General features: G+C 73.0%; 35 protein-coding genes, 2 tRNA genes, 1 other RNA gene and 1 pseudogene. 25 read left to right on the top strand and 14 right to left on the bottom strand.

Annotated elements, in window-relative coordinates; genetic code table 11:
- Positions 1-34: 34 nt before the first annotated feature.
- Positions 35-1,138, bottom strand: coding sequence for a glycosyltransferase (locus ACFFHC_RS08435; RefSeq protein ID WP_070705902.1), 1,104 nt, complete (start codon positions 1,136-1,138; stop codon positions 35-37).
- A 67-nt stretch (positions 1,139-1,205) separates the two neighbouring features.
- Between ACFFHC_RS08435 and ACFFHC_RS08430 the strand changes: the two genes are divergently transcribed.
- Positions 1,206-1,279, top strand: a tRNA-Ile gene (locus ACFFHC_RS08430).
- Positions 1,280-1,390: 111 nt separating this feature from the next.
- Here the strand turns inward: ACFFHC_RS08430 and ACFFHC_RS08425 are convergent.
- Positions 1,391-1,567: a hypothetical protein gene (locus tag ACFFHC_RS08425; RefSeq protein WP_180802221.1), complete on the bottom strand. Its 177-nt coding sequence runs from the start codon at positions 1,565-1,567 to the stop codon at positions 1,391-1,393.
- A 221-nt stretch (positions 1,568-1,788) separates the two neighbouring features.
- Between ACFFHC_RS08425 and ACFFHC_RS08420 the strand changes: the two genes are divergently transcribed.
- Entirely contained in the window at positions 1,789-2,319 is a 531-nt protein-coding gene (locus ACFFHC_RS08420; protein WP_070705904.1) for a DUF3145 family protein, read from the top strand.
- A 129-nt stretch (positions 2,320-2,448) separates the two neighbouring features.
- Here ACFFHC_RS08420 and ACFFHC_RS08415 read toward each other — a convergent pair whose 3' ends face one another.
- From ACFFHC_RS08415 to ACFFHC_RS08390, 6 genes are all read right to left on the bottom strand, one after another.
- On the bottom strand, positions 2,449-3,936 hold the full coding sequence (locus ACFFHC_RS08415) for an acyl-CoA carboxylase subunit beta (RefSeq protein ID WP_083323368.1): 1,488 nt from the start codon (positions 3,934-3,936) through the stop codon (positions 2,449-2,451).
- Positions 3,933-5,171 carry a beta-ketoacyl-[acyl-carrier-protein] synthase family protein gene (locus ACFFHC_RS08410; RefSeq protein ID WP_379804627.1) on the bottom strand — a complete coding sequence of 413 codons (1,239 nt, stop codon included), beginning with the start codon at positions 5,169-5,171 and terminating at the stop codon, positions 3,933-3,935. Before ACFFHC_RS08410 ends, ACFFHC_RS08415 begins: the two co-directional genes overlap by 4 nt.
- 83 nt (positions 5,172-5,254) lie before the next feature.
- Positions 5,255-5,503: an acyl carrier protein gene (locus ACFFHC_RS08405; protein WP_070703333.1), complete on the bottom strand. Its 249-nt coding sequence runs from the start codon at positions 5,501-5,503 to the stop codon at positions 5,255-5,257.
- 96 nt (positions 5,504-5,599) lie between these two features.
- Positions 5,600-6,562 carry a beta-ketoacyl-ACP synthase III gene (locus ACFFHC_RS08400; RefSeq protein ID WP_070703334.1) on the bottom strand — a complete coding sequence of 321 codons (963 nt, stop codon included), beginning with the start codon at positions 6,560-6,562 and terminating at the stop codon, positions 5,600-5,602.
- The gene (locus ACFFHC_RS08395) at positions 6,562-7,752 is read right to left on the bottom strand and encodes an acyltransferase domain-containing protein (RefSeq protein WP_379804623.1); all 1,191 of its coding nucleotides are present in this window, start codon (positions 7,750-7,752) and stop codon (positions 6,562-6,564) included. The genes ACFFHC_RS08400 and ACFFHC_RS08395 overlap by 1 nt, the downstream gene beginning before the upstream one ends.
- 116 nt (positions 7,753-7,868) lie before the next feature.
- Entirely contained in the window at positions 7,869-9,062 is a 1,194-nt protein-coding gene (locus ACFFHC_RS08390) for a PucR family transcriptional regulator (RefSeq protein WP_379804620.1), read from the bottom strand.
- A gap of 148 nt (positions 9,063-9,210) precedes the next feature.
- On the opposite strand from ACFFHC_RS08390, the gene ACFFHC_RS08385 reads away from it, so the two are divergent.
- Positions 9,211-10,476, top strand: coding sequence for a glycerophosphodiester phosphodiesterase (locus tag ACFFHC_RS08385; RefSeq protein ID WP_379804617.1), 1,266 nt, complete (start codon positions 9,211-9,213; stop codon positions 10,474-10,476).
- Between the two features lie 78 nt (positions 10,477-10,554).
- On the opposite strand, the gene aceE is transcribed toward ACFFHC_RS08385, so the two are convergent.
- A complete protein-coding gene (aceE, locus tag ACFFHC_RS08380) occupies positions 10,555-13,302 on the bottom strand; it encodes a pyruvate dehydrogenase (acetyl-transferring), homodimeric type (RefSeq protein ID WP_070703337.1) in 2,748 nt (915 codons plus the stop codon).
- Between the two features lie 258 nt (positions 13,303-13,560).
- Here aceE and ACFFHC_RS08375 point away from each other — a divergent pair, with 258 nt between their 5' ends.
- The 5 genes from ACFFHC_RS08375 to ACFFHC_RS08355 all read left to right on the top strand — a co-directional run bounded on the left by ACFFHC_RS08375 (position 13,561) and on the right by ACFFHC_RS08355 (position 17,737).
- Complete coding sequence (locus ACFFHC_RS08375) at positions 13,561-13,986, top strand: DUF3052 domain-containing protein (RefSeq protein ID WP_070703341.1); 426 nt, start codon at positions 13,561-13,563, stop codon at positions 13,984-13,986.
- A 57-nt stretch (positions 13,987-14,043) separates the two neighbouring features.
- Positions 14,044-14,116: transfer RNA gene (locus ACFFHC_RS08370), tRNA-Val, on the top strand.
- A 1-nt stretch (position 14,117) separates the two neighbouring features.
- On the top strand, positions 14,118-14,981 hold the full coding sequence (locus ACFFHC_RS08365) for a Nif3-like dinuclear metal center hexameric protein (RefSeq protein WP_070703338.1): 864 nt from the start codon (positions 14,118-14,120) through the stop codon (positions 14,979-14,981).
- Between the two features lie 2 nt (positions 14,982-14,983).
- The gene (locus ACFFHC_RS08360) at positions 14,984-16,264 is read left to right on the top strand and encodes a histidine phosphatase family protein (RefSeq protein ID WP_379804611.1); all 1,281 of its coding nucleotides are present in this window, start codon (positions 14,984-14,986) and stop codon (positions 16,262-16,264) included.
- A gap of 21 nt (positions 16,265-16,285) precedes the next feature.
- Positions 16,286-17,737, top strand: coding sequence for an RNB domain-containing ribonuclease (locus ACFFHC_RS08355; protein WP_070705511.1), 1,452 nt, complete (start codon positions 16,286-16,288; stop codon positions 17,735-17,737).
- A gap of 56 nt (positions 17,738-17,793) precedes the next feature.
- Here ACFFHC_RS08355 and rnpB read toward each other — a convergent pair.
- The 4 genes from rnpB to ACFFHC_RS08335 all read right to left on the bottom strand — a co-directional run bounded on the left by rnpB (position 17,794) and on the right by ACFFHC_RS08335 (position 20,036).
- Positions 17,794-18,166, bottom strand: an RNA gene (rnpB, locus tag ACFFHC_RS08350) — RNase P RNA component class A.
- Positions 18,167-18,191: 25 nt separating this feature from the next.
- A complete protein-coding gene (gene ppgK, locus ACFFHC_RS08345) occupies positions 18,192-18,965 on the bottom strand; it encodes a polyphosphate--glucose phosphotransferase (protein ID WP_070705510.1) in 774 nt (257 codons plus the stop codon).
- Positions 18,962-19,822 carry a type I methionyl aminopeptidase gene (map, locus tag ACFFHC_RS08340; RefSeq protein ID WP_070705509.1) on the bottom strand — a complete coding sequence of 287 codons (861 nt, stop codon included), beginning with the start codon at positions 19,820-19,822 and terminating at the stop codon, positions 18,962-18,964. Before map ends, ppgK begins: the two co-directional genes overlap by 4 nt.
- A gap of 10 nt (positions 19,823-19,832) precedes the next feature.
- On the bottom strand, positions 19,833-20,036 hold the full coding sequence (locus ACFFHC_RS08335; RefSeq protein WP_070705508.1) for a hypothetical protein: 204 nt from the start codon (positions 20,034-20,036) through the stop codon (positions 19,833-19,835).
- Between the two features lie 57 nt (positions 20,037-20,093).
- Between ACFFHC_RS08335 and ACFFHC_RS08330 the strand changes: the two genes are divergently transcribed.
- From ACFFHC_RS08330 to ACFFHC_RS08265, 14 genes and pseudogenes are all read left to right on the top strand, one after another.
- The gene (locus tag ACFFHC_RS08330) at positions 20,094-20,312 is read left to right on the top strand and encodes a methionine aminopeptidase (protein WP_070705507.1); all 219 of its coding nucleotides are present in this window, start codon (positions 20,094-20,096) and stop codon (positions 20,310-20,312) included.
- A 2-nt stretch (positions 20,313-20,314) separates the two neighbouring features.
- Positions 20,315-21,706, top strand: coding sequence for a M20/M25/M40 family metallo-hydrolase (locus ACFFHC_RS08325; protein ID WP_083323628.1), 1,392 nt, complete (start codon positions 20,315-20,317; stop codon positions 21,704-21,706).
- A 131-nt stretch (positions 21,707-21,837) separates the two neighbouring features.
- Positions 21,838-25,041, top strand: a complete 3,204-nt coding sequence (locus ACFFHC_RS08320; RefSeq protein ID WP_141494117.1) for an immune inhibitor A domain-containing protein — start codon at positions 21,838-21,840, stop codon at positions 25,039-25,041.
- A 107-nt stretch (positions 25,042-25,148) separates the two neighbouring features.
- A complete protein-coding gene (locus ACFFHC_RS08315) occupies positions 25,149-26,489 on the top strand; it encodes a glutamine synthetase family protein (protein ID WP_070705505.1) in 1,341 nt (446 codons plus the stop codon).
- Between the two features lie 26 nt (positions 26,490-26,515).
- Positions 26,516-29,446, top strand: a complete 2,931-nt coding sequence (locus ACFFHC_RS08310; protein WP_141494116.1) for a bifunctional [glutamine synthetase] adenylyltransferase/[glutamine synthetase]-adenylyl-L-tyrosine phosphorylase — start codon at positions 26,516-26,518, stop codon at positions 29,444-29,446.
- A 52-nt stretch (positions 29,447-29,498) separates the two neighbouring features.
- Complete coding sequence (locus ACFFHC_RS08305; RefSeq protein WP_070703841.1) at positions 29,499-30,125, top strand: hypothetical protein; 627 nt, start codon at positions 29,499-29,501, stop codon at positions 30,123-30,125.
- On the top strand, positions 30,122-31,543 hold the full coding sequence (locus tag ACFFHC_RS08300; protein WP_083323445.1) for a HisA/HisF-related TIM barrel protein: 1,422 nt from the start codon (positions 30,122-30,124) through the stop codon (positions 31,541-31,543). Before ACFFHC_RS08305 ends, ACFFHC_RS08300 begins: the two co-directional genes overlap by 4 nt.
- A 309-nt stretch (positions 31,544-31,852) precedes the next feature.
- Positions 31,853-32,440 carry a translation initiation factor IF-3 gene (gene infC / locus ACFFHC_RS08295; protein WP_446685145.1) on the top strand — a complete coding sequence of 196 codons (588 nt, stop codon included), beginning with the start codon at positions 31,853-31,855 and terminating at the stop codon, positions 32,438-32,440.
- A gap of 71 nt (positions 32,441-32,511) precedes the next feature.
- On the top strand, positions 32,512-32,706 hold the full coding sequence (gene rpmI / locus ACFFHC_RS08290) for a 50S ribosomal protein L35 (protein WP_070703846.1): 195 nt from the start codon (positions 32,512-32,514) through the stop codon (positions 32,704-32,706).
- Positions 32,707-32,756: 50 nt separating this feature from the next.
- Positions 32,757-33,113, top strand: a pseudogene (rplT, locus tag ACFFHC_RS08285) (50S ribosomal protein L20); the annotation flags it as partial.
- Between the two features lie 167 nt (positions 33,114-33,280).
- Positions 33,281-34,090: a TrmH family RNA methyltransferase gene (locus ACFFHC_RS08280; protein ID WP_237769716.1), complete on the top strand. Its 810-nt coding sequence runs from the start codon at positions 33,281-33,283 to the stop codon at positions 34,088-34,090.
- A gap of 30 nt (positions 34,091-34,120) precedes the next feature.
- Entirely contained in the window at positions 34,121-35,212 is a 1,092-nt protein-coding gene (gene pheS / locus ACFFHC_RS08275; RefSeq protein WP_379804595.1) for a phenylalanine--tRNA ligase subunit alpha, read from the top strand.
- A complete protein-coding gene (gene pheT, locus ACFFHC_RS08270; protein WP_070703852.1) occupies positions 35,212-37,752 on the top strand; it encodes a phenylalanine--tRNA ligase subunit beta in 2,541 nt (846 codons plus the stop codon). Before pheS ends, pheT begins: the two co-directional genes overlap by 1 nt.
- Positions 37,745-38,539 (top strand): SDR family NAD(P)-dependent oxidoreductase, encoded by a 795-nt coding sequence (locus ACFFHC_RS08265; protein WP_379804591.1) that lies wholly within the window; start codon positions 37,745-37,747, stop codon positions 38,537-38,539. The genes pheT and ACFFHC_RS08265 overlap by 8 nt, the downstream gene beginning before the upstream one ends.
- Here ACFFHC_RS08265 and ACFFHC_RS08260 read toward each other — a convergent pair.
- A complete protein-coding gene (locus ACFFHC_RS08260; RefSeq protein ID WP_379804588.1) occupies positions 38,510-39,535 on the bottom strand; it encodes a heparan-alpha-glucosaminide N-acetyltransferase domain-containing protein in 1,026 nt (341 codons plus the stop codon). The genes ACFFHC_RS08265 and ACFFHC_RS08260 overlap by 30 nt on opposite strands.
- A gap of 47 nt (positions 39,536-39,582) precedes the next feature.
- Here ACFFHC_RS08260 and ACFFHC_RS08255 point away from each other — a divergent pair, with 47 nt between their 5' ends.
- From ACFFHC_RS08255 to tyrS, 3 genes are all read left to right on the top strand, one after another.
- Entirely contained in the window at positions 39,583-40,143 is a 561-nt protein-coding gene (locus tag ACFFHC_RS08255) for an arginine repressor (RefSeq protein ID WP_070703858.1), read from the top strand.
- The gene (argH, locus tag ACFFHC_RS08250; protein ID WP_379804585.1) at positions 40,140-41,582 is read left to right on the top strand and encodes an argininosuccinate lyase; all 1,443 of its coding nucleotides are present in this window, start codon (positions 40,140-40,142) and stop codon (positions 41,580-41,582) included. Before ACFFHC_RS08255 ends, argH begins: the two co-directional genes overlap by 4 nt.
- A 72-nt stretch (positions 41,583-41,654) precedes the next feature.
- On the top strand, positions 41,655-42,971 hold the full coding sequence (gene tyrS / locus ACFFHC_RS08245; RefSeq protein ID WP_237769717.1) for a tyrosine--tRNA ligase: 1,317 nt from the start codon (positions 41,655-41,657) through the stop codon (positions 42,969-42,971).
- Positions 42,972-43,224: the final 253 nt, after the last annotated feature.

Genomic DNA, 43,224 nt, shown 5'->3' with positions numbered 1-43,224 from the left:
GCCCGGGCCGCGGGCCCGGGCGACGCGGCCGTCCTCAGCCCAGCTCGGCGTGGATGGCCAGCATCTGGCTCGTGGAGTCCTCCCAGTTGAAGCGCTCGGCCTGTGTGCGCGCCACGTCCGTGAGGTCACCGCGGCCCAGGACGTCCAGGGCGGCGTCGGCGAAGGCCTCCGGCCGGGAAGGGGCCACGGCGCCGGCGGGGCCGACCACCTCGGAGAGCGCCCCCTCGTCGGGGCACACCACGGGCACCCCGCACGCCAGGGCCTCGAGGGCCGCCAGGCCGAAGGTCTCCACCGGACCGGGGGAGATGGCCAGGTCCGCGCGGCCCAGCACCTCGGCCAGGGCCTGCCGTCCGGAGATGTACTCGTGGAAGGTGACGGGCAGGTCGGCGGAGGACTCCATGAGCTCCTCACGCATCGGGCCGTGCCCCAGCACCGTGAGGTGGGCGTCCACGCCGCGGTCCACCAGCTCGCGCAGGGCGCCGAGGGTCAGGCCGGGGTTCTTCTCCGGGGAGAGGCGCCCGCAGTGCACGATCTGCACCTGTCCCTCGGGCCGCTCGCGCCCGTCCGGGGTGAGCGGGGAGCGCTCGGCCGGCGGCTGGAAGGACTCGAGGTCCACGCCCAGGGTCACCACGCGCGCATCGGCCCCGAAGCGGCGCCACTCTGCGGCCGCGTAGTGGCTCGGGCACACGATGCGGTCGTAGTCCTTGGCGGACTTGCGGTTGATGAAGTCCGCGGTCCGCTCGGCCAGACCCTGCGGGGAGTGCAGGCGGCGCACGAGGATGCCGGTCATGTTCTCGTGGCTCAGCATCATCGTGGGGATGCCGTGGCGGCGCGCCCACGGGCCCAGCCAGCGCAGCGTGGCGCGGTCGTGCACCTCGAGGCGGTCGGGGGCCAGCTCGGTGAGCAGACGCGCCACGGGACGGCGCGCCCACATCAGGGAGTAGCCGGCGCCGGTCGGCGTGGCCGGCAGGTGGTGGACGTGGCCCTGGCTCTGCAGCTCGTGGGGCTCACCGGGCTCGGGGATCACCAGGTGCACCTCGTGGCCGCGCGCGCGGTACTCCTCGCCCCAGTGGCGCAGGGCGGTGCGGATGCCCCCCGAGTTGGGGGCCACGAAGTTGGCGATGCGGACGATGCGCACGTGGGTCAGGTCCTCCGGTCGGGGTCAGCGCCGCACAGACTATCCTCGCGACGCCCCTCGGGCACCGGGGCCAGTAGCTCAGCCGGTCAGAGCAGCGGACTCATAATCCGTCGGTCGTGGGTTCAAGCCCCACCTGGCCCACTTCGGTCCCTCCCCGGACGGCGGACGCCCGGGCCCACAGGTCGTGGGTCCGGGCGTCGATGCCGTGGACGGGTGCTGCGTGATGCGCGTCGACGGCGGTGGTGCGCGGGCTCAGTCGAGCTGCCGGCCGTGGTGGCGCCCCAGCGCGCCGACGGCGATCCAGCACAGGGCCACCAGCAGGGCGCCGCCCACGGCGTAGGCCCGGCTGGGGGTGTCGAAGAGGGCGAAGCCGACGCCGTAGATCATGGTGACGGCCAGGGCGAGGAAGGCGAGCGCGTTGCGGTTCATGGCCCCATCGTGCGCAGTCGTGGCCCCGGGCGCCCATGACTCCTGTCACCAACCGGGCCGGACTCGTGACACCCCGGTGCCTGGCGGCGGTGACGAGTGGGCGGGCCGCTTGGCGGGCCCTCGACGCATGGTGCAGACTGTGCGCACAACTTGAGGGAGCCGCGGCGACCGCCACGGATCGAGGCGTTGGGGAAGACGTCGAGCGATCACAGGAGGTTGCGATGTCCGGCCCCCACCAGCGAGCCCGGGCGACGGGTGTGGTCTTCATCCACGCCACGCCCACCGCGCTGTGCCCCCACCTCGGGTGGGCGATCGAGCATGCCCTGATGCGTGCCGGCGTGCAGGGCGCCCCCCGCATCGACTGGATCGACCAGCCGGCCCAGCCCGGGGCGGTGCGTGGCGAGTTCACCTGGCACGGCCGCCCCGGCACCGGCGCCGCCCTGGCCAGCGCTCTGCGCCCCTTCGACGGCGTGCACTACGAGGTCACCGAGGACCCCACCGTCGGCTCCGACGGTTCCCGCTGGTCGCACACGCCGAGCCTCGGCATCCACCACGCCTCCACGAACGCCGTCGGCGACGCCGTCGTGCACGAGAACCGCCTGCGCGCCGTCCTGGACGCCACCCATGGGGACGCCCGGGCGCTGGCCGACGGAATCGACCGCCTGCTGGGCACCGCATGGGACGCCGAGCTGGAGGTCTACCGCCACGCTGGAGAAGCCGTGCCGGTGCGCCACCTGCACGCCACCGGCTGACCGCCTCCGGCGCGTGACCTCCTGACGCGCTGCCCGCGCGACGACGAGACGCCGGTGGGCCCCCGTGGGGTGCCCACCGGCGTCTCGTCGTGCGGGCGGTCCCCGCCCCGTGCGGAGCGGGGACCGGCCTCAGAGCGGGATGTTGTTGTGCTCACCGCGGCGCTGCGGGGCCTCGGCCAGGGCCTCCACGATGCGCGAGCGCGTCACGGCCGGCTCGATGACGTCGTCGATGACGCCGATCTCCATGCCGCGGGCCAGTCCACCGGAGAGCACTGCGTGCTCGTCGGCCAGCTCCTGCTCCAGGCGGGCGCGCTCCTCGCCCTCCACCTCGGCCAGCTTGCGGCGGTGCAGGATGCGCACGGCCGCCACGTGGCCCATCACGGCCATCTCCGCCTGCGGCCAGGCGAACACCCTGGTGGCACCCAGCGAGCGGCTGTTCATGGCGATGTAGGCGCCGCCGTAGGTCTTGCGAGTCACCAGCGTCACGCGGGGCACCACGGCCTCGGCGAAGGCGTGCAGCAGCTTGGCGCCGCGGCGCACCACGCCGTCCCACTCCTGACCCACGCCCGGCAGGTAGCCCGGCACGTCCACGAGCACCACGAGCGGCACCCCGAGGGAGTCGCACAGGCGCACGAAGCGCGCGGCCTTCTCCGCCGAGGACGAGTCCAGGCAGCCGCCCAGGCGCATCGGGTTGTTGGCCACCACGCCCACCGTGCGGCCGCCCAGGCGGCCGAGCACCGTGACGATGTTGGGCGCCCAGCGGGGGTGGAGCTCGACCGCGTCCGGGGGCAGGGTGACGGCCATCGGGTTGAGGTCGTCGCCGGCGCCGTCGCCGTCCAGCAGGTCGGCCACCAGCGGGTGCACGTCGTAGGCACGCTTGGGAGAGGTGGGGAAGGTGGCCGCGAGGTCGCGGTCCACCACCGAGGCGGTGTCGAAGCTGCGCTGGTCGCCCAGCAGGGCGCACAGGGCGCGGGTGCGCTCGAAGGCCTCGTCGTCGGTGCTCGTCACCACGTGGACCACGCCGGAGCGGCGGCTGTGCGGCTCGGGGCCGCCCAGGCGCAGGGCGTCCACCTGCTCGCCGGTCACCGAGCGCACCACGTCGGGGCCGGTGACGAAGACGCGGCCCTCGGGGCCGAGCACCACGAGGTCGGTGAGCGCCGGGCCGTACGCCGCGCCGCCGGCGGCCGGGCCGAGCACCAGGGAGATCTGCGGGATGCGCCCCGAGGCGTGGGTCATGGCCGCGAAGACCTCACCCACGGCGTGCAGGGACACCACGCCCTCGGCCAGGCGCGCGCCGCCGGAGTGCCACAGGCCCACCACGGGGGCGCCAGCGGCCATGGCCGCCTCGTAGGCCACGAGGACGACCTTGCAGCCGGCCTCGCCCATGGCGCCGCCCTGGATCGTCGGGTCGGCGGCGAAGGCCACCACCTCGACGCCCTGGACGAGGCCCTTGGCGGCCACCATGCCCTCGTCGCCCCACGGTGTGAGCAGCTCGCAGGAGCCGTCGTCGAAGAAGCGCTCGAGGCGGGCCACCGGGTTGCGGGGGTCCTCCTCGCGGGGCGGCTTTCCGGCGGCGTTCACGCGCGACCCGGCCGGGGTTCCGGGCGCGGCGGTCACGACGCGCTCCCGAAGGCGATGGCCACGTTGTGGCCGCCGAAGCCGAACGAGTTGTTCAGCGCCACCAGGTCGCCCTGGGGCAGGGGGCGGTGCTCGCCGCGCACCACGTCGAGGTCGATCGCCTCGTCGAAGGTGTTGATGTTGGCCGTGGCCGGGGCGGTGCGCTCGTGCAGGGCCATGACCGTGAGCACGGACTCCACGGCGCCGGCGCCACCGAGCAGGTGGCCGGTGAGGGACTTGGTGCCCGAGACGGCCACGCCGTCGGCCGCGGAGCCGAACGCGCGGCGGATCGCCTTGGACTCGGCCACGTCGCCCACCGGGGTGCTCGTGGCGTGCGCGTTGACGTGGACCACGTCCGTGGCCCGCACGCCGGCGTCACGCAGGGCGAAGGTCATCGCGTCGCCGGCGCCCACGCCCTCGGGCTCCGGGGCGGCGATGTGGTGCGCGTCGGAGGTCATGCCGGCGCCCAGCACCCGCGCGTAGACCCGGGCCCCACGGGCCGCGGCGTGCTCGGCGGTCTCGAGCACCAGCGCGCCCCCGCCCTCGCCGAGGACGAAACCGTCGCGGTCGGTGTCGTAGGGGCGCGAGGCGGTGGTGGGGGAGTCGTTGCGGGTGGACAGGGCCTGCATCTGGGAAAAGCCCGCCATCGGCATGGGGTGGACGCAGCTCTCGGAGCCGCCCACCACGACGACGTCGGCCTCGCCGCGGCGCAGGATCTCCAGTCCGGTGGCCACGGCCTCGGCGCCCGACGCGCACGCGCTCACCGGCGTGCGCGAGGCGCCGCGGGCGCCCAGCTCCAGGGAGACGGCGGCGGCGCCGGCGTTCGGCATGAGCATCGGGACGGTGAGCGGCGAGACGCGGCGGGTGCCCTTCTCGCGCAGCACGTCCCACTGGTTCATCACGGTCACCACACCACCGATGCCGGTGCCCATCACCACGGCCAGACGCGTCGGGTCCACCTCGGGGGTGGCGGCGTCGGCCCACGCCTCCTTGGCGCTCACCAGGGCGAACTGGGCCGTGCGGTCCAGGCGCTTGACCTGCACGCGGGGCAGCACGTCCTCGACGTCGGCAACCACCTGGGCGGCGAACTCCACGGGAAGGCCGTACTGCTCCTTCCACTCGCTCGGCAGGGCGCGCGCGCCGGAGGTGCCGGCGAGCAGGGCCTTCCAGCTCTCGGGGGCGGTGCCACCCAGCGGGGTGATGGCACCCAGGCCGGTGACGACGACGTCGGTCATGGTTCCTCCGGTGGTGGTGAGGGGAAGTCAGGGATGAGGAGCCGGGCGTTCTGCAGAGGCCGCCCGGCCCCTCGGGGGTGGCCTCAGGCCTGGTGGGTCTTGATGTAGTTCACGGCGTCGGCGACGGTGTTCAGGTTGCCCATCTCCTCGTCGGGGATGGCGACGCCGGTCTTCTCCTCGACGTTCACGAGGATGGTCATCATCGACAGGGAGTCGATGTCGAGGTCGCCGGCGAAGGACTTCTCCGGGGTCACCTCGGCCGGCTCGATGCCGGTCTCCTCGCTGACGACCTCGGCGAGGACGGTCAGGATCTGGTCGTCGGTCTGGGCCATGGATTCCTCCTGGTGGTGGGCCCGGGGGCCCGGTGTCGTCGGCAGCTGCCGACCTGTCGTGGTCCGGTGTTGACCCGCCGGACCGGCGGGAGCATGTCAGGGCAGTCGCACGACCTGGGCGGCGTACACCAGCCCGGCGCCGAAGCCGAACTGCAGCGCGATGTCGCCCGAGCGGGCCTGCCCCTCGGCGAGCATGCGCGCGGTGGCCACCGGCACGCTCGCGGCCGAGGTGTTGCCCGTGTGGCGGATGTCGTCGGCGACGCGGACCGACTCCGGCAGCTTGAGCTGCTTGACCATCTCGGCGGTGATCCGCGCGTTGGCCTGGTGGGGGATGAAGACGTCGAGCTCCTCGGCGGTCACCCCGGCGGCCTCCATCGCCCGGCGGGCGACCTTGGCCATCTCCCAGACGGCCCAGCGGAACACCGAGTTGCCGGTCATGGTGAGCATGCCGTCCTCGCGGGTGCGGATGAGCTCCCACTGCGAGCCGTCCGATCCCCACACGGTGGGGCTGATGCCGGACGCCTCGGCCAGGCTGACCACGGCGGCACCGGCGGCGTCGGCGAACAGGAAGGCCGTGCCGCGGTCGCTGAGGTCGGTGAACTGGCTGAGGTACTCCACGCCCACCACGAGCACGTGGTCGGCCGTGCCGGCACCCACCATGTCGTTGGCCAGGGCGATGCCGTGGCAGTAGCCCGCGCAGGCCGCGGACAGGTCGAAGGCCGGAGCCTGCGAGCCGAGCTCGGCGGCCAGCATCGGGGCCACGCCGGGGGTGCGCATCGGGTTGGAGACGGTCGCCACCACGACGGCACCGATCTGCTCACCGGTGATGCCCGCCGCCTCGAGGGCCTCGCGGGCGGCGGCGGTCGCCATCGAGAGGGTGGTGTCCTCCTCGGTGGCCCAGCGGCGCTCGACGATGCCGGTGCGCTGCTGGATCCACTCGTCGGAGGAGTCGATCGCCTCCACGAGCTCGTCGTTGGGCACCACGCGGGAGGGGCGGTAGGCGCCCACGCCGGTGATGGCCGCCGGACGCAGCGTGGTCTGGGTGCGCAGGGCCTGCATCACGCCTCCTGACGGGGGTGGACGCGCACCAGCGGCTGGCCGGGGTGCACGGGGTCGCCGTCGGTGACCAGCCACTCGACCACCTGGCCGTCGCCGGTGGCGCGGACCGGCAGCTCCTCGCGCAGGGTGCGCACGGTGGCCACCTGCTCGCCGGCGGTGACGCGGGCCCCCTCGGGCTTCTGGCAGCCCGACAGGTCCACGGTGCCCTTTCCGGGGGAGACGAGCATGCGCCAGGTGGGGGCGTCGCCGCCCTCGGTGGCGGCCTCGCCGTGCTCGCGGAGCATGCGGCGCGCCTCGTTGAGGTCCTCGGGGCTCTTGAGGGCGAGGGCCTCCACGCCCTTGAGGTGCTTCTTCACCAGGCCGGTGAGCACGCCGGCCGGCGGGATCTCGATGACGCCGGTGACGCCCATGTCGGCCAGGGAGTCCATGCACAGGTCCCAGCGCACGGGGCGGGAGACCTGCGAGACGAGGCGGCTGAGCACCTCGGTGCCAGAGCGCAGCACGTTGCCGTCGGCGTTGGACACCAGGTCGATGCGGGCGTCGTGGGTGCTCATGGCGCGGGCGTACCCGGCGAGCGTCTCCACGGCCGGGGCCATGTGCTCGGTGTGGAAGGCGCCGGCCACCTGCAGCGGGATGACGCGGGTGCCCCGGGGCGGTGCGGCGGCGAAGGCCTCGAGCTGCTCCACGGTGCCGGCGGCCACCACCTGGCGGGCACCGTTGCGGTTGGCGGCGGTCAGGCCGGCGGCCTCCACGGCGGCGACGACCTCCTCCTCGTCACCGCCGACCACGGCGCGCATCGAGGTGGGCGTGACGGCCGAGGCCTCGGCCATGCCCTTGCCCCGCTCGCGCACGAACACCATCGCCTGCTCGGCGGTGAGCACGCCCGCACCCACGGCGGCGGTGATCTCACCCACGCTGTGGCCGGCGCCGGCGCGCACCATCCGGTAGGCCTCGGCCGGATGCTCGAAGAGCGCCAGGAAGCTCACCAGGCCGGAGCCGACGATGAGCGGCTGGGCCACGGCCGTGTCGCGGATGGTGTCGGCGTCCGAGGTGGTGCCGTGGGCCACGAGGTCGAGGCCTGCGCACGCCGAGAGCCACTCCATGCGGTCGGCGAAGCCGGGCAGCTCCAGCCAAGGGGCGAGGAATCCGGGGGTCTGGGCGCCCTGTCCAGGGCAGACGATCGCAAGCACGGGCCCCACTCTGGCAAGCGGGGAGCAGGGGCGGGGCCGTGCTTCGTCACCGAACCGTCGGGGCATTCTTGGAGGAAACCTCCAAGTGGTCGGGGTGGCGAGGCCGCAGCCGGTGGTCAGCCGTCGGTCTGCACCGAGCGGCGCCACCCCGGTCCCCGCGGGGTGTCGATGCGGTGCACGGCCAGGGCCACCCGCAGTGTCCAGGCGTCCCGGGGGTCGGTGAGGTCCAGGCCCACCAGCTCGTCGATCCGCGAGAGCCGGTAGCGCACCGTGTTGACGTGCACGAAGAGTGCCCGGGCAGAGGCCTCCAGCGCTCCGCCCTGGGCGAGCAGGGTCTCGGCAGTGGCCAGGAGGTCCCGCCCGGCCTCCTGGAGCGGGCGCACGACGAGCTTGGTGAGCTCCCGCCGGGCGGCCTCGTCGCCGGCGAGGACGCGCTCGGGCAGCAGCTCGCTGGAGCGCACGGCCGCGGGGGCGTCGGGCCAGGCCCGCGCAGCAGCCCACCCGGCCAGCGCGGCGCGTGCCGAGCGCCCCGCGGCGAAGAGGTGGGGGACCACCGGACCCACCACCACCGGGGCGTCCAACGTCTCGGTGAGCGGGGCGAAGGCGTCCTCCCGGGCCTCCAACCCGCTGAGCACCACCACCACGCGCCCGGAGCTCAGGGCCACCAGGGCCTCCCTGCGATGCCGTCGGCAGGCAGTGCGCACACGGCGCAGCACCTCGGTCTCGTCGCCCAGGTCGCTCGTGGTGCCGACGGCCACGGCCACGCCACTGGCCTGGCCCCAGCCGAGGGCGGCGGCCCGGGAGTGCACGTCCTCGGTGGCCTCGCCGCGGACGACCGCGTCGACCACGAGGGACTCCAGCCGGGCGTCCCACGAGCCGCGTGCCTCGGCGGCGCGGGCGTAGACCGAGGCGGCCCCGAAGGCGACGTCCCGGCTGAAGCGCAGGCAGGCCAGGAGCAGCCGGTCGCGCTCGGCACGGGTGGGGGCCAGGTCCTCCACGGACTCCTCGACGGTGCGCACGGTGACCCGGACCAGCTCGATGGTCTGCTCCAGGCTCAGCGCCGTGCTCAGCTCGCGCGGGGCGTCGGCGAACACCAGTGTGGCGCGGCCGGGGTCGCGCGGCCCGGAGAGCCACTCGGCGAAGGCCCGGATGCCGGACTCGGCCACCACGCCCACGCCGGAGCGGTGCCGGGCCGGCAGGGCGCGGTACCACTCGTGCCGCTCCATCTCGTGCAGGGCGGCGTGGGTGAGGGGGGAGACCTGCTCGAGCAGTCGGGCGAGGGTCCCCTCGGCCACCTGGGGCGCAGTCATGGGCGCAACTGTAGGTCCACCACAACATCGGGCAGCGGGCCGGGGCCCGCTCCCGGCCCGCGCGGTTCGGCATCCGTTCAGGTGCCGTTCCCCGGACGCTCACCCCGCCGGTGCCGCCCGTGCACCTGCCCGATGTGGGCTGGGCCCCATGCACATCACCCCTCGCACCCTCGCCCCTGCCCTCGCCGTCGCCGTCGGTCTCACCGGGTCCCTCCCCGCGGCCGCCGGGGCCGCCACCGGCGCCGGTCCCACCACGACCGAGTCCACCGACCACCCCGTGCTCACCGCCGAGACGCCCTGGGTCATCGGCCACCGGGGCGCCTCCGGCCACCGCCCGGAGCACACCCTGGCCGCCTACGAGCTGGCCGTCCGCATGGGCGCCGACTTCTTCGAGCCCGACCTGGTGAGCACCAAGGACGGTGTCCTGGTGACCCGCCACGAGAACGAGATCTCCGGCACCACGGACGTGGCCGACCACCCCGAGTTCGCCGACCGCCGGACCACCAAGACGGTCGACGGCCAGGAGCTCACCGGCTGGTTCACCGAGGACTTCACCCTCGCCGAGCTCAAGACGCTGCGGGCCACGGAGCGCATCCCGGACATCCGCCCGGGCAACACCCGCTACGACGGCCAGTTCGAGGTGGCCACCTTCGACGAGGTCATCGCCCTGCGGGAGCGGCTCAGCGCCGAGACCGGCCGCGAGATCGGCATCATCCCGGAGATCAAGCACCCCACCTACTTCGACGGCATCGGCCTGAGCATGGAGGAGCAGGTGGTGCGCACCCTCGAGGAAGCCGAGCTCAACCACGCCGACGCGCCGGTCGCCATCCAGAGCTTCGAGGTGCAGAACCTCGTGGACCTCAACCGCACCCTTCAGGCGCGCGTGCCGCTGGTCTTCCTCTCCTGGTACGAGGGCCAGCCCTACGACTTCACCGCCGCCGGCGACTCCCGCACCTACGCCGACCTCATGAAGCCGGCCGGCCTGCGCGAGCTGGCCCGCGACGTCGACGCCATCGGTCCGGAGCGCACCATGGTGGTGCCCGAGGAGGGTGGCGTGCTCGGGGAGCCCACCTCACTGGTGGCCGACGCCCACGCGGCCGGCCTCAAGGTGACCCCGTACACCTTCCGTGCGGAGAACGAGCACCTGCCGGAGTCGCTGCGCGGCTCCGAGGACCCCACCGAGCTCGGTGACATGGACACGCTGATCCGTGCCCACCTCGATGCCGGCGTCGACGGTGTCTTCTCCGACCAGCCGGGCCTGGCCGTGCAGACCCGTGACGCCTGGCGGGGCGGTCCGATCGTGGACACCGGCGTGCAGGCCACCCCGGCGACGCGCCTGCCGCTCGTGGCCGGGGGAGCTGCGCTCCTGCTGGCGGGTGCCGCCCTGGTGCACCGCGCCGCCCGCCGCGCCTGAGCCGGCAGGATCCGGGAAGGACGCAGCCCCACCCCCTCGCCGAGGGGGTGGGGCTGCGTCGTGGTCCGGGACCTCCGGTCAGCTCTCGCCGCCGGAGTTGCCGGAGGTGCCGGCGCGGGTGTCGAGCAGCTGGTAGTGCTCGGCGGCCTTCAGGGCGGTGCCCTTCTCCACCTCGCCGCGCTTCTCCAGCATCTGCAGCGTCTTGACCACCATCGACGCGGAGTCGATGTGCAGGAAGCGGCGGGCCGCCGGGCGGGTGTCGGAGAAGCCGAAGCCGTCCGCGCCCAGGCTGTAGAAGTCGTCGAGCATCCACGGGGCGATGAGGTCCTGCACGGCGCGCATGTAGTCGCTCGTGGCCACGATGGGGCCCTCGCCGGCCGGCAGCAGCTGCTGCACGTACGGGGTGCGGGCCTCGTCCTCGGGGTGCAGGAAGGCGTCCTCGTCGCACTGCGTGGCCTCGCGGGCCAGCTCGCCCCAGGAGGTGATCGAGTACACCGAGGCGTTGACGCCCCAGTGCTCGGCCAGCTCCTCCTGGGCGTCCAGCGCCCACGGCACGCCCACGCCGGAGGCGAGCAGGCGGGCCTTCGGGCCCTCCGCCTCGCCCTCGGCGAGCAGGTAGCCGCCCTTGAGGATGCCCTCGGTGTCCACGCCCTCGGGCTGCTTCGGCTGCACCATCGGCTCGTTGTAGACCGTCAGGTAGTAGATGACGTCCTCGGCGTCCGGGCCGTACATCCGGCGCATGCCGTCCTGGAGGATCTCGGCGATCTCGTAGGAGAACGCCGGGTCGTAGGACACGATCGCCGGGTTGGTGTGGGCCAGCAGCGGGCTGTGGCCGTCCATGTGCTGCAGGCCCTCGCCGGCCAGCGTCGTCCGGCCGGCCGTGGCCCCGATGAGGAAACCGCGCGAGAGCTGGTCGGCGGCGGCCCAGATGCCGTCACCGGTGCGCTGGAAGCCGAACATCGAGTAGAAGACGTACACCGGGATCATCGGCTCGCCGTGGGTGTCGTAGGACGAGCCCACCGCGGTGAAGGCGGCCACGGAGCCGGCCTCGTTGATGCCCAGGTGCAGCAGCTGGCCCTGCTCGCTCTCCTTGTAGGACAGCATGAGGTTGGCGTCCACCGACTGGTAGTTCTGCCCGTTGGGGTTGTAGATCTTGTTCGTCGGGAAGAACGCGTCCATGCCGAACGTGCGGGCCTCGTCGGGGATGATCGGCACGATCCGCTTGCCGATCTCCGGGTCGCGCATCATGTCCTTGAGGATGCGCACGAAGGCCATCGTGGTGGCGACCTCCTGGGTCCCCGAGCCCTTGCGGCCGACGTCGTAGGTCTTCTCGGCCGGCAGGTTCAGCGGCACGTGCTCCGAGAGGCGGGCCGGCAGGTCGCCACCCAGCTTGCGACGGCGCTCCAGCATGTACTGGATGGTCTCGTCGTCCTTGCCCGGGTGGTAGTACGGCGCGGCGAACTGGTCGTTCTCGAAGGCGGAGTCCGGCACCGGGATCTTGAGGCTGTCGCGGAAGCCCTTGAGGTCCTCCACCGTCAGCTTCTTCATCTGGTGCGTGGCGTTGCGGCCCGCGAAGTGCGAGCCCAGCGAGTAGCCCTTGATGGTGTGCGCCAGGATCACGGTCGGCTGGCCGGAGTGGTTCATGGCGGCCTGGTAGGCGGCGTACACCTTGCGGTAGTCGTGGCCACCGCGCTTGAGCTTCCACCAGATGTCGTCGTCGGACCAGTCCTTGACCATCCTGCTGGTGCGCGGGTCGCGGTCGAAGAAGTGCTCGCGCACGAAGGCGCCGTCGTTGGCGCGGAAGGTCTGGAAGTCGCCGTCGGGCGTCTTGTTCATGAGGTTCACCAGCGCGCCGTCGCGGTCGGCGGCCAGCAACTCGTCCCAGCCACGGCCCCACAGCACCTTGATGACGTTCCAGCCGGCGCCGCGGAAGAAGGCCTCGAGCTCCTGCACGATCTTGCCGTTGCCGCGCACCGGGCCGTCCAGGCGCTGCAGGTTGCAGTTGACCACGAACGTGAGGTTGTCGAGCTCCTCGTTGGCGGCCAGCTGCAGGGCGCCGCGCGACTCCGGCTCGTCCATCTCACCGTCGCCGAGGAAGGCCCACACGTGCTGCTCGGAGGTGTCCTTGATGCCGCGGTTGTGCAGGTACTTGTTGAACTGCGCCTGGTGGATGGCGCCCAGCGGGCCCAGACCCATGGAGACGGTGGGGAACTGCCAGAAGTCCGGCATCGAGCGCGGGTGCGGGTAGCTCGGCAGCGCCAGGAGCTTGCCGTCCACGTAGTGGGACTTCTCCTGGCGGAAGCCGTTGAGCTGGTCCTCGGTCAGGCGGCCCTCCATGAAGGCGCGCGCGTAGATACCGGGGGAGGCGTGGCCCTGGAAGAAGATCTGGTCGCCGCCGCCGGGGTGCTGGCGACCGCGGAAGAAGTGGTTGAAGCCGACCTCGTAGAGCGTGGCCGCCGAGGCGTAGCTGGAGAGGTGGCCACCCACGGAGACGCCCGGGCGCTGGGCGCGGTGCACCATGATGGCGGCGTTCCAGCGGATCCACGCGCGGTAGCGGCGCTCCACCTCCTCATCACCGGGGAACCACGCCTCGTCCTCGGGGCCGATCGTGTTGATGTAGTCGGTGGTGGTCAGGGAGGGCACGCCGACCTGCTGCTCGCGCGACCGGTTGAGCAGCTCCAGCATCACGTAGCGCGCGCGGGCGCGACCGCGCGCGTCGACGAGTCCGTCGAGGGAGTCGAGCCACTCGGCGGTCTCCTCGGGGTCGATGTCCGGGAGCTGACTGGGCAGGCCGTTCAGGATCGGTCCGGTGTCCTTGGTCGTCACGAAGCTTCTCCTCCTCACACGCGCCGCACGCCACGGGGACCGTGGCGTGCCCGGCGGGCTGCCTGCACCGGAGTGTGCAGACGTCTGCCCGCCATTGTTCCACCCGGAGGGCGGACGGGCCCCCGGTGGGCCGCCCGTGCGGGTGCCGGCGAAGCGGGGCGACGGGCGTCGGGCATCATGGTGTCGCGCCACCGCACCGTGGAGGCGCGACGACGCTGCCCGACGGGCAGTGACGATCACCACATCGAGGAGGACCACGTGGAGGCGACCGCAACGGCGGACGCACGGGCCCTGGCCGACCGGCTGGGTTTCACCGACGACCAGATCGTGCAGGAGGTCGGCTGGGACGAGGACGTCCCGGAGGACCTGCGCCTGGCCATCGAGGAGGTCACCGGCGCGCCGCTGGAGGACGAGTCCTACACCGGCCCGGTGGACGTGTGCCTGCTGTGGTTCCGCCAGGGCGACGGCGACCTCACCGACGACTGCGTCGACGCGCTCGCCGGGCTCGAGGACGACGGCTTCGTCCTGCTCGCCACGCCCAACCTCAAGCACGACCTGCACGTCGACCAGGCCGACGTCGACGAGGCGGCCAAGACCGCCGGCCTCCAGGCCCAGAGCTCGCTGCAGCTCGACGAGACCTGGCTGGCCACCAAGCTCGGCCGCCCGACGCGTCGGCGCGGCTGAACGACGCGGCGCACGGCCGCCGGGTGGGAGGATGACCCGGCGCGCCCGCCGCGCGTGGGGCCTGTAGCTCAGCTGGCAGAGCACTGTGTTTACACCGCAGGTGTCGTCGGTTCGATCCCGGCCGGGCCCACATGGAGAACTCCACCTGTTCCCTGTCCGACGTCGTCGAGGTGCTCGACGGGATGTTCCCGCCGGCCACGGCGCTCTCCGGCGACGTGGTGGGGCTGACCGTCGGTGACCCCTCCGCCTCCGTGCGGCGGGTGCTCATGGCGGTCGACCCCACCCTCGCGGTGGTGGACGAGGCGGTGGCCGGCGGCTTCGACCTGCTGGTCACCCACCACCACCTGCTGCGGGCGGGCCTGCACGCCGTCGTGCCCAGCGAGCCGAAGGGGGCGGCGGTGCTCGCGCTCTCCGAGGGCGGGGTGGGCCTGTACTCGGCGCACACCAACGCGGACGTGGCGACCGGCGGCGTGAACGACGCCCTGGCAGCTGCCCTGGGCCTGCGCGACGTGGAGCCGCTGGTCGAGCCCGAGGGACAGCCGCTCGGGCGCGTGGGACAGCTTCCCACCGAGACCACCCTCGAGGGGTTCGCGCAGCACCTCGCCGCGGTGCTGCCCGGCGCCCCGGTGGGCCTGCGGGTGGCCGGCCCCCGCGACGGGCGGGTGGAGCGCGTGGCCGTGCTCGGGGGTTCCGGCGACCGGGAGTTCGACGCCGTGCGCGAGGCGGGTGCCGACGTCTACGTGACCGCCGACCTGCGCCACCACCCGGTGAGCGAGTTCCGCGAGCACGGGCTGCTCGCGGCCCGCAGCGGCGGCGTGGACGGTCCCTTCGTCATCGACGCCGGGCACTGGGCCACCGAGTCGCTCTGGCTGGCCGGCGCGGGGGAGCGGCTCGCCGACGAGGTGGAGCGCACCACGGGCGCACGCCCCGAGGTGCTGGTGAGCACCACGGTCACCGACCCCTGGGACTTCACCGTGAGCACGCAGGAGGGCTGACCATGGCGACCTGGACGATCGAGGCCGACGGCGGTTCGCGTGGCAACCCCGGGGTGGCCGGCTACGGCGCCCTGGTGCGCGACCCTGCGGGGGCCCTGCTGGCCGAGCGCGCCGCGCCGCTGGGCAGGGCGAGCAACAACGTGGCCGAGTACACCGGCCTGCTCGCCGGTCTGCAGGCCGTGCTCGACCTCGTGGACCTGTCGGCGGGGGACACGGTGGCCGTGCGGATGGACTCCAAGCTCGTCATCGAGCAGATGGCCGGGCGGTGGAAGATCAAGCACCCCGACATGCAGCGCCTGGCCCAGGAGGCGCAGGGCCTGTGCCGGCAGCTCCGTGACCGGGGCGTGGACCTCGACTGGGGCTGGATCCCGCGGACCCGGAACAAGGCCGCCGACGCCCTGAGCAATGACGGCATGGACGGGCGCACGGTGGCGCGCGACCACGTGGCGGGCGCGGCCCCGGGGCCGCGGGCGGTCGACGCGGCCGGGGACGCCGGGCAGGACGTCGAGGTGCCGGACGAGACGCACGCCCCCGAGCCGCCCGAGGCCGTGGAGGAGTCCCGCCCCACCTCCGCCGGGGCCTCCGTGCGCGATGCCGGGGCGCGGCGTGGGCACCGGTGGCAGCTCGTGCTGCTGCGTCATGGTGTGACCGAGTTCACCGAGACCTACCGCATCGACGGGCGCGGCGGCAGCAACCCGCCCCTGTCGCCGCTCGGGGAGCAGCAGGCCGCCCGGGCCGGTGACGCGGTCGGCGAGCTGCTCGCCGCCCCCGCCGCCGAGGGGCGCGTGCGTGTGGTGACCTCCAGCCTGCGCCGGGCCCAGCAGACCGGTCGCGCGGTGGCCGACGCGCTGCGGCTCGAGGCCGCCACCGATGCGCGCTTCGACGAGCAGGCCTTCGGCGACTGGGACGGCCGCACCTGGAGCGAGGTCGACCGCGACGGCGCCGGCACCGCCCGGGCCTTCGCGCAGGACCCGGCCTGCCCGGTGCCCGGTGGCGAGACCCACCACGAGGTCGCCGAGCGCGTCGTGGAGGGCCTGCGCGACATTGCCCGCCAGGCCGTGGACGACGAGCTGCACACGGTGGTGGTGGCCGCCCACCGCATCGCCGTCATGACCGTGCTGGAGGCGGTGCTGGGCGTGGCCTACCCGCGCTCCTGGGCCCTGGGGCAGCACCCGGCGGCCTTCCACACCCTGGAGTTCGTGGGCGCCGAGGTGCCCACCGGCTTCGCCGAGCTGAGCGGACTCAACGTGCGGCACCACCTCGAGGGCCTGCCGGTGCGCTGACCCGTGGCTAGGGTGACCGGCATGGCACACCCCCACCTGACCCTCCGCCGCCCCGCCGACGCCGAGCAGGCGGCCCCGGACACCGGCACCACCGCCGAGCTGCGCAAGGCCTTCGCCGCCATCCGCGCCGAGCAGGGCGTGGAGGTGGAGTTCCCGGCCGAGGTGGTGGCCGAGGCCGAGCGGGTGGTGGGGGAGGACCACCTGCCGGGACGCGACGAACGGGGCATCGAGCTGGTGACCCTGGACCCCGAGGGCTCCATGGACCTCGACCAGGCCGTGCACGTCCAGCGCGAGGGGGAGGGCTTCCTCGTGCACTACGCCATCGCCGACGTTCCGGCCTTCGTGGCGCCCGACGGGGCGATCGCCGCCGAGGCGTGGGAGCGCGGGCTCACCGTCTACTGCCCCGACGAGCGGGCGCCGCTGCACCCGCCGGTGCTCTCCGAGGGCGCCGCCTCGCTGCTGCCCGAGCAGGACCGGCCCGCCTTCCTGTGGGAGCTGCACCTGGACGCCGACGGCGCCCTCACGGAGGCGACCGTGGGACGCGCCGTCGTGCGCTCGCGACGCCGCTACGCCTACGCCGAGGCCCAGGAACTCATCGACTCCGGTGAGGCCGAGGAGACCCTGGCGCTGCTCAAGGAGGTGGGACTGCTCCGCATCGAGCAGGAGAAGGCCCGCGGTGGGGCCACGCTGCCGATGCCCGAGCAGGAGGTGGAGGTGACCGCCGACGGCTTCACCACCCGATTCCGCCCGCTGCTGCCGGTGGAGGACTGGAACGCACAGGTCTCGCTCATGACGGGCATGGCCGCCGCCGAGCTCATGCTCGGGGCCGAGGTGGGCATCCTGCGCACCATGCCCGAGCCCGCCGAGGAGGACGTGCGCACCCTGCGCCGACAGGCCCGTGCACTGGGGGTCGAGTGGGCCGACGACGCGCGCTACGGCGACTTCCTGCGCTCGCTGGACACCTCGGACGGCACGCACCTGTTCCTCGTCCACGAGGCCACCACCCTCTTCCGCGGGGCCGGGTACACGGCCTTCGACGGCGAGCTGCCCGAGCTCACCACGCAGGCCGCCATCGCGGCGCCCTACGCCCACGCCACCGCCCCGCTGCGCCGCCTGGTGGACCGCTTCGTCCTCGAGCTGTGCGCGGCGCTGTCGGCCGGCGACGAGGTGCCGGTGTGGGTGCGCGAGGCGCTGCCCCGGCTGCCGGAGGTCATGGAGGCCGCCGACAGCCGTGCCCGGTCGGTGGAGCGGGAGTGCGTGGACGCGGTCGAGGCGGCCGTGCTCGCGCCGCGGGTCGGCCAGGAGTTCGACGGCATCGCCGTGGAGGTCTCCGAGAAGGCCTTCACCGTGCAGCTCGCGGACCCGGCGGTCGTCGCACGTGCCCGGGGGACTGCCGAGCCGGGCGACGAGGTGCGCGTGCGCCTCACCGAGGCCGACGTGGCCGCGCACCGCATCACGGTCGAGCGCGTCTGAGCGGGCAAGCGGCGCCCGGTCCGGTCGCGGGGCCCGGCGCTGCACCGCGGGGAGGGGAGACGAGTCGGCCTGTAAGCCGGGTCCTGTCCCCGGGGCCGATCACTCGGCCCCGGGGGACGGTCATCCATCTCGGGTGACTGTTGCCAGCCACCTCCAGCGGTCCACCCGCGCGCTCGGACGGGACGCCCTGGATCACGCGCTGTCTGACCTTGCTCCCGGTGGGGTTTGCCGAGCCACGCCGGTCACCCGGCGTGCTGGTGGTCTCTTACACCACCGTTTCACCCTGACCCGTGCACGCACGGGCGGTCTGTTCTCTGTGGCACTGTCCCGCGGGTCACCCCGGGTGGCTGTTGGCCACCACCGTTCCCTGTGGAGCCCGGACTTTCCTCGGCGGGCCCGTAAGCCCGACGCGACCGTCCGGCCGACTCGTCTCGAGTGCGGAAGTGTACGCGGCTCAGCGCCGGGCGGACTCCTGCATCTGCTGCGCGGCCAGGGCGGCCCCGATGATCCCGGCGTCGTTGCGCAGCTGCGCGGGCACGATGGGGGCGCGCAGGTGCAGCAGCGGCAGGAACTTCTCGGCCTTCTTGCTCACCCCGCCACCGACCACGATGAGCTCGGGCCAGAGGAGGTTCTCCAGCGTGGAGTAGTAGCGCTGCAGGCGTTCGGCCCACTCCTCCCAGGAGAGGTCCTCGGCCTCGCGGGCGGAGTTGGCGGCCACCGACTCGGCTTCCACGCCGTCGACCTCCAGGTGGCCCAGCTCGGAGTTGGGCAGCAACCGCCCGTCGGCAACGAGAGCGCTACCGATGCCGGTGCCCAGGGTGGTGACCAGCACCAGGCCCTTGGTGCCCCGGGCGGCGCCGTAGTGCGCCTCGGCCAGGCCGGCGGCATCGGCGTCGTTGAGCACGTGCACGTCGCGCTCGAGCACCTCGGAGAACAGGGCGTCGGCGTCGGTGCCGATCCAGCTGGTGTCGATGTTGGCCGCGGTACGCACCACGCCGCGGCTCACCACGGCCGGCACGGTGACGCCCACGGGCTGGCCCTTCGTCTGCCGGGCGAAGGTGCTGCAGATCCCACCGATCACCTCGGCGACGGCCTGCGGGGTGGAGGTCTCCGGGGTGGCGACCCGCTGGCGCTCGGCGGCGAAGGCGCCGACCCCGAGGTCCACCGGGGCACCCTTGATGCCGGTGCCGCCGACGTCGATGCCCAGGGGGTGCGTGGTGGGGCTCATGCGGTGGTCAGCACCTCCGGCCCGTCCTCGGTGATGAGGATCGTGTGCTCGAACTGCGCCGAGCGGGAGAGGTCCTTGGTCACCACGGTCCAGTCGTCGGCCCACATCGACCACTCGTGGGTGCCCAGGTTGAGCATGGGCTCCACGGTGAAGGTCATGCCGGGCTGGATGACGTCGGCGTAGGACGGCGCGGCGTCGTAGTGGGGGACGATGAGCCCGCTGTGGAAGTGCGTGCCGATGCCGTGGCCGGTGTAGTCGCGCACCACGCCGTAGCCGAAGCGGCTGGCGTACATCTCGATGACGCGGCCGATGACGTTGAGCTCGCGTCCGGGCTTCGCGGCACGGATGCCCCGCATCGTCGCCTCCTGCGTGCGCTCCACGAGCAGGCGGGACTCCTCGTCCACGTCCCCGCACAGGAAAGTGGCGTTGGTGTCGCCGTGCACGCCGCCGATGAAGGCGGTGATGTCGATGTTGACGATGTCGCCGTCCTGCAGCTCCCGGTCGTCGGGGATGCCGTGGCAGATCACCTCGTTGACCGAACTGCACAGCGACTTGGGGTAGCCGCGGTAGCCGAGCGTGGAGGGGTAGGCGCCGTGGTCGAGCAGGAACTCGTGGCCGATGCGGTCGAGCTCGTCGGTGGTGACGCCCGGCGCTACGGCCGCGCCCACGGCCTCACGGGCCTGGGCGGCGATGCGGCAGGCCACCCGCATCCGCTCGATGGTCTCGGCGTCCTTGACCTCCGAGCCGGTGAACGGGGCCGGGGCCGGCTTGTCCACGTACTCGGGGCGCGCGATGGAGGCGGGCACCTCGCGGCGGGGGGAGACGTGGCCGGGGGACAGGGGTGGTGCGACAGGCATGGCGCGCAGTCTAGGAGAGCGGGGTGCGGTCCTCGGTGCGTGGCGGCCCGGCTGGGGTGGCCAGACCCCACGCGATGCCGCTGGCAGTGGTCACCAGGAGCGTCGGCAGGAACAGCAGGGAGGCGGAGGAGAACGTGGCCCCCTGGAACGCCAGCGGCCCCCGCTCGACGCCGCCCGCCGGGGGACCAGGTCGACCCGGCGGGCTGGCATTCACGCCGCGGCTGCATAGGCTGGGGTGAACCGCAGTTCCCCACACCCCCAGGAGGCAGCGATGAGTTTCTATTACAACATCACCACCGGCCAGGTGGAGCGGGACGACGACAACCGCTCCCGCAACGCCGACGTGATGGGCCCCTACGCCACCGAGGAGGAGGCCCGCAACGCGCTGGCCACCGCCCGGGCCAACACCGAGAAGTGGGACGCCCAGGACGCCGCCGAGGCCGACGAGGCCGGTGGCGCCAACTGGGACAACAACCCCCTGAACGGCTGATCGTGCTGCCCGACCCCGAGCGCACCCGCACCCAGGAGCACACCGGTCCGCTGCCCAGCGGGCCGGAGTACCCGTGGACCGACGCCCTGCCCACCTCGGGCGAGGCCGGTGAACTCGGGGCCGAGGCCGCCCGCTGGGCCGAGAGGGCCACCGACGCGCTCGACGACCTGCGCCTCGTGGCTGACCTCTCGGCCCTGGTCTCCATCCCCAGCACCGGCGGATCCCCCGAGGAGGTCCGCGTGCAGCGCTGGGGCGCCGAGACCCTGCGGCGCATGGGGGGCAGCGTCGACGAGTGGGACGAGTCCGTCGCCGACCTCGCCCGCCTGGAGGACTGGCCCGGCCAGGAGGTCGAGCGCACGGACCTGCGCGGCGTGGTCGGCCGCTTCGGCCCCGCCGAGGGGGACCCTGCCCTCATCCTGTGCGGCCACACCGACGTGGTGCCCGCCACCGACGCTGAGCTCTGGTCCGAGCACGACCCGTGGACCCTGGTCCGCGGCGAGGACGAGCACGGCGTGTGGTTTCGCGGCCGCGGCGTCACCGACATGAAGGGCGGGGTGGCGGCGGTCCTCGCAGCCGTGCGCGCGCTGCAGTCGGTCGGCTTCCCCTTCCGCCGGGCGCTCGCCGTGCACCTCGTGAGCGGTGAGGAGGACGGCGGCTCCGGGGCGTTCGCCACCCTGCGTCGCGGGCACACCGGGGAGGCGTGCGTCATCGCCGAGCCCACCGCCGGTCACCTCGTCACCGCCAACGCCGGGTCGCTGACCTTCAGCCTCCGGCTCTCCGGCCGGGCCGCGCACGGCGCCATGGCACGTGAGGGCCACAACGCGCTGCTGGGCCTGCGCACCGTGGTCGATGCGCTCGAGCGCCTGCAGGAGCAGCGTCGCGAGGATCGCCCCGTCCCCTTCGACACCGTCGACGACCCGTGGCCCCTGAGCATCGGCATCGTCCGGGGAGGGGAGTGGGCCTCCACCGTGCTCGACGACCTCGTGGTGGAGGGTCGATTCGGTGTCCGCACCGACGAGACCCCGCAGGAGGCCCGGGCCGCCTTCGAGCAGTGCGTGGCCGAGGCCTGTGCCGCCGACGACTTCCTCGCCGAGCACCCGGCCCGGGTGACCTGGCCCGGTGGGGTGTTCGCCCCCGGTGAGATGCCCAGCGGCCACGAGCTCGGCGCTCAGGTGGCCGATGCCGTGGAGCGCGCCGGGTACGAGCGGCCCGACCGCATCGGCGTGCCCTACGGCTCGGACCTGCGGCAGTACGCCGCGGCCGGCATCCCGACCCTCCAGTACGGGCCGGGGGACATCCGCCAAGCGCACTCGGTGGACGAGTGGGTCGACAAGGAGGCCCTCGTGCGGTGCGCCCGGGCGTACGTGCACCTGGTGGTGGAGCGCTGCGGCTGACGGGGCTCCGTCCCGCGTGGCAGATCGTGTCCGAATCGTGACCACCCTGGGGATGACTTCCGGGCCGTTGGCGCGCACGATCAGGGGGGGGGTGGTGACCCTCACCACATGCACACCCCTCTGGAGGAACAGTGTTCGCACGCACCACGCGTCTCTCGGGCGCCGCTCTGGTGGCCTTCGCCACCGCGACCGTCCCCTTCGCGCAGGTCTCCGCCGTCCCGTCCCAGGACGACGCCCGCTCGCAGGAGCACCGTCAGGACGACTTCTCCCACCCGCTGGGCGACAAGCAGCGCGCCCTGCAGAAGAAGGCCGTCAACCAGCTCATGCGCGGCGAGGCCAAGGTGGTCACCCGCAACGGCAGCCGTTCCATCCAGCTGGGCACGGGCAAGGACGCCCAGTACGTGCAGTACGACGTGGAGCGTCAGGAGAACGTCCTCACCTTCCTCACGGAGTTCGGTGACAAGACCGACCCGGCCAAGGGCGGCACTCCCGGCCCGCTGCACAACCAGATCCCCGAGCCGGACCGCTCCCAGGACAACTCCACCGTCTGGCGCAAGGACTTCAACACCTCGTACTACGAGGAGCTCATGCTGGGCGAGGAGAACTCCTTCCGCGACTTCTTCCGCAAGCAGTCCTCGGGCCGTTTCGACGTGGACGCGAAGGTCTACGACTGGGTGAAGCTGCCCTACAACGAGGCGCGGTACGGCGCCAACAGCGACGACCCGATGGTGGAGGCCGAGGGCTACTGGAGCTATATCCGCGACTCCGCCCAGGCCTGGTACGACGCGCAGGTGGCCCAGGGCAAGACCTCCGAGCAGATCGCCGCCGAGCTGGCGGAGTTCGACAAGTGGGACCGCTACGACTACGACGGTGACGGCGACTTCAACGAGCCCGACGGCTACATCGACCACTTCCAGGCCGTCCACGCCGGCGAGGACGAGTCCGCCGGTGGCGGTGCCCAGGGCGAGGACGCCATCTGGGCCCACCGCTGGTACGCCTTCCCGACCGACGCGGGCAAGAAGGGCCCGGAGGGCAACCTCGCTGGTGGTGTGCCGATCGGTGACACCGGCCTGTGGATCGGTGACTACACCACCGAGCCGGAGAACGGTGGCGTGGGCGTGTTCGTGCACGAGTTCTCCCACGACCTCGGCCTGCCCGACTACTACGACACCAGCGGCGGCGACAACGGTGTGGCCTACTGGTCGCTCATGTCGGCCGGGTCCTGGCTGAACGACGGCAAGGCCATCGGCGACTCCGCGGGCTTCATGGGCCCCAAGGAGAAGCTGCAGCTGGGCTGGCTCGACTACCAGGTCGTGAAGCCGGGCGAGAACGTCACCAAGACCCTGGGCCCGGCCTTCGCCTCCACCAAGAACCCGCAGGCCGTGGTGGTGCCGCTGCCCACGCAGAAGATCACCGAGGAGTACAACACCCCCTTCGAGGGCTCGAAGGAGTTCTGGGGTGGCGCCGAGGACAACCTCAACTCGTCCATGACCAAGCACCTGGACCTCTCGGGGGCGAAGTCGGCCAGCGTCTCGGCCAAGCTCGAGGCCTTCATCGAGCAGGACTACGACTACCTGTACTTCGAGGTCTCCACCGACGGTGGCGCCACCTGGACAAAGCTCGACGAGCAGACCGGTTTCTCCGACGGCTGGGTGGACCTGAACTACGACCTGTCCTCCTACGCCGGCAAGCAGATCGACGTCCGCTTCCGCGCCCAGAACGACGGTGGCCTCAACGAGAACGGTGCGTTCCTCGACAACGTGACCACCACCGTCGACGGGGTGGCCGAGGTGGACGGTGCCGAGGGTGCCAGCACGTGGGAGCTCAAGGGCTTCACCGTCATCGACGGCACGGTCACCCGCGATGCGGAGCACGCCTTCCTCATGGAGAACCGCCAGTACGGCTCCTACGACGACACCCTGCGCACCGGCCCGTACAACTTCGGCTTCGGCGAGGCCCGTCCCAACTGGGTGGAGCGCTACCCCTACCAGAACGGCATGCTCGTCTGGTACTCCAACGACGCCTACCTGGACAACAACACCGGTGAGCACCCGGGCGGCGGCCAGGCCCTGCCGGTGGACGCCAACCCGCAGCCGCTGGCGTGGAACGGCGGCGGCCTGATGCGCCAGAAGACGCAGTCCTTCGACGCCACCTTCGGCCTGGAGCGCACCGACGCGGTGACCCTGCACCACGACGGCCAGGCCACCACCATCCCGTCGCGCCCGGGTGTGCCGGTGTTCTTCGACTCCGGCGCCAACGCCTACTACTCGTCGGCCAACCCGCAGAACTCGGTGAAGCTGCCGGGTTCCAAGGTGCGTGCCGAGGTCATCGGCACCGAGGGCGACACCATGCAGGTCTGCTTCGGCGCCGCCGACCAGTGCCAGACGGCCACGCCGGACGCCACGGTCGACCGCTGGGCCGGCAAGGACCGCTACGCCACGGCCGCCGAGGTGGCCCGTCAGTTCGATGCCGCCGACACCGTCTACCTGGCCTCGGGCACGGGCTTCGCCGACGCCCTGTCCGGTGCCCCGGCTGCCGCCAACGGGGTCGCGCCGCGCTCCCTGCCCGCGCAGGACGGCCAGGACGCCCCGGTGCTGCTCACGCGCACCGACCGGATCCCGGCCGACACCCTGAAGGCCATCGAGGACCTCGGCGCGTCCAAGGTCGTCATCCTCGGTGGTGAGGCCGCGGTCTCCGCCAAGGTCGCCGGCGAGCTCGAGGCCGAGGGCCTGGACGTCGCCCGCGTGGCCGGCACGGACCGCTACGAGACGAGCGCCAACGTGGCGACGATGTTCGGCAACAACGTGGACACGCTCTACGTGGCCTCCGGTGAGGACCGGGCCTTCGCCGACGCGCTGACCGGTGGTGCGCTGGCCGGTGCCCAGGACGCCCCCGTCCTCCTGACCCGCCCGGACAAGGCCGACGCCGTGACCAAGGAGGCCGTGGCCGCGCTCAACCCGAAGAGGGTCGTGGTGCTGGGTGGCCCGGCCGCGGTGTCCGATGCCGTGTACGCCGAGCTGGGCGGTACCGAGCGCCTGGCCGGTTCCGACCGCTACGGCACCTCGGCGGCCGTGGCCGCACAGTTCGACAAGGACCCGAACCGGGCCCTGGTCGCCAGCGGCGCCGACTTTCCCGACGCACTGACCGGTGGCGCCTACGCGGGTGTGCAGCACCTGCCGCTGGTGCTGACCCGCCTCGACCGCCTGCCGGCTCTGTCGAAGGCGGCGCTGGACGCCGTGTCCCCGCAGGACGTGGCGATCATCGGTGGCACCGCCGCCGTGGCGCAGACCGTCGAGGACCAGCTCAACGAGCTCCTGACCGGTTGGGTGAGGTGATGACGGCCGGACGGTCGCACCCGTGACCGGCCGCGCCTCCGGAGGGCCCCGCGGCAGTGCTGCGGGGCCCTTCGGTGTGAGGGGCTGCCCGGTGGTTGGATGGACGCATGGATCGTCAGCAGGAGTTCGTCCTCCGCACCATCGAGGAGCGGGACATCCGCTTCATGCGCCTCTGGTTCACCGACGTGCTGGGCCGCCTGAAGTCCGTCGGCGTGGCCCCGGCCGAGCTCGAGAACGCCTTCACCGAGGGCATCGGGTTCGACGGCAGCGCCATCGAGGGCTTCGCGCGCGTCTACGAGGCCGACACCCTGGCCATGCCGGACGCCTCCACCTTCCAGGTGGTGTCCTGGAAGGACAGCCAGGAGCCCGGCATCGGCCGGATGTTCTGCGACATCACCCTGCCGGACGGCACCCCGAGCCCGGCGGACTCGCGCCACGTCCTGCGCCGGGCCCTCCAACGGGCCGACGACATGGGCTTCACCTTCTACACCCACCCGGAGATCGAGTTCTTCCTCTTCGAGCGGGAGCTCGACGCCGGTGGCCACCCGGTGCCCCTCGACGACGCGGGCTACTTCGACCACCTCGCCCAGGGTGACGGCCACGACTTCCGCCGCGCCGCCATCGACATGCTCGAGAGCATGGGCATCCCGGTGGAGTTCTCCCACCACGAGGGCGCGCCCGGCCAGAACGAGATCGACCTGCGCTACGCCGACGCCCTGTCGACGGCGGACAACATCATGACCTTCCGCACGGTGGTGCGGGAGGTGGCCCTGGCCCAGGGGGCGGTGGCCTCGTTCATGCCCAAGCCCCTGGCCGGTCACCCGGGCAGCGGCATGCACACCCACCTCTCGCTCTTCGAGGGCGACCGCAACGCCTTCCACGAGCCAGGAGCGGAGTACCAGCTGTCCATCACCGGGCGGCGCTTCGTGGCCGGCCTGCTGCACCACGCCCGCGAGATCAGCGCGGTCACCAACCAGTGGGTCAACTCCTACAAGCGGCTCTGGGGCGGGGGAGAGGCGCCGGCCCACGTGTGCTGGGGCCACAACAACCGCAGCGCCATGGTGCGCATCCCCATGTACAAGCCCACCAAGGGCCAGTCGAGCCGGGTGGAGCTGCGCTCGCTGGACTCGGCCTGCAACCCCTACCTCGCCTACGCCGTGGTCCTGGCCGCCGGTCTCAAGGGCATCGAGGAGGAGTACGAGCTGCCCACCGAGGCCGAGGACGACGTGTGGGGCCTCACCGACCGGGAGCGGCGTGCGCTGGGGATCGAGCCGCTGCCGGGCTCGCTCAGCGAGGCCATCTCGGCGATGGAGCAGTCGGAGCTCGTGGCCGAGACGCTCGGCGAGCACGTCTTCGACTTCTTCCTGCGCAACAAGCGTGAGGAGTGGAAGGCCTACCGGGCGCAGGTGACGCCCTACGAGGTCCAGAACTACCTCAAGCAGCTGTGAACCCGCGGGGTTCCCGACCGGGCGGGGTGGCCTGGCTGCTCCGCGAGGGGTTCACCGAGGGGCGGCGCGCCGCCGGGTGCCTCGACGACCTCTCACGCCTGCTCGGCCGGGACGACTGGGAGCACCAGGTGGGGCTGGCGCGGGCCCTGGGGCGGGCAGCGGATCCGGACCGGGCGGTCCTGGCAGCGGTCCGCATCGCCGAGGCGGCCGGTCCTGAGCAGCGCCGGGCGTGGGTCGGGCGCATGGACGCGGCCGGCCCCGACGCCGAGCGGGGCCCCCTGGCACGTCTCGTGGCGGTGCTCGGGGCCAGCCAGGTGCTCGGTGACCACCTGGCGCGCCACCCGGAGCACCTCGAGCTGCTCGACGCCGAGACCCTGCCCACCCCCGAGGAGGCCCGCGAGGTGCTCGTGGCGGCGGTCTCCGAGGCCGTGGCGGCGGGGGAGAGCGGCGACGACGCGCTCCGCGTGGCCTACCGCGGTCAGCTGGTGCGCGTGGCCGGCCTCGACCTCACCGCCCCCGACCCCACCGAGGTGGTCGACGCCGTGGCCGCCGCCCTGGCGGACCTGGCCGCCGGCGCCCTCGAGGCGGCGCTCGTCATCGCGCGCCACGAGGTCGACCACGCCGAGGACGTGCGCCTGGCCGTCATCGGCATGGGCAAGACCGGCGGGCGCGAGCTCAACTACGTGAGCGACGTGGACGTCATCTTCGCCGCGGAGCCGGCCGAGGGGGTCGAGGAGGCCCGGGCCCTGCAGGTCGGGGCACGCCTCGCGACCCGCCTGGTGCAGGCCTGCGGCGCGACCACCGCCGAGGGCACGCTCTGGCCGGTGGACGCCGCGCTGCGCCCGGAGGGCAAGGCCGGGCCGCTCGTGCGCACCCTGGAGTCCTTCCGCGGCTACTACGAGCGGTGGGCCTCCACCTGGGAGTTCCAGGCGTTGCTCAAGGCGCGGCCGGTCGCCGGCGACCCCGAGTTGGGGCAGGCCTTCGTCGACCTCGTGGACCCGATGGTGTGGCAGGTGGCCACCCGGGACGGCTTCGTGGAGGGGGTGCAGGCCATGCGGCGCCGCGTGGAGGCCCACATCCCGGCCGCGGAGGCCAAGCGGCAGCTCAAGCTCGGCGCCGGGGGCCTGCGCGACATCGAGTTCTCCGTGCAGCTGCTGCAGCTCGTGCACGGGCGAGTCGACGAGTCGCTGCGCTCGGGCAGCACCCTGCCGGGGCTCACGGCGCTCGCGGCCGGCGGTTACGTGGCCCGGTCCGACGCCGCCGTGCTCGACCCGGCCTACCGTCTCCTGCGTGCCCTGGAGCACCGCATCCAGCTCGACCGCCTGCGGCGTTCGCACCTGCTGCCGGTGGACGAGGACGACCTGCGCCGCCTGGGCCGCGCGATGGGGTGGACCAAGGACCCGGCCCAGGAGGTGGAGCGGCGCTGGGCGGAGGTGTCCAAGGAGGTCCGGCGCCTCCACGAGCGATTGTTCTACCGCCCGGTCCTCTCCGCCCTCTCGGACCTCACGCCCACCCAGGCCCGGATGTCGCCGGACGCGGTCACCGAGCGCCTCGCCGCGCTGGGCTTCGCCGACCCCGCGGGGTCGGTGCGCCACCTGGAGTCGCTCACCCGGGGCGTCTCGCGGACCGCCGCCATTCAGCGTCAGCTGCTGCCGGCGATGCTCGGCTGGTTCGCCGGCTGGCCGGCCCCCGATGCGGGGCTGCTGGCCTTCCGCCGCATCAGCGAGTCGCTGGGCGGGACCCACTGGTACATGGCGATGCTGCGCGACGAGGGGCACGCCGCCCAGCGCTTCGCGCACGTCCTCTCGGCGAGCCGCTACCTCACGGGCCTGCTGGAACGCGGGCCGGACGCGGTGCGCCTGCTCGGCGAGCCGGACGCCCTGGTCCCGCCCTCGCGCGAGGCGGTCGTCTCGCGCATGCGCAGTGCGGTGGGCCGTGCGGGCTCGGTGGAGGACGCGGCCACGGCGGCCCGGGTGCTGCGACGCACGGAGGTCCTTCGCCTGGGCATCGGGCGCCTCACGGGGCAGGTGGACTCCGCGCAGGTCCAGGAGGGGCTCACCAACGCCGCCGAGGCCCTGCTCGACGCGGTGCTCGAGGCTGCCCTGGACGGCGACTCGACCGGGGTCGCCGTCATCGGCATGGGGCGCCTCGGTGGTGGGGAGATGGGCTTCGCCAGCGATGCCGACGTCTTCCTCGTGCACGACGACGCACCGGGGCGGGCGGAGGCCGCCACCGCGGCCCTCAAGGCCCTGCGTTCCACGCTCGTGGCCGGGTCCGAGCCCCCTTTGGAGGTCGACATCGACCTCCGGCCCGAGGGGCGCAGCGGGCCCACGGTGCGCGGCATCGCCTCCCTGGAGCAGTACTACGAGCGCTGGAGCTCGCCCTGGGAGGCGCAGGCCCTCGTCCGGGCCCGGCCGGTCGCCGGCGATGCCGAGCTCTGCGCACGGGTGATGGTCCTCGTCGACCCCCGTCGCTACCCCGAGGGGGGTCTGACGCCTGCGGCGCTGCGCGAGATGCGGGTGCTCAAGGCCCGCATGGAGGCCGAGCGCATCCCCCGCGGTGGTGACCCCCGGCTGCACCTCAAGCTGGGCCGCGGCGGCCTCTCGGACGTCGAGTGGACGGTGCAGATGCTCCAGATGGAGCACGCCGCCCGGCTGGCGGACCTGCGTACCGCGAGCACGCGCCAGGCCCTGACGGCGCTCCGTGGCCACGAGCTCCTCTCGGCCGCGGACGCCGAGGCCCTCTCGGAGGCGTGGGAGATGGCCGGGGAGGTCCGTGACGCGAGCATGCTCTGGCGCGGCCGGGCGAGCGACTCCATCCCCACCGACCCGCTCGACCGGGAGGGTGTGTCCCGCGCGATGGGGCGCCCTGCCGGCGCCGGGGCGGAGCTCACCGAGGAGTACCTGCGGCGGTCCCGCCGGGCTCGCGCCGTGGTGGAGCGCGTCTTCTTCGCCTGAGCCGGCGACCGCGTGCGCCGCTGGTCGGGGTCCGCTCCGTAGAATCCCGGGCGTGACCACCGACCCTCGCTCCCGCACCGGGGCCACCCTGCTGTGGTTCCGGGGGCACCAGGATGCGGTGGCCGACTGGCTGTCCGGGGGAGTCGTCTCCGCCGACCACGCGCGGGGCGACGGGTGGACCGTCGTGCGCCCCGCCTCGGTGCCCGCGGGCCTGGGACCCTACGGCGATGCCCTGGGTCTCACGCTGAGCCGGCCGGTCCCGGACAGGGTGCTGCCCGTCGTGGGGATGACGGTGCGGGGCGGGCTGCTCGTGGTGGCGGCAGCCGACGGGGGTGACGCCGAGCTGCACTGGGTCGTGGCCCAGCCGGGGGTGGGCCCCCACCCACTGGGTGACCTGCCGGTCTGTGGTCCGCGTCATCTCGCGCGGGTGGCAGGCGTACCCGACCAGGGCGATGCCGTGACGGGGTTGGTCTCCCGGGGGCGGGCGACGGGCGCCGACCCGGTGGCCCTCGGGGTGCGCCTGGCCGGTCTGCTGGGGCTGCCCGGCGCCGCCGAGTTCCGCCGGCCGGACCCGTTGCCGGGCAGTCGGCGCGTGGAACCCGACCCCCGCGAGGTCCAGCGCTTCGTGGGGGTGCTGTCCGACCGTCTGGCCGAGAGGGCCGAGGAGGAGGAACGATGAGGGCTCGTGTGCCGTTGCGGCTGTGGCCGGCGGTCGACGTCGTCGGCGGGCGGACCGCCCAGGACCTGGACGGTTCGCTGGCCGACCCGAGCGCGGCGGTGGCCCACTGGGTCGCCCAGGGCGCCGAGCGACTCCACCTGGTCGACCTGGACCGCGCCACCGGGCGCGGCGCGAACGACGCGCTGATGGCCGAGCTGGTGCGTTCCGCCGGCGTCCCCGTGGAGGTGTCCGGCGGGGTCCTCGCAACCGAGGACGTGGAGCGCGCCCTCGGGTGGGGCGCGGTGGCCGTCACCGCCTCCTCGGCCCTCTGGCGGGACCCGGTGGCCGCGCGCGCCCTGGCTGCCCGGTACGGCGAGGAGCTCCAGCTCGGACTCGACCTCCGGGACGGCCGCGTGGTGGCCCGGGGCACCGATCTCGACCTCGGTCCGGTCACGGACCACTGGGCCGCGTTGGGCGCTCTCGGGCCGCGCCGTTGGGTCGTCGCCTCCGCCGGGGCCGACGGTCGCATGACCGGACCGGACCTCGCAGGACTCCGTGAGGCCGCGGCGCACCTGCAGGGGACCCTCGTGGCCTCCGGCGGGGTGAGCACCACCGGCGACCTCGTGGCGGTCTCGAGCCTCCGCGGTCCCCACGGCCCGGCGGTCGGCGAGGTCATCCTCGGGGCCGCGCTGTACGCGGGCGCCGTGGAGCTGGGCCGGGCCCAGCGTCTGCTCGGTGAGCTCGCGGGCCCGCCCACCGACCCCACCGCCGACTCGGCCGGCACTCCCTGGGAGGGGCGCTCCCTCCAGCGCGGTGAGTTCGACGACGACGACGGCGCCCTCGACCCCGCGCTGCCCGGCCCGGGGGAGGACCCGCTGGACGACGGTGCCCTGGTGGCCGCCCTCGACACCGCCCGCGTGTTCGTGGGCGTCCTCGCCGAGGAGGGTGCGGACGCCGCCGACGTGGCTGTGGCGCAGGTGCGCACCCCGCAGGGTTGGGCGGCGCTGCCGGTGTTCACCACGGTCGAGGAGGTCACGCGCTGGCGGGCCGACGCACGCCCGGTGCCGGTCCGCGGCCACACGGTGGCGCAGGCTGCGCTCTCCGACGAGGCCCCGGCGCTGGTCGTCGATCCCGGCTCCCCGGCCGCGCGCGTCGTCCGGCCCTCGATGGTGCGTGCGCTGGCCCGCCGCATCCCGTGGCGGCGCCCCGTGGACGACGAGGTGGTGCTGGCCGGCCTGCGCCGGCTCAAGGAGGACCCCCGGGTCACGGGTGTCGCGGTGCGCAGCGGCCCGGAGGGCGAGCTCGTCCTGGGGCTGCGGGGACTGGGCGACGACCGCGAGGCGGGGCGTCTGGTCGCCGGCGTCCTGGAGGACGTCGAGGTCCGCTCCCGCGTCGACGGCGTGGTCGTCAGTGCCCTGGGTTTGGACCCACACGCCTGACCGGCTATCCTGTCCGTCTGAAGTGAGACCCCGTCTCCACCTGCGGCCGATCCGGTACGTGGGTCGTGCACTCCCACGGTGCGTCGCGTGACACCACGCGGCGTCGCCTGAGTCCTTGGCCGCAAGGCCTCGGTGGGGGAGGTGCCCCGCATCGTGCGGTGGCCGCTGCATGGTCTGGGTCTCTCCGGCAGGTGCCGAGAGGCCCTTTCTTCGTGTGGAGGAGGGGTCGAGCGTCACCCGTCATCGACCCGACGAAGGAGTAGCACCATCAGCGAGCCCCGCATCAACGACCGCATCCGGGTCCCGGAAGTGCGGTTGGTCGGCCCCAACGGCGAGCAGGTCGGCATCGTGCGCGTCAAGGACGCCCTGCGTCTGGCAGCCGAGGCCGACCTGGATCTCGTGGAGGTCGCTCCCATGGCCAAGCCTCCGGTCGCCAAGCTCATGGACTACGGCAAGTTCAAGTACGAGAACGCCATGAAGGACCGTGAGTCGCGCAAGAAGCAGGTCAACACGGTCATCAAGGAGATCAAGCTCCGGCCGAAGATCGACCAGCACGACTACGAGACCAAGAAGGGTCACGTCGAGCGCTTCCTGTCCGCCGGCGACAAGGTCAAGGTCACCATCATGTTCCGTGGCCGCGAGCAGTCGAAGCCCGAGCTGGGCTTCCGCCTGCTGCAGCGCCTGGCCGAGGACGTCAGCGAGCTGGGCGTCGTCGAGAGCAAGCCCAAGCAGGACGGCCGCAACATGACCATGGTCTTCGGCTCGACCCGCAACAAGGCCCAGGCCCAGGCGGCACGCCGCAAGGAGCAGGAGGCCAAGAAGCGGGAGCGCAAGGGCGAGTCCGACCAGCCCGAGACGCCGGCCCAGCAGGCCGCCGAGGCGCCCGCAGAAGCCTGAGGTCCTCCGACCTCCCCGGCACGGTTCCGCCGTGCCGCCCCACCTGTCCGTCAGAACGAAGGGATCGGCCCATGCCGAAGAACAAGACCCACTCCGGTACCAAGAAGCGTTTCCGCGTGACCGGCAGCGGCAAGATCATGCGCCAGCGCGCCCGCCACGTCCACAAGTTCCAGGAGCGTTCGTCCAGCGACGCCCGCCGCCTGGTGAACGACGTGCCGGTGGCCAAGGCCGACGAGAAGAAGATCAAGAAGCTGCTGGGTATCTGACCCGCGCCTGATCTCCCCAGCACCTACCTACTGATTCAAGGAGTTACCACGTGGCACGCGTGAAGCGGGCAGTCAACGCCCAGAAGAAGCGTCGAGTCGTTCTCGAGCGCGCCAGCGGTTACCGCGGCCAGCGCTCGCGTCTCTACCGCAAGGCCAAGGAGCAGGTCACCCACTCGCTGGTCTACTCGTTCGACCACCGCAAGGACCGCAAGGGCGACTTCCGCCGTCTGTGGATCCAGCGCATCAACGCTGCGGCCCGCGCGAACGGCATGACCTACAACCGGTTCATCCAGGGCCTGAAGATCGCGGAGGTCGAGGTCGACCGCCGCATGCTGGCCGAGCTGGCCGTCAACGACCCGGCCACCTTCACCGCCCTGGTGGAGATCGCCCGCGCCAACGTCCCGGCCGTCAAGGGTGACGAGACCGCCACCGCCGGCGCCGCCCCGCGTGGCCAGAAGGCCGCCACCGCTGCCGCCCAGGCTGGCGACAGCGCCTCCGTCGAGGCTTCTCGCGAGGCCGAGAACGTGGCCGCGAACGCCTGAGTTCCCACCACACCACCGAACGCCGGTCCACCGTGCTCCCCCGTGACACCCACCTGACCTCCACATCGGGGCGGGTCCGGGCGGCGGCACAGCTGGGCCGGCGTTCGGCGCGTCGGCGCACCGGGCGCTACCTCGTGGAGGGCCCCCAGTGCGTCCGCGAGCTGCTGCGGCACGAGCCCGAGCTCGCCGAGGACGTCTTCGTCACCGCGGACTTCCTCACCACCCAGGCCGAGTTCCGCGAGCTGCTCGAGTCCACGCCCGTCCACTCCCACCTCGTGGACGCCGGGGTGCTGCGCACCATCGCCGATGCGGACACGCCCGCCGGCATCGTGGCCGTTGCCCGGTGGCGCCCGGCCACCCTCGAGGAGGTGCTCCCGGGACTGGGGGAGGGCTTCGGCGCGGTGCTCTCGGAGGTCCGTGACCCGGGCAACCTCGGGACGGTCGTGCGCGCTGCCGACGCCGCCGGTGCGTCCTTCGTCGTGGTCACCGACGCCTCGGTCGACGTCACCAACCCCAAGGTCGTGCGCTCCACGGCCGGCTCGCTGCACCACCTCCCGGTGGTCACCGGCGTCCCCTTCGAGGTCCTGCGTGAGGCGACGGCCGGCTCCGTGCGCCTCGTGGCCGCCGACGGCTACGCCACCACGACGCTGCCCGCGGCCGACCTGACCGGCCCCCACCTGTGGGTCTTCGGCAACGAGGCCCGCGGCCTGCCGGACGCCCAGGTGGCCGCCTGCGACGACGCGGTGGCCGTCCCCCTGCTGGGGCGTGCCGAGTCGCTCAATCTCGCCACCGCCGCCGCCGTCTGCCTCTACGCCTCGGCGATGCACCCCGCACGCGCCTGACGCGCCGCCCCGGGCCGTAGGATGCGGGGCATGTCGAGCCCGGACCACACCCCGCCCGAGACGGCCCCCGAGATCACCCAGGAGGCCGTCGACGCGCTCGTCGAGCAGGCCGTCGCGGACCTCGAGGCGGCCGGCTCCCTGGAGGAGCTGAAGACTGCCCGCCTGGCCCACCTCGGTGACCGCGCGCCGCTCTCCCTGGCCAACCGCAGCATCGGCCAGCTGCCCAACGAGCAGAAGAAGGACGCCGGGCGCATCGTCGGTCAGGCCAAGGGGCGGGTGAACAAGGTCCTGGCCGCCCGCGAGGAGGCCCTCCAGGCGCAGCGGGCCGAGCAGATCCTCCGCGAGGAGACCGTCGACGTCACCGCCCTCCCGGCCCGGCGCAGCGTCGGCTCCCGCCACCCCGTGGAGCTCGTGCAGCAGCGCATGGCCGAGATCTTCACCGGGCTGGGCTGGGAGATCGCCGAGGGCCCCGAGGTCGAGGCGGAGTGGTTCAACTTCGACGCGCTCAACTTCGACGCTGACCACCCGGCCCGCGCCGAGGCCGACACCTTCTACGTCGACCCGCCCGAGCGGAACCTCGTGATGCGCACGCACACCTCCCCGGTGCAGGCTCGCGCCCTCATCGAGCGCGGTGCCCCGCTGTACGTGGCGGTCCCCGGCAAGGTGGGCCGCACCGACGAGATCGACGCCACCCACCTGCCGGTCTTCCACCAGATCGAGGGCCTGGCGGTCGACAAGGGCCTCACCATGGCGCACCTGCGCGGCACCCTGGACCACTTCGCCGCCGAGCTTTTCGGCGAGGGGATCACCACCCGCCTGCGTCCCAACTTCTTCCCCTTCACCGAGCCGAGTGCGGAGATGGACTTCCTGTGCACCGTCTGCCGCGGTGAGGACACCGCCTGCCGCACCTGCGGCGGCACCGGTTGGATCGAGTGGGGCGGCTGCGGCATGGTCCACCCGAACGTGCTGCGCGCCTGCGGGGTGGACCCCGAGGTCTACACCGGCTTCGCGTTCGGCATGGGCGTGGAGCGCGCCCTCATCTTCCGCAACGGCGTCGGCGACCTGCGCGACCTCATCGAGGGCGACGTCCGCTTCAACACGAACTTCACGGTGGAGGTCTGATGCTCATCCCGATCAGCTGGCTGTCCGAGTACGTCGACCTGCCCGCGGGCACCACCGGGGCCGAGGTCGCGGCCGCCCTCGTGAAGGTGGGCTTCGAGGAGGAGTCCCTCGGCGCGCCGATGGTGACCGGTCCGGTCGTCGTCGGTCGCGTGCTCTCGCGCGAGCCGGAGCCGCAGAAGAACGGCAAGACCATCAACTGGTGCCAGGTGGACGTCGGGGATGCCAACGGCACCGGGGAGCCCCAGGGCATCGTCTGCGGCGCGCACAACTTCGACGCCGGGGACCTCGTGGTCGTCTCCCTGCCGGGGGCCGTCCTGGCCGGCGGCTTCGCCATCAGCGAGCGCAAGACCTACGGCCACCTGTCGGCGGGCATGATCTGCTCAGCCTCCGAGCTCGGCCTGGGGGACGACCACGACGGCATCATCGTGCTCACCGAGTACCTGGGCGAGCAGTCCGCGGGCCTGGAGCCCGGCCAGGACGCCCTGCCGCTGCTGGGCCTGGACACCGAGACCATCGAGGTGAACGTGACCCCGGACCGTGGCTACGCCATGAGCATCCGCGGTCTGGCCCGCGAGTACGCGCACTCGACCGGCGCCACCTTCACCGACCCCGCCCTGCTCGAGGTCGACACGCCCTCCGGGCCGGGCGTCCCGGTGGCCCTCCGCGACGAGGCGCCGGTCCGCGGCGTCCCGGGCTGCGACCGCTACGTCGCTCGTGTGGTGCGCGGCATCGACCGTTCCCGCCCGACCCCGCGCTGGATGGCCAAGCGCCTCACCGACGCCGGGGTGCGCCCGCTGGGGCTCGTGGTGGACGTCACCAACTACGTGATGCTGGCGGTCGGCCAGCCCCTCCACGCCTTCGACCTGGGCGCGGTGTCCGGTGGCATCGAGGTGCGCCGGGCGCAGGCGGGGGAGAAGCTCACCACACTCGACGGCCGGGAGCGCACCCTGGACGCCGAGGACCTCGTCATCGCCTCCGGTGGTGTCCCCGTGGCCCTCGCCGGTGTCATGGGTGGCCAGGACTCCGAGATCTCGGAGACCACCACCGACCTCCTGCTGGAGTCCGCCCACTTCGAGGCCGTCGGGATCGCCCGCACCGCGCGTCGCCACCGCTTGGTGTCCGAGGCCTCCAAGCGCTACGAGCGCCGGGTCGACCCGCAGCTCGCTCCGGCGGCCGCGCAGATGGCGGTGGACCTCCTCGTGGATCTCGGCGGGGGAGTGGCCGAGGAGGCCTTCACCGAGGTCGACGAGACCTCGGCGCCGGAGACGTTCGCCTTTGACACCGGCCGCCCGAGCGCCGTCGTCGGCGTCGACTACGACCGCCGCACGGTGGTGGAGCGGCTGCGCATGATCGGGTGCGAGGTGACCGCCGACCGGGGCGACGCCGCCGAGGGGGACCACGGTGTGGTGACCGTCCTGCCGCCGTCCTGGCGCCCGGACCTGAGGATCCCCGAGGACCTCGTCGAGGAGGTCGCTCGGCTGGGTGGCTACGACGCCATCCCCTCGGTCCTGCCCAAGGCCCCCGGCGGGCGTGGTCTGACGCTGTCGCAGCGTCGCCGCCGCATCGCCGCGGACCTCCTGGCCGATGCGGGCCTCCACCAGGTCGTGACGCTGCCCATGACCTCCGCCGAGCAGTGGGACCGCCTGGGCTACCCGGAGGACGACCCGCGCCGCAACGCGGTGCGCCTGCACAACCCGCTGCGCGCCGAGGAGCCCTTCCTGCGCACGGACCTGCTGCAGACGCTCGTGCCGGCCGCCCGTCGCAACCTGGCCCGCGGCCAGCGCCGGGCTGCGGTCTACGAGCTCGGGCGCGTCGTCATCCCCCACGGCGACGGTGTGGCCCCGGTGCAGGAGGTGGGTGTCCCCGCGTCCGCGGAGATGCTCGCGGCCCTGGCCGACGCCGTGCCGCACCAGCCGTTCCACGCCGCCGGCATCATCGCCGGCGAGTGGGAGCGCCAGGGCTGGTGGGGCCCGGCCCGCGTCGCCGAGTGGTCCGACGCGCTGGAGGTCGTGCTCTCCCTGGCGTCCCGCTTCGGGGTGGAGGTCACGGTCGAACAGGCGCAGCACGCGCCCTTCCATCCCGGCCGCTGCGCACGTCTCGTCCTCGCGGACGGCACCGTCTGGGGCCACGCCGGCGAGCTGCACCCGCAGCGCCTGACGGAGCTGGAGCTGCCGGAGCGCACCGTCGCCTTCGAGGTCGACGTCGACGCCCTCGTGGCCGCCTCCCCGGAGGTCTCCACGCACCAGGACTTCTCCGCCCAGCCGCACTCGCGGGTGGACGTGGCACTGGTCACCGACGCATCGGTGCCGGCCGCCGCCCTGGAGTCCGCGCTGCGCGAGGGCGCGGGGGAGCACCTGGAGTCGGTGGAGATGTTCGACCAGTACACCGGTGAGCAGGTGGGCGAGGGTCGGCGCAGCACGGCATGGCGCCTGACCTTCCGGGCCGCCGACCGGACGCTGACCAACGAGGAGACCAACGCGGCGCGCGACGCCGCCATCGCCCTGGCTGCCGAGCGCACCGGGGCGGAGCACCGTGGCTGAGCGCCGGTCCGCCCTGGTCGTCGGGGCCTCCCGCGGCATCGGGGCCCACCTGGCGCGTGGGTTCGCCGCGGCCGGGTGGGACCTCGCCCTCACCGCCCGCGATGCCGGGGACCTCGCCGTGGTGGCCGACGACTGTCACGCTCACGGCGCGACGGTGAGCTGCCACGTCCTGGAGGTGACCGACGCCGAGGCCGTCGACGAGGTCGTCGCGGCGTCCTGGCAGGAGCACGCCGGGCTCGACGCCGCGCTCGTGGTCGCAGGCGTCATCGAGACCGAGGCCCCGCTGTGGGAGGTCGACGTCGAGGAGCTCTGGCGGGTCATCGAGGTGAACGTGCGGGGACCGCTGCTGGTGGCCCACGCGCTGGCGCCCCGCATGCTCGAGGCCGGATGTGGCCGTGTCGTCATGCTCAACTCGGGCTCCGGCACGCGCAACTCCGGCACCTACGCCGCCTACGGGGCGAGCAAGTCGGCGCTCTCCCGCATCACCGGCGGTCTCCACGAGGCTGGTGCGGAGCGGGGACTGCGCGCCTTCGACCTCGCCCCGGGGGTGGTCCGCACGGACATGACCGCCTCCATGCCGATGCACGACGACCGGACCGACTGGACGGAGCCCGCGGAGGTGGTCGAACTGGCGTTGGCCCTGGCCGACGGGCGCCTGGACGCGTGGTCCGGGCGCATGGTGCGGGCCGGTGCGGACACGGTGGAGACGCTCCGGCAGGTCACCCCCTCCGGCCCGGCCCGCACCCTGGGCCTCAGGTCATACGGGCCGGCCGACCCTCTCGCCTGAGGGGACGAGCCGTCGGGCCAGGGCAGCCGTTGAGTCGCTGATGAGCTCGACGGGGCCCCGTCCGGGGAGGAAGCGCTGCCAGAGCCAGGCGAGTGCGAGACCTCCGACGGTGCAGGCGGCCAGGAGCGTCCACGAGTTGTCGTGGCCGTACTGCCGTGCCCACCAGGCACTTGCCAGCACATGGGCGGCGTAGAGGCTCAGGGCCGACATACCCATGGTCGCGAGGGGCCTCGCGAGGGCGGGGACGGTGCCTGCCAGGAGGAATGCCGTCGTGAACCCCCAGACCGCCATGCCGGTGTTGGCCAGGGTCTCTACCCAGCTTCCGGAGTCGGCGACCATGACCAGGACGCCGAGGCGGTGGCCGACCATGAGCGCAGCCGTGAGCGCGAGGCCGGTGCACGCCAGCAGGAGCTGGCGGAGGCGCCCCTGTCGGGCGTGCCGCAGCAGGAGGACACCGACGGCCATGTAGGCGACGAAGGGGATGAGTCGGTAGTGCGGGTCGGCAGCCACGACGTGCAGGATCGTCGCGCGGAGGTCATCGCCCTCCAGCAGGGCCCGCCGGTAGAGCGGCACGGACCAGTCCCGAGCCAGGGGGGTGATGACGACGCAGGAGACGGCGACTACCCCGACGATCCAGCTGGGCAGCAGGGCCAGCAGCGGGCTGACGAGGACGGCTGCAGCCAGCGCCTGCAGCACGATGGCGATCTGGGCACCCTGGGTCTCGAGCCACGCACCGAGTACGACGAGGACGACGGCCCGCGGGATGATTCCGGCCACCGTGCGCAGGAACCCGTTGCGCTCAGCGGAGATGGCCGTGCCTGCTCCCACCAGCATGACGAACAGCGACGCGGCGAAGAACTCAGAGAGGTTCAGCAGCTGTCCGGGCCCACCGGACGGGGCGAAGTGGGCGACGAACATGCCCACGATCGAGGCGCCGCGGGCGGCGTCGAGTCCCAGTTCCCGGCGAGGCGCAGTTGACGACGGCGAAGAGCTCATGACGACCCCGTTTGGATGAACATGCAGGTGTGTGAAATATTCAGGTCATGCCAGTAGCCACCACCCCCACGGCGAGGCGTCAGCTGATCGCCGACCTGGTGACGCGGAACGACGTGCACACACAACCACAACTCATGGACATGCTGCGTGCGCACGGCGTCGAGGTGTCGCAGGGCACCCTCTCGCGTGACCTCGATGAGTTGGGCGCGGTCAAGGTGCGCCACGGTGGAGCCCTCGTGTACGCCGTCCCCGGACTCGGGGGCGACCGCACCCCGCGTGCCGCCGAGGCCACCGAGGTGATCCCCGGCCGCCTCCGCCGTGCGGTGGGAGACCTCCTCGTGAGCGCCGAGTCCACCGGCAACCTCGTCGTCGCCCGCACCCCGCCGGGCGCTGCCCAGTACCTTGCCAGCATGCTCGACCAGGCCGAGCTCGACGCCCTCCTGGGCACTGTCGCGGGCGACGACACCCTGCTGCTCGTGGCCCGCGGTGGCCCCGATGCGGGGGAGCGCCTCGCCGCCCAGCTGCTCACCCTGGCCACCCGACGCACCGACACCGAAGGAGCCCCAGTGCACCAGAACCCCGACACCACCGCCGGAGCCGATCAGTGAGCCCGCAGGCAGGCGGCCTGTGGGGCGGTCGGTTCGAAGGGGCCGACGACGACGCCCTCACGGCACTGAGCCGCTCGACCCACTTCGACATGCGCCTGGCGCCCTACGACCTCGCCGGCTCGCGCGCCCACGCCCGGGCCCTGCACCGCGCCGGTATCCTCACTGAGGCCGACCGGGACGCCATCGTGGGCGGCCTGGACCAGTTGGAGGCCGACCTCGAGGCGGGGACCTTCACGGTCGTGCCCGAGGACGAGGACGTCCACTCCGCCCTCGAGCGGGGTCTCGTGGAGCGGGTCGGCCCGGAGGTCGGTGGCCGTCTGCGCGCCGGTCGTTCGCGCAACGACCAGACCGCCACCCAGGTGCGCCTGTACCTGCGCGACGCGATCGCCGAGGTGGCCGACCAGGTGGCCGACGTGGTCGACGCCCTCGGGGAACAGTCCCGTCGCCACCCCGACGCGGTGATGCCGGGCCGTACTCACCTGCAGCACGCTCAGCCGGTGCTGCTGGCCCACCACCTCGGCGCCCACGCGTGGTCGTTCCTCCGTGATCTCGAGCGGCTGCGGGACCTCGCGTGCCGACTCGACCGGTCTGCCTACGGGTCGGCCGCCCTGGCCGGGACCTCCCTCGGGCTGGACCCCGTCTCCGTGGCCCACGAGCTGGGCTTCAGCGACTCGGTGCCCAACAGCATCGACGGCACCGCCTCGCGTGACCTGGTGGCCGAGTTCTGCTTCGTCATCGCCCAGCTGGGCATCTCGATGTCACGCCTCAGCGAGGAGGTGATCCTCTGGGCCACCGCGGAGTTCCGCTACGTGACGCTCTCGGACGCCTTCTCCACCGGCTCCAGCATCATGCCGCAGAAGAAGAACCCCGACGTCGCCGAACTGGCCCGCGGCAAGAGCGGACGACTCATCGGGGACCTGGCGGGCCTCATGGCCACGCTCAAGGGACTCCCACTGGCCTACAACCGCGACATGCAGGAGGACAAGGAGCCGGCCTTCGACGCGCACGACACCGCCGTCCTGCTGCTCCCCGCGGTGGCCGGCATGGTGCGCACGCTCACCTTCCACCCCGACACGATGGAGGCCTCCGCGCCGCGCGGGTTCTCGCTGGCCACCGACCTCGCCGACTGGATGGTCCGCCAGGGCGTGCCCTTCCGGGACGCCCACGAGGCCTCGGGGGAGTGCGTGCGGCGGTGCGAGGCGGCCGGCATCGAGCTCGACGAGCTGCCCGACGAGGACCTGGCACAGGTGCACCCCGCGCTCACCCCCGAGGTGCGGTCCGTCCTCGACGTCCGCGGGTCGGTGGAGGCCCGCGACGGTCGCGGCGGGACGGCGCCGGTGCGGGTGGCCGAGCAGTGGCAGGAGCTCACCGAGGCCCTGGACCGCGTCACCGCCGAGGTCCAGACGGCCACCGGAGGACGTTCCGCGCAGCAGGCCTGATCCGATGGCGTGCACGGGCCCCGTCTCCACCCCGCACCGGGAGGAGGCGGGGCCTGTGGCACAGTGTGCGCCGTGAGCGAGAACACCGGGAACCCCGTGGACGGCGCAGCAGCGCGCACCCGTGCAGCGGTGGTCGACGAGCTCCAGTGGCGCGGCCTCATCGGCCAGTCCACGGACCTCGAGGCCCTTCGTGACCTGATGGCCCGGGGGCCGGTGACCTTCTACTGCGGATTCGACCCGACGGCACCCTCCCTGCACGTGGGACACCTCGTCCAGCTGCTCACGATGCGCCGCCTCCAGCAGGCGGGCCACCGTCCGCTCGTCCTCGTCGGCGGGTCCACGGGCCTCATCGGCGACCCGCGTCCCACCTCCGAGCGCACCCTCAACAGCCCGGAGACCGTGCGCGGCTGGGTGGACTCGATTGCCCACCAGGTGCGGCCCTTCCTCGACTTCGAGGGGGAGAACGCTGCGGTCCCGGTGAACAACCTCGACTGGTTCGGGGGTCTGAGCGCGCTGGACTTCCTGCGGGACGTCGGCAAGCACTTCCGCGTCAACCAGATGCTCAAGAAGGACGCCATCGCCGCGCGCCTGGCCTCCGAGGAGGGGATCTCCTACACCGAGTTCAGCTACCAGCTGCTGCAGGGCTTCGACTACGGCCACCTGCACGAGCAGTACGACTGCCGGTTGCAGATCGGTGGTGGCGACCAGTGGGGCAACCTGAGCAGCGGTGTGGACTACGTGCACCGGACCACGGGGGAGTCCGTCCATGCGCTCTCCACGCCGCTGGTCACGGACGCCTCGGGCCGCAAGTTCGGCAAGTCCGAGGGGAACGCCATTTGGCTGGATGCCGAGCTCACCTCCCCGTGGGCCTTCTACCAGTTCTGGGTCAACGCGGACGACGCCACGGTGGTCTCCTACCTCAAGCTCTTCACCGACCGTTCCCCCGAGGACATCGCCGAGCTGGAGCGCCAGGTGGCCGAGGAGCCTTTCCGCCGTGCGGCACAGAAGGCGCTCGCCGAGGACATGACCCGGCTCGTGCACGGTGACGACGCGACGACAGCCGTCCAGCAGGCCGCCGAGGCGCTCTTCGGCAAGGGTGACCTGGCGGCCGTGGACCCCCGGGCCCTGACGGATGCGACCGCCGAGCTGGCCGGTGCCGACGTCCAGGTGGGCGACGCCTGGATCGACGTCGTGGTGGCGTGCGGCTTCGCCGACTCCCGCAAGGCCGCCAAGCGACTCCTCGCAGAGGGCGCGATGTCGGTCAACGGAACCCGGATCGAGGGGATCGACGGTGCCATCGCCGCGGACGACTTCCTCGCGGGGCGCGTGGCCGTCGTGCGTCGTGGTCGCAAGTCGATGGCCGCAGCCCGCCTCAGCGAGGGCGGCTGAGCCGCATCCCGTCCGCAGAACGGGCCGTCCGGGGACCACCCGGGCGGCCCGTTTTGCGTCGGGTCCGGTGGGTGTGTATTGTTCCTCCTCGTTGCCCAGCCGGGTGGCTCGCTCCGGGAGACCGGGGAGTGTGGGTCCGGGGTCTGGGTGGCGGCAACCTCTTTCTCTCAGGTCTGGTGATCTGGTCTGTCCTTCGTGGGGCGGGTTGGTGAGCGGGGCTGGGATGGTGTAAGGTTGTGGATCGCCCCTGAAC

The organism is Kytococcus schroeteri (genome assembly GCF_042433515.1).
Taxonomy (GTDB): Bacteria; Actinomycetota; Actinomycetes; order Actinomycetales; family Dermatophilaceae; genus Kytococcus; species Kytococcus schroeteri.
This window is presented reverse-complemented; position numbering and strand designations above follow the sequence as displayed.

Coding starts and splice junctions, on each gene's coding strand:
- ACFFHC_RS08355 (WP_070705511.1), top strand. CDS start 16,286: ATGGCACACCCCCACCTGACCCTCCGCCGCCCCGCCGACGCCGAGCAG.
- ACFFHC_RS08400 (WP_070703334.1), bottom strand. CDS start 6,562: ATGCAGGCCCTGCGCACCCAGACCACGCTGCGTCCGGCGGCCATCACC.
- ACFFHC_RS08300 (WP_083323445.1), top strand. CDS start 30,122: ATGAGGGCTCGTGTGCCGTTGCGGCTGTGGCCGGCGGTCGACGTCGTC.
- rpmI (WP_070703846.1), top strand. CDS start 32,512: ATGCCGAAGAACAAGACCCACTCCGGTACCAAGAAGCGTTTCCGCGTG.
- ppgK (WP_070705510.1), bottom strand. CDS start 18,965: ATGAGCCCCACCACGCACCCCCTGGGCATCGACGTCGGCGGCACCGGC.
- ACFFHC_RS08330 (WP_070705507.1), top strand. CDS start 20,094: ATGAGTTTCTATTACAACATCACCACCGGCCAGGTGGAGCGGGACGAC.
- ACFFHC_RS08410 (WP_379804627.1), bottom strand. CDS start 5,171: ATGACCGACGTCGTCGTCACCGGCCTGGGTGCCATCACCCCGCTGGGT.
- ACFFHC_RS08360 (WP_379804611.1), top strand. CDS start 14,984: ATGGCGACCTGGACGATCGAGGCCGACGGCGGTTCGCGTGGCAACCCC.
- ACFFHC_RS08405 (WP_070703333.1), bottom strand. CDS start 5,503: ATGGCCCAGACCGACGACCAGATCCTGACCGTCCTCGCCGAGGTCGTC.
- ACFFHC_RS08365 (WP_070703338.1), top strand. CDS start 14,118: ATGGAGAACTCCACCTGTTCCCTGTCCGACGTCGTCGAGGTGCTCGAC.
- ACFFHC_RS08255 (WP_070703858.1), top strand. CDS start 39,583: ATGCCAGTAGCCACCACCCCCACGGCGAGGCGTCAGCTGATCGCCGAC.
- ACFFHC_RS08385 (WP_379804617.1), top strand. CDS start 9,211: ATGCACATCACCCCTCGCACCCTCGCCCCTGCCCTCGCCGTCGCCGTC.
- ACFFHC_RS08420 (WP_070705904.1), top strand. CDS start 1,789: ATGTCCGGCCCCCACCAGCGAGCCCGGGCGACGGGTGTGGTCTTCATC.
- pheT (WP_070703852.1), top strand. CDS start 35,212: ATGCTCATCCCGATCAGCTGGCTGTCCGAGTACGTCGACCTGCCCGCG.
- ACFFHC_RS08425 (WP_180802221.1), bottom strand. CDS start 1,567: ATGAACCGCAACGCGCTCGCCTTCCTCGCCCTGGCCGTCACCATGATC.
- ACFFHC_RS08390 (WP_379804620.1), bottom strand. CDS start 9,062: ATGACTGCGCCCCAGGTGGCCGAGGGGACCCTCGCCCGACTGCTCGAG.
- map (WP_070705509.1), bottom strand. CDS start 19,822: ATGCCTGTCGCACCACCCCTGTCCCCCGGCCACGTCTCCCCCCGCCGC.
- ACFFHC_RS08315 (WP_070705505.1), top strand. CDS start 25,149: ATGGATCGTCAGCAGGAGTTCGTCCTCCGCACCATCGAGGAGCGGGAC.
- pheS (WP_379804595.1), top strand. CDS start 34,121: ATGTCGAGCCCGGACCACACCCCGCCCGAGACGGCCCCCGAGATCACC.
- ACFFHC_RS08260 (WP_379804588.1), bottom strand. CDS start 39,535: ATGAGCTCTTCGCCGTCGTCAACTGCGCCTCGCCGGGAACTGGGACTC.